At 57.5% G+C, this 57,180-nt stretch carries 53 protein-coding genes, 1 tRNA gene and 1 pseudogene (2 of these 55 running past the window's edge); 27 read left to right on the forward strand and 28 right to left on the reverse strand.

The features are described from left to right. On the forward strand, positions 1-243 hold the 3' end of the coding sequence (gene hutC, locus NO357_RS14540; RefSeq protein WP_306736419.1) for a histidine utilization transcriptional repressor HutC. It extends 462 nt beyond the left edge of the window; 243 of the gene's 705 nt are visible here — the last part of the coding sequence; the start codon falls outside the window, past its left edge; it ends in the stop codon at positions 241-243. An 8-nt stretch (positions 244-251) separates the two neighbouring features. On the opposite strand, the gene NO357_RS14545 is transcribed toward hutC, so the two are convergent. Then, the gene (locus NO357_RS14545; RefSeq protein WP_306736420.1) at positions 252-1,001 is read right to left on the reverse strand and encodes a c-type cytochrome; all 750 of its coding nucleotides are present in this window, start codon (positions 999-1,001) and stop codon (positions 252-254) included. A gap of 74 nt (positions 1,002-1,075) precedes the next feature. On the opposite strand from NO357_RS14545, the gene NO357_RS14550 reads away from it, so the two are divergent. Genes NO357_RS14550 through NO357_RS14565 form a run of 4 tightly spaced genes read left to right on the forward strand, consistent with a single transcriptional unit; the run spans position 1,076 to position 3,526 of the window. Beyond that, positions 1,076-1,276, forward strand: coding sequence for a DUF6494 family protein (locus tag NO357_RS14550; protein WP_306736421.1), 201 nt, complete (start codon positions 1,076-1,078; stop codon positions 1,274-1,276). Continuing rightward, complete coding sequence (locus NO357_RS14555) at positions 1,273-2,346, forward strand: Mrp/NBP35 family ATP-binding protein (RefSeq protein WP_306736422.1); 1,074 nt, start codon at positions 1,273-1,275, stop codon at positions 2,344-2,346. Before NO357_RS14550 ends, NO357_RS14555 begins: the two co-directional genes overlap by 4 nt. Further along, positions 2,343-3,062 carry a biotin/lipoate--protein ligase family protein gene (locus NO357_RS14560; protein WP_306736423.1) on the forward strand — a complete coding sequence of 240 codons (720 nt, stop codon included), beginning with the start codon at positions 2,343-2,345 and terminating at the stop codon, positions 3,060-3,062. The genes NO357_RS14555 and NO357_RS14560 overlap by 4 nt, the downstream gene beginning before the upstream one ends. Beyond that, positions 3,059-3,526, forward strand: a complete 468-nt coding sequence (locus tag NO357_RS14565) for a DUF6505 family protein (RefSeq protein WP_306736424.1) — start codon at positions 3,059-3,061, stop codon at positions 3,524-3,526. Before NO357_RS14560 ends, NO357_RS14565 begins: the two co-directional genes overlap by 4 nt. A 106-nt stretch (positions 3,527-3,632) precedes the next feature. On the opposite strand, the gene NO357_RS14570 is transcribed toward NO357_RS14565, so the two are convergent. Genes NO357_RS14570 through NO357_RS14585 form a run of 4 tightly spaced genes read right to left on the reverse strand, consistent with a single transcriptional unit; the run spans position 3,633 to position 7,325 of the window. Continuing rightward, positions 3,633-4,763 (reverse strand): ABC transporter permease, encoded by a 1,131-nt coding sequence (locus NO357_RS14570; protein WP_306736425.1) that lies wholly within the window; start codon positions 4,761-4,763, stop codon positions 3,633-3,635. Then, positions 4,760-5,683: an ABC transporter ATP-binding protein gene (locus NO357_RS14575; RefSeq protein ID WP_306736426.1), complete on the reverse strand. Its 924-nt coding sequence runs from the start codon at positions 5,681-5,683 to the stop codon at positions 4,760-4,762. Before NO357_RS14575 ends, NO357_RS14570 begins: the two co-directional genes overlap by 4 nt. Then, positions 5,680-6,618: an HlyD family secretion protein gene (locus NO357_RS14580; protein ID WP_306736427.1), complete on the reverse strand. Its 939-nt coding sequence runs from the start codon at positions 6,616-6,618 to the stop codon at positions 5,680-5,682. Before NO357_RS14580 ends, NO357_RS14575 begins: the two co-directional genes overlap by 4 nt. After that, positions 6,615-7,325: a CerR family C-terminal domain-containing protein gene (locus NO357_RS14585; protein ID WP_306736428.1), complete on the reverse strand. Its 711-nt coding sequence runs from the start codon at positions 7,323-7,325 to the stop codon at positions 6,615-6,617. The genes NO357_RS14580 and NO357_RS14585 overlap by 4 nt, the downstream gene beginning before the upstream one ends. Before the next feature lie 201 nt (positions 7,326-7,526). Between NO357_RS14585 and NO357_RS14590 the strand changes: the two genes are divergently transcribed. The 4 genes from NO357_RS14590 (at position 7,527) to NO357_RS14605 (ending at position 16,555) form a co-directional block, all read left to right on the forward strand. Continuing rightward, positions 7,527-9,287 (forward strand): autotransporter assembly complex protein TamA, encoded by a 1,761-nt coding sequence (locus NO357_RS14590; protein ID WP_306736429.1) that lies wholly within the window; start codon positions 7,527-7,529, stop codon positions 9,285-9,287. Further along, entirely contained in the window at positions 9,287-13,015 is a 3,729-nt protein-coding gene (locus tag NO357_RS14595; RefSeq protein ID WP_306736430.1) for a translocation/assembly module TamB domain-containing protein, read from the forward strand. The genes NO357_RS14590 and NO357_RS14595 overlap by 1 nt, the downstream gene beginning before the upstream one ends. A gap of 292 nt (positions 13,016-13,307) precedes the next feature. Further along, positions 13,308-14,465, forward strand: coding sequence for a TAXI family TRAP transporter solute-binding subunit (locus tag NO357_RS14600; protein WP_306736431.1), 1,158 nt, complete (start codon positions 13,308-13,310; stop codon positions 14,463-14,465). 89 nt (positions 14,466-14,554) lie between these two features. Then, positions 14,555-16,555: a TRAP transporter permease gene (locus NO357_RS14605; protein WP_306736432.1), complete on the forward strand. Its 2,001-nt coding sequence runs from the start codon at positions 14,555-14,557 to the stop codon at positions 16,553-16,555. Positions 16,556-16,953: 398 nt separating this feature from the next. Here NO357_RS14605 and NO357_RS14610 read toward each other — a convergent pair whose 3' ends face one another. The 7 genes from NO357_RS14610 to NO357_RS14640 form a co-directional block, all read right to left on the reverse strand. Beyond that, entirely contained in the window at positions 16,954-17,907 is a 954-nt protein-coding gene (locus NO357_RS14610) for a DUF5655 domain-containing protein (RefSeq protein WP_306736433.1), read from the reverse strand. 108 nt (positions 17,908-18,015) lie between these two features. Then, entirely contained in the window at positions 18,016-20,682 is a 2,667-nt protein-coding gene (locus NO357_RS14615) for a DEAD/DEAH box helicase family protein (RefSeq protein ID WP_306736434.1), read from the reverse strand. Then, a complete protein-coding gene (locus tag NO357_RS14620; protein WP_306736435.1) occupies positions 20,675-22,312 on the reverse strand; it encodes a site-specific DNA-methyltransferase in 1,638 nt (545 codons plus the stop codon). Before NO357_RS14620 ends, NO357_RS14615 begins: the two co-directional genes overlap by 8 nt. 77 nt (positions 22,313-22,389) lie before the next feature. Then, positions 22,390-23,766, reverse strand: coding sequence for a hypothetical protein (locus tag NO357_RS14625; protein WP_306736436.1), 1,377 nt, complete (start codon positions 23,764-23,766; stop codon positions 22,390-22,392). Between the two features lie 3 nt (positions 23,767-23,769). After that, positions 23,770-26,622 carry an SNF2-related protein gene (locus NO357_RS14630; RefSeq protein WP_306736437.1) on the reverse strand — a complete coding sequence of 951 codons (2,853 nt, stop codon included), beginning with the start codon at positions 26,620-26,622 and terminating at the stop codon, positions 23,770-23,772. 623 nt (positions 26,623-27,245) lie between these two features. Next, entirely contained in the window at positions 27,246-27,572 is a 327-nt protein-coding gene (locus tag NO357_RS14635; protein ID WP_306736438.1) for a DUF6626 family protein, read from the reverse strand. 422 nt (positions 27,573-27,994) lie between these two features. Next, complete coding sequence (locus NO357_RS14640; RefSeq protein ID WP_306736439.1) at positions 27,995-28,858, reverse strand: hypothetical protein; 864 nt, start codon at positions 28,856-28,858, stop codon at positions 27,995-27,997. Between the two features lie 109 nt (positions 28,859-28,967). Between NO357_RS14640 and NO357_RS14645 the strand changes: the two genes are divergently transcribed. The 8 genes from NO357_RS14645 to NO357_RS14680 all read left to right on the forward strand — a co-directional run bounded on the left by NO357_RS14645 (position 28,968) and on the right by NO357_RS14680 (position 35,264). Continuing rightward, positions 28,968-29,777, forward strand: coding sequence for a hypothetical protein (locus NO357_RS14645; protein WP_306736440.1), 810 nt, complete (start codon positions 28,968-28,970; stop codon positions 29,775-29,777). A gap of 71 nt (positions 29,778-29,848) precedes the next feature. Next, a complete protein-coding gene (locus NO357_RS14650) occupies positions 29,849-30,589 on the forward strand; it encodes a replication factor C small subunit (RefSeq protein WP_306736441.1) in 741 nt (246 codons plus the stop codon). A 202-nt stretch (positions 30,590-30,791) separates the two neighbouring features. Continuing rightward, complete coding sequence (locus NO357_RS14655; RefSeq protein ID WP_306736442.1) at positions 30,792-31,418, forward strand: hypothetical protein; 627 nt, start codon at positions 30,792-30,794, stop codon at positions 31,416-31,418. 324 nt (positions 31,419-31,742) lie between these two features. Next, complete coding sequence (locus NO357_RS14660) at positions 31,743-32,201, forward strand: hypothetical protein (protein WP_306736443.1); 459 nt, start codon at positions 31,743-31,745, stop codon at positions 32,199-32,201. Beyond that, positions 32,194-32,526: a DUF3768 domain-containing protein gene (locus NO357_RS14665; protein ID WP_306736444.1), complete on the forward strand. Its 333-nt coding sequence runs from the start codon at positions 32,194-32,196 to the stop codon at positions 32,524-32,526. Before NO357_RS14660 ends, NO357_RS14665 begins: the two co-directional genes overlap by 8 nt. A gap of 91 nt (positions 32,527-32,617) precedes the next feature. Beyond that, a complete protein-coding gene (locus tag NO357_RS14670; protein ID WP_306736445.1) occupies positions 32,618-32,989 on the forward strand; it encodes a cupin domain-containing protein in 372 nt (123 codons plus the stop codon). Positions 32,990-33,030: 41 nt separating this feature from the next. After that, on the forward strand, positions 33,031-34,452 hold the full coding sequence (locus NO357_RS14675) for a DUF2779 domain-containing protein (protein ID WP_306736446.1): 1,422 nt from the start codon (positions 33,031-33,033) through the stop codon (positions 34,450-34,452). A 245-nt stretch (positions 34,453-34,697) separates the two neighbouring features. Then, on the forward strand, positions 34,698-35,264 hold the full coding sequence (locus NO357_RS14680) for a tyrosine-type recombinase/integrase (protein ID WP_306736447.1): 567 nt from the start codon (positions 34,698-34,700) through the stop codon (positions 35,262-35,264). On the opposite strand, the gene NO357_RS14685 is transcribed toward NO357_RS14680, so the two are convergent. The 5 genes from NO357_RS14685 to NO357_RS14705 form a co-directional block, all read right to left on the reverse strand. After that, on the reverse strand, positions 35,224-35,604 hold the full coding sequence (locus NO357_RS14685; RefSeq protein WP_306736448.1) for a hypothetical protein: 381 nt from the start codon (positions 35,602-35,604) through the stop codon (positions 35,224-35,226). The two genes, NO357_RS14680 and NO357_RS14685, sit on opposite strands and share 41 nt — an antisense overlap. A 15-nt stretch (positions 35,605-35,619) precedes the next feature. Then, positions 35,620-36,867 carry a tyrosine-type recombinase/integrase gene (locus NO357_RS14690; RefSeq protein WP_306736449.1) on the reverse strand — a complete coding sequence of 416 codons (1,248 nt, stop codon included), beginning with the start codon at positions 36,865-36,867 and terminating at the stop codon, positions 35,620-35,622. 78 nt (positions 36,868-36,945) lie between these two features. Continuing rightward, positions 36,946-37,764 carry a class I SAM-dependent methyltransferase gene (locus NO357_RS14695; RefSeq protein WP_306736450.1) on the reverse strand — a complete coding sequence of 273 codons (819 nt, stop codon included), beginning with the start codon at positions 37,762-37,764 and terminating at the stop codon, positions 36,946-36,948. Between the two features lie 133 nt (positions 37,765-37,897). Then, entirely contained in the window at positions 37,898-38,494 is a 597-nt protein-coding gene (locus NO357_RS14700) for a 2-hydroxychromene-2-carboxylate isomerase (RefSeq protein WP_306736451.1), read from the reverse strand. Between the two features lie 39 nt (positions 38,495-38,533). Further along, positions 38,534-38,821: a DUF1330 domain-containing protein gene (locus tag NO357_RS14705; protein WP_306736452.1), complete on the reverse strand. Its 288-nt coding sequence runs from the start codon at positions 38,819-38,821 to the stop codon at positions 38,534-38,536. A gap of 101 nt (positions 38,822-38,922) precedes the next feature. Between NO357_RS14705 and NO357_RS14710 the strand changes: the two genes are divergently transcribed. From NO357_RS14710 to NO357_RS14720, 3 genes are all read left to right on the forward strand, one after another. Further along, the gene (locus NO357_RS14710) at positions 38,923-39,384 is read left to right on the forward strand and encodes a hypothetical protein (protein WP_306736453.1); all 462 of its coding nucleotides are present in this window, start codon (positions 38,923-38,925) and stop codon (positions 39,382-39,384) included. A gap of 36 nt (positions 39,385-39,420) precedes the next feature. Next, positions 39,421-39,639 carry a GDCCVxC domain-containing (seleno)protein gene (locus NO357_RS14715; RefSeq protein WP_306736454.1) on the forward strand — a complete coding sequence of 73 codons (219 nt, stop codon included), beginning with the start codon at positions 39,421-39,423 and terminating at the stop codon, positions 39,637-39,639. 126 nt (positions 39,640-39,765) lie between these two features. After that, a complete protein-coding gene (locus NO357_RS14720) occupies positions 39,766-40,563 on the forward strand; it encodes a methyltransferase domain-containing protein (protein ID WP_306736455.1) in 798 nt (265 codons plus the stop codon). Between the two features lie 188 nt (positions 40,564-40,751). Here the strand turns inward: NO357_RS14720 and NO357_RS14725 are convergent, their stop codons facing one another. Beyond that, positions 40,752-41,726 (reverse strand): adenylate/guanylate cyclase domain-containing protein, encoded by a 975-nt coding sequence (locus NO357_RS14725; RefSeq protein ID WP_306736456.1) that lies wholly within the window; start codon positions 41,724-41,726, stop codon positions 40,752-40,754. Between the two features lie 253 nt (positions 41,727-41,979). Between NO357_RS14725 and NO357_RS14730 the strand changes: the two genes are divergently transcribed. Both NO357_RS14730 and NO357_RS14735 read left to right on the forward strand, forming a co-directional pair. Then, positions 41,980-42,498 carry a GNAT family N-acetyltransferase gene (locus NO357_RS14730; RefSeq protein WP_306736458.1) on the forward strand — a complete coding sequence of 173 codons (519 nt, stop codon included), beginning with the start codon at positions 41,980-41,982 and terminating at the stop codon, positions 42,496-42,498. A 230-nt stretch (positions 42,499-42,728) separates the two neighbouring features. Continuing rightward, positions 42,729-43,763 carry an IS110 family RNA-guided transposase gene (locus tag NO357_RS14735; RefSeq protein ID WP_306736460.1) on the forward strand — a complete coding sequence of 345 codons (1,035 nt, stop codon included), beginning with the start codon at positions 42,729-42,731 and terminating at the stop codon, positions 43,761-43,763. A 314-nt stretch (positions 43,764-44,077) separates the two neighbouring features. Here the strand turns inward: NO357_RS14735 and NO357_RS14740 are convergent, their stop codons facing one another. After that, positions 44,078-44,974: a sulfotransferase domain-containing protein gene (locus tag NO357_RS14740; protein ID WP_306736461.1), complete on the reverse strand. Its 897-nt coding sequence runs from the start codon at positions 44,972-44,974 to the stop codon at positions 44,078-44,080. A 178-nt stretch (positions 44,975-45,152) separates the two neighbouring features. Here NO357_RS14740 and NO357_RS14745 point away from each other — a divergent pair, with 178 nt between their 5' ends. Then, complete coding sequence (locus NO357_RS14745; RefSeq protein ID WP_306736462.1) at positions 45,153-45,566, forward strand: cupin domain-containing protein; 414 nt, start codon at positions 45,153-45,155, stop codon at positions 45,564-45,566. Between the two features lie 75 nt (positions 45,567-45,641). Here the strand turns inward: NO357_RS14745 and NO357_RS14750 are convergent, their stop codons facing one another. Then, a complete protein-coding gene (locus NO357_RS14750; RefSeq protein ID WP_306736463.1) occupies positions 45,642-47,354 on the reverse strand; it encodes an adenylate/guanylate cyclase domain-containing protein in 1,713 nt (570 codons plus the stop codon). A 355-nt stretch (positions 47,355-47,709) separates the two neighbouring features. On the opposite strand from NO357_RS14750, the gene NO357_RS14755 reads away from it, so the two are divergent. Beyond that, positions 47,710-48,168, forward strand: coding sequence for a hypothetical protein (locus tag NO357_RS14755; RefSeq protein ID WP_306736464.1), 459 nt, complete (start codon positions 47,710-47,712; stop codon positions 48,166-48,168). 32 nt (positions 48,169-48,200) lie between these two features. Then, positions 48,201-48,494, forward strand: coding sequence for a DUF1330 domain-containing protein (locus NO357_RS14760; protein ID WP_306736466.1), 294 nt, complete (start codon positions 48,201-48,203; stop codon positions 48,492-48,494). A 30-nt stretch (positions 48,495-48,524) separates the two neighbouring features. Here the strand turns inward: NO357_RS14760 and NO357_RS14765 are convergent, their stop codons facing one another. The 8 genes and pseudogenes from NO357_RS14765 to NO357_RS14795 all read right to left on the reverse strand — a co-directional run bounded on the left by NO357_RS14765 (position 48,525) and on the right by NO357_RS14795 (position 53,530). After that, complete coding sequence (locus tag NO357_RS14765) at positions 48,525-49,367, reverse strand: class I SAM-dependent methyltransferase (protein WP_306736467.1); 843 nt, start codon at positions 49,365-49,367, stop codon at positions 48,525-48,527. A 232-nt stretch (positions 49,368-49,599) separates the two neighbouring features. Further along, on the reverse strand, positions 49,600-50,022 hold the full coding sequence (locus tag NO357_RS21430) for a GFA family protein (protein ID WP_376744393.1): 423 nt from the start codon (positions 50,020-50,022) through the stop codon (positions 49,600-49,602). 312 nt (positions 50,023-50,334) lie between these two features. Continuing rightward, positions 50,335-50,409: transfer RNA gene (locus NO357_RS14770), tRNA-Phe, on the reverse strand. A gap of 85 nt (positions 50,410-50,494) precedes the next feature. Further along, positions 50,495-50,689, reverse strand: a complete 195-nt coding sequence (locus NO357_RS14775; RefSeq protein ID WP_306736468.1) for a DNA gyrase inhibitor YacG — start codon at positions 50,687-50,689, stop codon at positions 50,495-50,497. Next, positions 50,686-51,708 carry a ribonuclease E/G gene (locus tag NO357_RS14780; protein ID WP_306736469.1) on the reverse strand — a complete coding sequence of 341 codons (1,023 nt, stop codon included), beginning with the start codon at positions 51,706-51,708 and terminating at the stop codon, positions 50,686-50,688. The genes NO357_RS14775 and NO357_RS14780 overlap by 4 nt, the downstream gene beginning before the upstream one ends. Beyond that, complete coding sequence (locus tag NO357_RS14785) at positions 51,705-52,289, reverse strand: Maf family protein (RefSeq protein WP_306736470.1); 585 nt, start codon at positions 52,287-52,289, stop codon at positions 51,705-51,707. Before NO357_RS14785 ends, NO357_RS14780 begins: the two co-directional genes overlap by 4 nt. Positions 52,290-52,346: 57 nt before the next feature. Further along, the gene (infA, locus tag NO357_RS14790; protein ID WP_007205486.1) at positions 52,347-52,565 is read right to left on the reverse strand and encodes a translation initiation factor IF-1; all 219 of its coding nucleotides are present in this window, start codon (positions 52,563-52,565) and stop codon (positions 52,347-52,349) included. 82 nt (positions 52,566-52,647) lie between these two features. Beyond that, positions 52,648-53,530, reverse strand: a pseudogene (locus tag NO357_RS14795) (carbon-nitrogen hydrolase family protein). A gap of 275 nt (positions 53,531-53,805) precedes the next feature. Between NO357_RS14795 and NO357_RS14800 the strand changes: the two are divergent. Further along, complete coding sequence (locus NO357_RS14800) at positions 53,806-55,695, forward strand: acyl-CoA synthetase (protein WP_306736471.1); 1,890 nt, start codon at positions 53,806-53,808, stop codon at positions 55,693-55,695. 87 nt (positions 55,696-55,782) lie between these two features. Continuing rightward, a protein-coding gene (locus NO357_RS14805) for an SLC13 family permease (protein ID WP_306736472.1) crosses the window boundary here: on the forward strand, positions 55,783-57,180 show its 5' portion. 369 nt of this gene lie beyond the right edge of the window; 1,398 of the gene's 1,767 nt are visible here — the first part of the coding sequence; the start codon lies at positions 55,783-55,785; its stop codon lies off the right edge, out of view.

A 57,180-nucleotide genomic window follows, 5' to 3' on the forward strand; every position in this document is an offset into this window, starting at 1 on the left:
ATCGAGACGGTTGATCTGGGCGTGGTGAGTGCCAATGAATGGCTTCTCGCGAACAAGCCCTACAGCCGGTGCGACCTGCGGTTTTCGGCCGAGACCGCGGGGGACCGGGTGGCGGCGATCATGGGGCTGGAGGGCGGTGAAGCGCTGTTCGTAATCGAGCGCACGACCTGGAGCGGCGATGATCCGATCACCACGGTCAAGGCGGTCTATGCCCCTGGCTACCACCTGCGGGCAGAAATCTGACGCTATCGTCAGTCATACCTGATCGGCGCGCCGAGGTCCTTGGGTTTCATGGTGGCGATGAAAGCGATGATGGCGTTGACCTCAATGTCGCTGAGCTTGACCGGGTGAATGCGGGCGGGTCGCGAGTCGGTGAACTCTTCGGTCATGCCAGGGATCAGTGTGAAAGACGGGTGCGGCGGCTCGACCCAGAATTTCAGGAACAGGTCGTGCCAGTTGGCGCGGGCGCGCAGTGCCCCGAAGGAGGGGGTCGAGCCGATGCCGCCCATACGATTACGTTTGTCGACGACATGGCAGCGGCCGCAGTGCAGGAGGGCCAATTCCGAGCCAAGCGCCACATCGCCGGTCGGCGCAGCTTCGACCTTCTGTTCGGCCGGGGCCTCGAAGAGCGTGAAAAGCGGCGGGCCGTCTTTCGGGAAGCTTTCAAGGGTTTTCTGGCCGGGCCCCGAGCGTAGCCAGTCGGCGAACTTGCGGCCCGTCGCGCTGTCAGGGGCAAAAACCAGCCTGTAAACGGTGCCGTCTCGGCCGATCAGGATTGCCTCGCCGACGCCGTCCTCACGACGGAAGGCGAGCTCGGCCGCGCTGTCCGGCGCGACCGGGTCGAGCGCGATCCGGTGGCGGAACTTGAAGCGTGGCAGCAGGTGCTGCGCGAAGCCGCTGTCGGTCATTTCGGGCGGCATGGCGATCGCCACGGGGTCAGCCCCGACGGAACCTGCGGCGAGCAGTATCGGAAATAGTAGCAACGCGGCGAATTTACCCATTTCGATCTTGAACCCCTGGGTTAGCTGCTAAACTATATTACAGAATTTGGGCACAGGGCCAAATGGGGAGCAAAATGTCGGAAGAAGACTTCAACATGTCCTTGAGGAAGTTCCTCAAGACAGTGGGTGTAACATCGCAGCGCGAGATCGAAGAGGCGGTGCGCAAGGCCGGCAGTAGCAGCGGTACCGTGCCGGTGCGGATGATGCTGAGCATCGAGGAACTGGGGCTGGAGCACGAGGTGACCGGCGAAATCACCTTGCCGGGTGACGCGTGAGCGGCGATCTGGAGGACAAGGTCCGCACGGCGCTGACCCGGATTGCCGACCCGGTGAGCGGGCAGGATATCCTGTCAGCTGGGATGGTCCGGGCACTGAGCGTGCAGGACGGCGGACGCGTCAGTTTCGTGATCGAGGTGCCGCGCGAGCGGGCCGAGGGTGCCGAGCCATTGCGTCGGGCCGCCGAGGAGGCGGTGCGCGCGATTGACGGCGTCGAAACCGCGAGTGCTGTGTTGACCGCACATGCGCCGGCGCCAGAGATGCCGAATTTGAAAGGCGGGGCGCGGTCAGCCCCCGCGGGGCCGCAGAAGCTGCCGGGGATCGACCATGTCATCGCCGTCGCCTCGGGCAAAGGCGGTGTCGGCAAATCGACCGTGTCGGCAAACCTTGCGGTGGCGCTGGCGGCACAAGGCAAGAAAGTGGGCCTGTTGGATGCCGATGTCTACGGGCCAAGCCAGCCACGGATGCTGGGCATTTCCGGCAAGCCGTCCAGCCCCGACGGCAACACCATCCTGCCTTTGCGAAACTATGGCGTGACTCTGATGTCGCTGGGGCTGATGGCGCCCGAGGGGCAGGCGGTGGTCTGGCGCGGGCCGATGCTGATCGGGGCGTTGCAGCAGATGCTCGACAAGGTGGCCTGGGGCAAGCTCGACGTGCTGATCGTGGATCTGCCGCCGGGCACGGGCGACGTGCAGATGACGCTGTGCCAGAAGACCCATGTCGACGGCGCCGTGGTGGTGTCGACGCCGCAGGACATCGCGCTGATCGATGCCCGTAAGGGGATCGACATGTTCCAGAAGATGGGCACGCCGATCCTCGGCATTGTCGAGAACATGTCGGCCTTCGTTTGCGACGAATGCGGCAAGGTGCATCATCCGTTCGGTCACGGCGGCGCCCGGGCCGAGGCGGACAAGCTGGGGGTGCCGTTCCTGGGCGAGATCCCGCTCGATCTTGCCATCCGCGAAGGCGGTGACAACGGCGCGCCGGTGGTGGCGTCGCGGCCGGGCTCGCCCGAGGCCGCCGGGTTCGTGGCGCTGGCCGCTGCGCTGGCCGAAGGGGTGCTGGCATGAGCGAGGATGTTTCTCCGACCTTTCCGCCGCTGCTGCACGGTGTCGAGGTGCCGGCGCATGTCGATGCGTTCGCCAAAGCGGTCACGCAGGCAATGGTCGATGCCGAGCCGGGCCGGATCACCTTTGCCCGCGACAGCGGCACGATGCGGGCGGCGATCTGTTTCGTGCCGGACCGGGTGCTGCGCCAGGCGCTGCCTGGGGCGCTGTTTGCGGTTTTGCTGGGGCTGAACGACGCATTGGGCGCGCTGGCGCCGCCCGAGGTGGCGGTGCATTTTGCATGGCCGAACCGGGTGAAAGTGAACGGCGCCTATTGCGGTGGTCTGCGTGCGGCTGCACAGTACAACGATCCCGACAGCGAACCCGACTGGCTGGTAATCGGGGTGGAGGTTCCGGTCATGCCACTCGATACCCGCGATCCGGGGCATGCGCCGGACGAAACCACGCTCTGGGAAGAGGGGTGTGTCGACCTGGGCGCGCCGCAGCTCATCGAGAGCTGGTCGCGGCACATGCTGGTCTGGATCAACCGGTTTGTGAGCGACGGAATTGCGCCGCTTCACGAAGGCTGGCGGCACAAATGCGATACGCTGGGCGAAGAGGTTTCCGCGCCGGAGGCGGGCACGTTCATGGGGATCGACGAGGATGGCGGCATGATCCTGCGGCAGGACGGGGAAACCCGGGTGGTGCCGCTGACGACGATGCTGGAGGGGACAGGATGAAACTGGCACAGGTCCTGCGACTGGACGACAGCGACGAAAACGTGTTCGAGCGTGCCGCTCAGCCCGGGGAATGGGCGATCTCCGGCGGTTTTGCCTTTTCCAACTGGGAAGAGGGCGACCTGGTCGGCCAGCAGCGGCAGGCCTTTACCAATGGCTGGATGGGGTTGGAGAGCTTCGGGCGGGCGACCTTCGTAGTGGTCACGCCGATTTCCGAGGAAGACTACGCGGCGCTGATCGACGGCCTGGCGATCCATTTCGTCGAGGCCTGGGGCGCGCCCGGGTTCGAGGCCGCGCGGCCGGTAGCCGAGGAAGAGCTGGGCCACATGCGCGAGATGTGCGAGGATCATGATGACAACACGCTGCTGATTGTCGAGCGCGAACTGGTCCCGGCGGGCCTCAATGAAAAATTCCGCGCCATCGTGCCGGGCGAGGCGAAGATCGAAGATATCGCCGGGCACGGCTGAGTCGGGCCACGGTCAGCTGGGGCGTAGTCCAGTGTGCATTGCCACGCGCGGCAATTCGTCAGAGCGAAGAAACTGGCCGCTCTGACCGGGTCCGGTCAGGCACGCGTCAGTCGAGTGTGCGCCGGAATCGCAGGAGCGCCAGCAGCGCGAGGCCGATGGCGAAAAGCGTGAGCGCCGAGAAGGAACCGGCCACGGTGGTGGCATCAGCGCCTTTCAGCATGACCGAGCGAATGAGGCGCAGGAAATGGGTCAACGGGAAGATCTCGCCCAGCACCTGCGCCCAGGGCGGCATACCACGGTAAGGGAACATGAAGCCCGACAGAAGCAGCGAAGGCAGGAAGAAGAAAAAGGTCAGCTGCATCGCCTGCATCTGGGTGCGCGAGACGGTCGAGATCAGGTAGCCGAGGATCACCAGCGCCAGCACGAAAACGAAGATGCCCGCCAGCACCACATGCACCGCGCCGACGAAGGGGACATCAAAGACCAGCTTGGCCGAGACCAGCACTACCGCCACCTGCACCGCGCCGACGGCGAAATAGGGCACCACCTTGCCGAGCATGATTTCCAGGGGCGTGGCGGGCATCGACAAGAGGTTTTCCATGGTGCCGCGTTCGGTTTCGCGGATCAGTGCCATGGCGGTCATCATCACCATGGTGAGCTGCAGGATCACGCCGAGCAGGCCGGGGACGATGTTGTACTGGGTAATACCTTCGGGATTGTAGCGGCGGTGAACGGTGATATCGATCCCGTTGCCGGGCGGGGCGGTGGCGTCGAGCCCGGCCTCGCGGCGCAGCGCGGACGCGGCCACGGTCGAAAGGGTTGAGATGGCGCCGGAGGCGACCGAAGGGTCGGTGGCATCGGCTTCGATCAGGATCCGCGCCCTGTCACCGCGCTCGATCCGGCGACCGAAATCCGACGGCACGGTGACCACGAAGGCGACATCGCCGCGGGCGATCATCTCCTCGGCCAAAGGCGCCGAGGCATCGGGGGCGACGAAGCGGTAGTAGCCGGTCAGTTCCAGCGCGCTGATCATGGCCCGAGTGAAGCGGTCTTGTGTTGGGGCGACCAGCGCGGCGGGCAGCCCCTTGGGATCGGTGTTGATGGCGAAGCCGAACAGCATGAGCTGCAGGAGCGGAACGCCGATCATCATCGCGAAGGTGACGCGGTCGCGCCGCATCTGGATCGATTCTTTGACCAGGAGGGCAGCGAGACGGGTGAACGAGAAGAACCGGCTCATGTCGGGGTGTCCTCAGATTCACCCATGAGTTGGATGAAGACATCCTCGAGGCTGGTTTCCGAGTCTGCAGCGGCGTTGCCGGTGTCGCGGGCCACCTTTTCAACCGTCTTTTTCAACAGTTCGGCATCAGTGCCGACCACATGCAGCGTGGCTCCGAAAGGCGCCACCTGATCGACCCCCAAAGCGCCCTTGAGGAGCCGAGCGGCCTCGGCGGTCTTTGGGCCGGTGATGATCATGGTCGTGAGCCCGGCATCGCGCACCACCTGGGGCACCTTGCCTTGAGCGATCAGGTGGCCGAACGAGATATAGGCGATGCGATGGCAGCGTTCGGCTTCGTCCATGTAATGCGTCGAGACCAGTACGGTCAGGCCACCGTCGGCCAAGGCATGGATTTCGTCCCAGAACTCGCGCCGGGCCTTCGGGTCGACTCCGGCAGTGGGTTCGTCCAGCATCAATAGGTCAGGCTTGTGCATAATACAGGCGGCGAGCGCGAGGCGCTGTTTCCAGCCCCCCGACAGGGAACCTGCAAGTTGATCGCGGCGGGCGGTCAGGCCGAGATCGGCCAGCGTGTCGCGCACCGCTTTACGGGCGGGTTTCATGCCATAGAGCCCGGCGACGAAATTCAGGTTTTCGGCGATGGTGAGGTCTTCGTAGAAGGAAAAGCGCTGGGTCATGTAGCCCACCTTGCGCTTGATGGCGCGGCGCTCGTGGCGGATGTCGTGGCCCAGAACCCGGCCCTCCCCGCCATCGGGTTCAAGCAGGCCGCACATCATCCGGATCGTGGTGGTCTTGCCTGAGCCGTTGGGACCGAGAAAGCCCATGATTTCGCCCTTGGCGACCGACAAGGTGACGCCGTCGACGACGGTTCTCGCCCCGAAGCGCTTGGTCAGCCCGGTGACGGAGATGGCCGGTGCGGTCATGGCAGCGACACGTTGACGATCTGGCCGGGTTTGAGCGCGTGCTCACCCTCGGGTCGGGCTTCGATCAGGTAAACCAGCTTCTGCCGGTTCTCGAGCGAATAGATCACCGGCGGGGTGAATTCGGGTTCGTCGGAGATATAGCTGATGCGCGCGGAGATCCCCGGGTCGCAGCCGTCGCAGCCGACCGCGAGCAGGTCACCCACAGCGACCTTGGCATAAGAGGGTTCGGGGATGTAGAGGCGCAGCTTGACGGCGCCGTCGGCCAGCGCCGAGAGCACCGGGGCGGCGGGACCGGCGATTTCGCCTTCTTGGCGGATGACGTCAACGATAGTGACGGGCTGCGGCAGGGTCAGCCGGCGCTGGTCAAGCCGCCACTGTGCCCGTTTGCGGGCGGCTTCCGCGCCGGCGATGGCGGCGCGGGCCTGGGCGATGGCCTGAGGCCGGGCAGGCAGCTTGGCGACGGCCAGTTCAGCCGCGACCTGGGCCACCCGCGCTGCGGCGACGTTGGCGGCGGTTTCGGCGTCGTCGCGTTGGGCATCGGTCAGCACGCCGCGGTCGGCGAGCTGTATGGCACGGTCGCGGGCGCGTGCCGCTTCCGCGGCCTGGAGCCGGGCGGAGGCCAGGTTGGCCTCGATCACCTCGATCTCCTCGGGCCGCTTGCCTTCCAGAAGATCCGCCAGTCGGCTATTGGCTCCGGCGAGGTTTGCGTCGGCCTCGGCCAGTGCGATCTCGGCGTCTTCGCGCGCCATATCGACGAGGACGGCACCGGCCTCGAGGCGGTCGCCGCGCACCACCCGAACAGCGGATATCTGGGCCGTCTCGACGGGGGCAATCAAGGTATAGTCGCCCTCGACATAACCGGTGGCGAAGGGTGGCGGCGGGGCGCAGGCGCTGAGCAGCGAGGCGATCAGGGGGAGGCTGCAGAGGACACTCAAGTGCGGCTCCTTTCGATGGCAGCGCGGAGATTGGCAATGACCGTTTCGGTGATCTGTGCGGTTTCGTCAGGCCCGATCCCGGGCCAGTTCATGCGGCGGGTGACCAGGGGCCGGGCGATGCGAAAATAGAGAAGCTGACCAATCGCTGCAAAAACCGCGAGTTTGACCGCATCGGCCTCGGCCGGCCGGCCGGTCGCTAAGGCCCAGAGTCGGCACAGCCGGACGTGGCGGGGCAGGAGAAGGCGGGTGAAGATGAGTTCGGCGATTTCTCCGGGCTCGGTCAGTTCTCGCAGCAGGAACGGAACGAAGTCCTCGGCCTCCGGGGCGCTGTACAACATGGTGGCGAACTGGCGCAACGTGTCTTCGATTTCGCTGAGAGCCGCTTGCGGATCCTGCGGCAAGGCGTCGGCGTCGGCCAGTGACATTCTGGATGAGACCCGGTGGGCGATGCTCTCGGCGCAGGCTTGCCGCAACCCGGCTTTACCGCCGAAATGATAGGCAATGGAGGCCACGTTGGTTTCGGCACGCCGGGCCAGTTCCCGGGTCGAGGTGCCGTCGAAGCCGCCGCGGCCGAACAGGTGCAGACCTGCGGCAATCAGCCTGGTGCGCGTGTCGGGCAGGAGGTTGGATTCGGTCATGTAGGCAGTATTATTCAAACGTTTGATTGAATCAAGCAGCGGTCGGTTTCCGACCCGGTCCGCCGCCACGGGCCTTCACGAACCCACCTGTGTGCGGTGGGGCGGGGCGGCCGGGAGACCGGCCAGCGAAAGGGCGGGCGCAGGATTGCTGATGGGCGTTTTTGCCCATGGTGTAAGAGCATCGGCTAGCATATGTTGTCAGTAAGAGCAGGGTAGAACATGAACATGAAACGAAGCGTTCTAAGCCTTTGCATGACGGCGTGCGTTCTGATGCTTGTCACAGCCGATCCGAGCGAAGCGGTTGACCGTATCGAACTGCGTGTGGCCGGGGACGCGTCGGGAACCCTGCAGGACTTGATCGGCGCAAACTCGGTTCTGAAAGGGCTCGAGGGGCGCAGAGATGCTCTCCCGGAGGAAATCATCGCCGCGGCGAGGAGCGATTATGCCCGCATCCTAGAGGTTCTCTATGCCGAGGGTTACTATTCTGTCGTCGTCAACATTCTGCTTGATGGGCGCGAGGCGGCGCTGATCGATCCGTTGAATCCGCCGGCCCGTATGGGCGGCGCGGTCATCGCGGTCGACCCGGGCCGGTTGTTCCGTTTCGGAAAGCTGCGTCTGGCACCGCTGGCTAGGGGCAATCCAATGCCTGGCGTCTTTGCCCCCGATGCGCCGGCGTCGGCCACGGTCGTGCGCGACGTTGCGCAAGCCGGCGTCAGGGACTGGCGGGAAGCCGGGTATGCCAAGGCCCGGATCTCTCAGCAGGCGGTGACGGCCCGCCATGGTCTGGCCCTGCTCGATGTCGATCTCGCGATTGCGCCGGGGCCGCGCGTGCGCTTCGGCGACACGGTCGTAACCGGCGAAACCAAGGTGCGCGAGCGCAACATCCGACGGATTGCCGGCCTTCCAAGTGGCGCCGTTTATAGCCCGGAGGTGGCCGAAAAGGCCGGGGCGCGGCTGCGCAAAACCGGGGCCTTCAAATCGGTTCAGGTCATCGAGGCCGAGCAGGTCGCCCCGGACGGCCGCATGGACGTGAATATTGCCGTGGTCGACCAGAAACCGCGCCGGATCGGCGGCGGGGTGGAGTTTTCCAGTTTCGATGGGGTCACTGTGTCGGGCTACTGGCTGCACCGTAACCTGTTGGGCGGAGCCGAGCGGTTCCGGGTGGATGCCGAAATTGCACAGATCGACAACACAGCGAATGGGATCGACTATTCCTTGACGTTCCGTCTGGAGAAACCGGCCGTCTATGGCCCGGACACGTTGTTCTTCGCCGAAGCCGGGGCCTATTACCTCGACGAGCCGGATTTCCTGGAAGAAAAGGCCGAACTGACCTTCGGGGTTTCGCGCATGTTCAACGACAGGCTCAGCGGGGAACTTGGCATCGGTTTCAACTTCCTGCGGATTACCGACCGTTACGCGGTCCCGGAAACAACGCGTGAGCTGCGTGTCGTCAGTTTTCCGACGGCCCTGACCTTCGACACGCGTGACGATCCGCTCAATGCCGGGCAGGGGGTCTATCTACGTGCCGATCTGGCACCGTTTTTCGAGACGACCCAGTCGCAAGCCGCTTTGCATTTGAAAGTCGATGGACGAACCTATCGCAGGCTTGGTGGAAGCGGGACGACTGTCGCGGCCGGTCGAGTGCAACTGGGCGCGCTCTTTGGGCTGAGCGCGACAAGCGCCCCGCCGGAAGCCCTGTTCTATTCCGGCGGTGGCGGCACTGTGCGCGGTCAGCCCTACAAGTCGCTCGCCGCCGACTATGGCGGGGTCACGCTGGGTGGGCGCAGCTTCGCGGCGCTGTCGGGCGAGTTGCGATTTCCGGTCAGCAGACGGTTCGGGCTGGTGGCCTTTGCCGACGCCGGGTTCGTGAGCGGCGGCCTGTTCGACAATGGCGACTGGCACGCTGGCGCCGGGCTCGGGGTGCGTTACAGGACGCCGGTCGGCCCGATCCGGTTCGACGTGGCGGGACCGGTGGCTGGGTCCACGGGAAGCGGCGTGCAGTTCTATGTCGGCATCGGGCAGGCATTCTGATGCGGGTCCTGGTTCTTCTTGTGCTGCTTCTGGTGCCGGTTTCGGCACTGGCCCAACAGGAGCAAAGCGATCGCGGTTATGTCCAAGGGTTGCTCGAGGACGCGCTGTCCGCACCCGGGCGCACGGTACGCCTGGAGGGGTTTGAAGGGGCGCTGAGCTCGCGGGCCACCATCAAGCAGGTGACCGTCACCGATCCGAAGGGCCTCTGGTTGACTGCCAGCGATCTGGTGCTGAGCTGGAATCGTGCCGCGCTTCTGCGTGGGCGGATCGAGATTGCCGAGATCACCATTGGCCGTATCAACCTGCCGCGCCGCGCCGCCACCGCCGAGCCGGCCTTGCCGAAACCGGAAGCCCGCGGCGCCTTTGCTCTGCCCGAGCTTCCGGTGTCGGTCGATATCGCCAAGATGCAGATCAAGGAGGCGGTGCTGGGCAAAGCCCTGTTCGGCGAGGCGGCCCGGGTGTCGTTTGCCGGCAAGGCCAACCTCGAAGGCGGTGCGGGCACCGCGACGCTCGAGATCCGGCGCCTCGACAAGACCGGGCAGTTCCGCCTTGCCGGCGGGTTCGATAACGCGACGCGGGTGCTGGCGCTCGATCTCGGCCTTGCGGAACCGGCCGGCGGCATTGCTGCGAACCTGCTCAACCTGCCTGGCAAGCCGTCGATCGCGCTGACGGTCCGGGGCGAGGACCCGATCAGCGCCTTCCGGTCGGTCGTCCGGCTGGCGACCGATGGGCAGGACCGATTGACGGGCGGTGTCACCCTGACCACCGATGGCGATGGAGCGACGCGCTTTGCCGCCGCGTTGGGGGGCGATCTGGCGCCGGTTCTGGCGCCGGAATTCGCCGAATTCCTGGGTGACGATCTGCAGCTCGTGGCAGACGGCCGGCGCGGGCTGGACGGCGGTTTCGTGCTCGACCGTCTGCGCCTAGACACGGCGGCTGTGCGGATCGACGGCGCTGCAGAGATCACTGCCGAGGGCTGGCCCCAGAGCTTCGTGCTGGACGGACGGATCACGCCGCCCGTCAACGAACGGGTGGTCTTGCCGTTGCCCGGCCCGCGCAGCGCCATCCGCGCGGCCAGTTTCAAGGCGACGTTCGACGCCGACGAAGGCGAGGCGTGGCAGATTGACGGGCGTGCGGAGGGGCTGGTTCAGGACGGGTTCGCGATCGGGGCGATACGGTTTTCCGGCGACGGTGCGATCCTGCGGCAGGCACGGAGCATTTCCGGCGTTCTGCAAATGGCTCTCGACGGGATAGCGCCGGCCGATCCGGGCCTGGCGCAGGCGATTGGCGGGAGTTTGCGGGGCGGTCTCGCCTTCGGCTGGGCCGAAGGCACGCCGCTTCGGATGCGCGACATCGCGCTGACCGGGCCGGACTATGGTCTGTCCGGCGTCGTGTCGGTGAGTGGCCTGACCGGCACCGGGGCGCTGACCGTCGTGCCGGACGTGGTGCTTCGGGCGCGCGATCTGGCGCGGTTTGCAAAGCTGGCCCGGGCCGATCTGACCGGCGGCGCCGAGCTGGCGATTACCGGACGGGCCGAGCCCCTGACCGGAAACTTGGCGTTGCGGTTTAACGGGCAGACACAGAACCTTGCGGCCGGCATCGCCCGGCTCGATCCGCTGTTGGCCGGGGTCGGGAAACTGACCCTTGGTTTGGAACGCGACGTCAACGGAACGCGCCTCGTCCCGTTTGTCATCACCACCGAACATGCCCGTATCGACCTAGCGGCCGATCTGCGCAGCCGGGGCAGCTCGGTGAGCATCAAGGCCGCCGTGGCCGAGTTGGGCCGGATTCTGCCGGACATGCCTGGGGAGGCGGAGCTCATCGTGACCGCGCGGCAGGACGGGCAAGGGTGGGCGGTCGAGGCGGAGGCGGACCTGCCTGGCGAGACACGCGCTGCCTTCGACGGGATGATCGACAGCGATCTGCGCACCCGGCTGACGGCGCGGGGCCGGCTCGATGCCGAAATTGAGAACCTGTCCGGGTTTTCCGGCCTGGTCGGACGGCGGCTCTCGGGTTCGGCCAGCATGTCCTCCGAGGGGGAGGCCGACCTGTTGACCGGGGCGTTCGATATCCAGGCCAATGGCCGGACGCAGGCGCTGGACATCGGCATACCGACCATCGCGCCGCTGTTGCGCGGGGCTACGCAATTCTCGCTGTCCGCGGAACGTGAGGCCCAAGGAGCGCTGCGGCTGCACAACTTGGCACTGAACTCGCCGGGGCTGGAGGCGGCGGCGCAGGGACGGCTTGCGGCGGGAGAGCAAACGGTCGACTACCGGGTGGCGCTGAGCAACCTGGCGGTGCTGATCCCGGATTTGCCCGGTCCGGCGGGCCTGAACGGCACGGCCACTCTGCGCGGCGGCGATTGGGTCGTCGATGCCAAGGGATACGGCCCCGGTGGGATTGCCTTCGATGCGGTCGGGCAGGTGGCCGGGACCGGGGCCCGGATAGACGGGCGTGTGAGCGGGCAGGTGCCACTGGCGCTGGCCAACGCGCGACTGCGGGGGCAGGCACTTTCTGGGCTGGCGCAGGTCGATCTGGCGATCAACGGCGCTCCGGCGCTGCGCTCGCTGACGGGGCGGGTAACGGTAAATGACGCGCGTTTTGCCGACCCGGCGCTGAACCTGGCGCTCAACCGGATCCGCGGTCAGGCCGAGCTTGCCAACGGCCAGGCGCAGCTTGCGCTCGACGCCGATGTCTCGAGCGGCGGGCGGGTCCGGGTGAGTGGACCGGTTTCTCTTGCGGCGCCTTACAATGCGGCGTTCGAGGTAGGGCTGGTTGATGTGACCTTGCGCGACACGACGCTTTTTGAAGCCAATCTCTCGGGCCGTGTCAGCGTCGATGGTCCGCTGCGGGGCGGGGCCCGGATCGGCGGTGTGATCGATGTCGCGACCGCGGAACTGCAGATCCCGCAATTCGGCCCGTCTTATTCTGCGCTCGACGGTTTGCGCCATCTCAATCCCTCGCCGGCCGTCCGGCGCACGCTGCATTATTCCGGTCTCGATCAGGCGGCGACCTCGGGCGCGCGTTTGCCTGGATTTCCGCTGGACCTTCTGATCCGGGCGCCGAACCGGGTGTTCGTGCGCGGACGCGGTCTTGACGCCGAGCTGGGCGGTACACTGCGGCTGACCGGCACGACCAGCGATATCGTCCCGGTTGGCCGGTTCGAGTTGATCCGCGGGCGGCTCGACGTGTTGACGCGGCGGCTGGTGTTGACCGAGGGCAGCGTGCGGATGCGCGGCAGTTTTGACCCTGTGATCTCCTTCGCTGCGACATCGCAGGTCGAGGATTTGGCGGTCTCGCTGCGGCTTGACGGCGTGGCCTCGGCACCTGAATTGACCGTGACGTCGGTGCCGGAACTGCCGCAGGAGGAGGCGCTGTCATTCTTCCTGTTCGGACGGGACGCGACGGGGATCTCGCCCTTCCAGGCCATCCAGTTGGCCGCCGCGATCCGGACGCTGTCGGGGCAGGGCGGTATTGGGCTCACCGGGCAGTTGCGGCAGTCGCTGGGCGTCGACGAGCTAGATTTCGGCACCGACGCCGAGGGGACCGCCCAGGCCCGGGTCGGTAAGTATATTTCGGAAAAGATCTATACCGACGTGACCGTGAAAAGCGATGGCACCAGCCAGATCAACCTCAATCTCGAGATCAGTCCGACGGTGAAGATGCGCGGACGCCTGGGCAGCGACGGCGACAGCGGTATCGGTGTGTTCTACGAACGGGACTATTGACCCTAGTTTAGGACTAGGACGACCAGACTTCAGCGGTTGCCGAGGCTCGTCCGGCGGAACGTAGACGTGTCGCGGTCATTTGGCGGTCAGCAGGCACCGCAGGGGCGCTTGTTCTCGGCAGGCCGGACCTGAGAGCGACGCCAAACAGACGCTGTCACGCGTCAAATCACGTGACGTCAGAGCCGGTTCCGGGCTGCTTGAGATTGACTCGCGGCCGGTGCCCGCCTGACACTTGCTCAGAAAAAATGACGTGGGACACCCGCGCGGCATTTTCAATCAGGGAGGACTGAACATGCGTTTGATGACAATCACAGCTTTTTTGGGACTGGCGGCTGCTCCGGTTGCGGCCGATGTCGATCTGCCCAAGCAACTGGCCTGGACGGCCTACGGCACCGGCTCGGCGGGCTATAACCAGTCGGTGGCCATTGGCGCCGCGCTTCAGGAAGCCACCGGTGTGAACCTGCGGGTTCTGCCCGGCAAGAATGACATCGCCCGAACCGAGCCGTTGCGCCAGGGCAAGGTACAGTTCTCGGCCAATGGCGTCGGCGGCTCGTTCATGGCCCAGGAAGGCGTGTTCCAGTTCGGCGCCGAAAACTGGGGGCCGCAGCCGGTACGGGTGTTGGCCGCCAACAACGGCGGCACCGTGGGGCTGGCCATGGCCGTGGCAGCCGAAGCCTGCGAAAAGGCCGGCAAGCCGAAATGCGAAGGCTTCACCTATGCTGATCTCAAGGGCCTGCGGGTGAGCTGGGTGAAAGGCGCGCCGGCGCTGAACGTCAACAACGAAGCCTATCTTGCCTATGGCGGACTGACCTGGGACGATGTTGAGAGGGTTGAGTTTGGCGGATTTGGCGACAGCTGGAAGGGCATGATCGACGGCACCACCGATGCGGCATTCGCCTCGACCAACTCGGGCCGCGCTTATGAAGCGGCGTCGGGGCCGCGCGGGGTCTTCTGGCCGCCGATTGACCCCAACAACACCGAGGGTCTGGACCGGATGACGGCGATTGCGCCGTTTTTCTCGCCGATGACGGCCAAGGTCGGCGCCACGATCGACGGCACCGACGGGACGCCGACCGCCGGCTATGCCTATCCGGTGCTGATGACTTATGCCGAACAGGACGCCGAACTGACCTACAATATGACCAAGGCGATGCACGAGTTCTTCGAAGCCTATAAGGACAAGGCTCCGGGTATCAACGGCTGGGCGCTGGACAAGCAGAACTTCCAGTGGGTGGCACCCTATCATGACGGAGCGATCCGCTATTACAAGGAAATCGGCAAGTGGAGCGATGCCGATCAGGCCCATAACGACAACCTGGTCGCCCGCCAGGCCGCGTTGATGAAGGCCTGGGAAGAACTCAAGGCAGAAAACCCCGAGAACTGGGAAGAGGCTTGGGATGCCAAGCGTCGCGAAGCGCTGAAGGCCGGCGGGTTCGCAGCGGTCTTCTGAACCTGATCTGAACCCAGCGGGCGGACCCGGACGCGGCCCGCCCGGCACCTGGACCGCCCGGCCCGGCCGGGCCTGCAAACGGGCATCCCATGAGTGATCCGAGCACCCCTGAACACCTAGGCGATCGCGGCAGCGCGGCGATTGAGGCCGAACGCGCGGCCGAGCGGCTGGTCTTCTCTGGTGCGGCGCGCTGGGCCATAATCCTGTGCACGCTGGCGGCGCTGGGGCTGGCGGTCAACCAACTCTTCAACCTTCGACTCGGTGGCTACTCGATGCTCGAGGGCATGTATCTCTATCTGCTCGCCGGGTTTTTCCTGAGCCTGACCTTCATCACCTTCCGCGCCAAGGGTCCGGCATCGCCCCGCGTGCCGTGGTATGACTGGCTCTTGGCCGCCCTCAGTCTCGCGGTGGCGGGGTTCTTCGCGGCCACCGCCAGCGAGAGCCTCGATTCCGGCTGGGAATACGCCGCACCCGATCATGCCGTGTGGGCGTCGATCCTGTTCTACGCGCTGATCCTGGAAGGCACTCGCCGGGCCGGCGGGCTGGTGCTGTTCTGTATCGTGTTCGCCTTCTCGCTCTACCCGACCTTTGCCGAGCATGTGCCCGATCCACTGAGCGGCTTCACCCAGCCTTTCCGCGACGTGATCCCGTTTTTCATGATCTCTTCCGAAGCCTCGTTCGGGATCCCGATGCGCGCCTTCGGAAACCTGGTGATCGGCTTCATCCTGTTCGGCGCCGTGCTGCAATTCACCGGCGGCGGCCGGTTCTTCAACAATCTCGCGCTGTCGCTGGTGGGCGGATACCGTGGCGGGGCCGCCAAGGTGTCGATTTTCGCCTCGGGCTTCATGGGATCGATGTCGGGCTCGGTCATCTCGAACGTGCTGACGACCGGTGCGGTGTCGATCCCGGCGATGAAGAAATCCGGCTTCTCGGCCCGCTATGCCGCCGCGACCGAGGCCTGCGCCTCGACCGGCGGGGTGCTGATGCCGCCGATCATGGGTGCGACGGCTTTCGTCATCGCCTCATGGCTGAGCCGGCCATACGTTGAAATCATGCTGGCGGCGGCGATCCCGTCATTGCTCTATTTCTTCGGCCTGTTCGTCCAGATCGACGCCTATTCGGCGCGCCGCGGGCTCAAGGGCCTGGCACGGGAAGACCTGCCGCGCGTCGGTCAGACGCTGCGCCAGGGCTGGCTCTATGTCGCGGTGTTTGCCCTGCTGATCTTCCTGATGGTGGCCTTCCGCTGGGAGACCACGGCGCCGTTCTATGCCGTGCTTCTGCTGCTGGTGGTCAACCAGTTCCGCAAGGACGACCGGGTCTCGCTCGACGGGTTTCTCAACATCGTCGTGTCGATCGGGCGAACGTTGTCAGAGCTGGTGGCGGTGCTGCTCGGCATTGGCATGATCGTCGGCGCCTTTCAGGCCACCGGTTTGACCGGGCCGCTGGCCAACGAACTGGTGCATATGGCGGGCAGCTCGGTGCCGATGTTGCTGATCATGGGTGCAATCACCTCGTTCATCTTCGGCATGGGGATGACGGTGACCGCCTGCTACATCTTCCTCGCCGTGGTGCTGGCGCCGGCGCTGGTACAGGCCGGGCTCAACGAGCTCGCGGTGCACCTCTTCATCCTCTACTGGGGCATGGTCAGCTTCATCACGCCGCCGGTCGCCCTTGGTGCCTTTGCAGCGGCGACGATGGCGGGCGCGAGCCCGATCCGCACCGGCGTCGAGGCAATGAAGCTTGGTGGGGTGATCTATATCACGCCATTCTTTTTCGTGCTGAACCCGGCACTGATCGGCCAGGGGGCGCCGGCGGAAGTGGCCGTCGTTCTGGTCTGCGCGCTGATCGGGGTTTGGTTCATCTCGGCAGCGCTTCAAGCCTATCTCAGTTTCGTCGGTCCGCTGGGGGCGGGAGCGGCAGGGGTGAGCATGCGACTGATCCTGTTCCTGGCCGGGCTTCTGATCGCCGCCCCGGCCGGCGGGGTGGCCGGTCTGAGCCATCTTGTCCTAACGCTCTCGGGGTTTGTTTTGGCTCTCTTGCCGTTCTCCTATGCCTTTTCCCGACGTCGCACCGAGGCCTCGGTGGCCTGAAGCCCGACGTTGGCCGATGTTCTTTTCAAGAAAGGTAGCGTCTTGCCTGGCACTGGCACGAAGGAATCCGCAACAGCGGGTAGCTTTCTCACAGTCCTGCGACGCGTTTTCCGCAACTCTTCAGCCACGGCGTTTCACTGTTTTCGCGGGTTAAATGGTGCCCGGGGGCGGAATCGAACCACCGACACGAGGATTTTCAAGACTTGTGTTTATTTTAAAGCGTTGATTTTAAATGGGTATTTGCGGCGAAATTGAGGTGTGCGATAAACTGTGCGATGCGCTTAGGCTGCGCTGGATTGGCAAACACTGTGTTCAACACACTAACCTGAAACACTGTCAGAACACAGCGTTTATGAAACTAACTTGAACCGCAAATGAGTTCTGGGCACACCCGCATTCTATATAGCCTCATACTTTTGCTTTAGCAGAAAGAGGGTGTAGTCGATGTCCTTCGGCGACTTTAGGTGGATATTATATGAATGACCCGTCGAGCCGTTCTTGTACGTCCAATTCTTTTCGACCGCCGCCCCTTTGGGATCTTCGAGGGTAAAAAAGCCCTTTGAGGGTTCGCCATCCGCGCTCTTCCCGCCTCGCAGGACATCAAGGTTCAAGTGATTTTTGTGGAAATGCACAAAGCAGATCACAGTGTTGTCCCTTCGAGCGGCAACATAACCTTTTCGGGCGTAGAAACTCACATCCGGAAGCTCTTCGAGGCGTTCACGTAAAGAATTCCATGCTTCCGCACATCGCTCCGAGGTCTTGGCTACGTGATCCTCCTCTTTGTACACCCTAACTTCCGAGGACACCTTCGAAATCACCGAATTACTGTCTGTACCCGAAAGTTTTTCGATGCTCTCTTTTGAGGAAGATTGATATCGCTCAAGCGATACCAAGCCACCCTTAAATTTTCTGATCTCCCAGAGCTCAAATGGGACGTCTCGAAAGTTCACGCTGTTCTTTTGATAGGAGTTAAAAGCCGGAGATATGAAAATAACTCGTGAGGCCGACCAGTCTACCTGATCCCTCCTCAAAGTGGTGTCCTGACGCTCGTTGTATTCAAGAATGAAGTCCGCCTTATTATTCAACATGACAGACAAGTACGAGTAGCCTTGATCAATTACCGAATAGCTGCTGCCCTTCTTGTATTCGATGATCACAAATGATTTTGACTCTTCATCAAAGCAAAGCGTGTCGATCCGGAAGGAGTCGATCGCAAACTCACTGCTTACGAAATGCAACCCAAATAGCTCTTCAAGATTTGCTTCAACTAGCTGCTGAATGTCTCTTTCGAGAGGAAAGCCTTCATGCTCCACATGCTCGAGCTTTCCCTTAGAGATGCTGTACAGGTCCATGATGACTTTCGAAGTGTTCTTTCAATTTTTCGACTGTTCCCGACCAATATCGCAAGCATGGCTCTCTGTCAGCGTGCAACCAGATGTTTCGCCGCCTATGTGACACTATCAGTGTGAAAGTGCGCTTAGCCCTGCGAGCGTTGCGCTCGGAGTTATCCGTGAAGCTGGCAACAAATGATATGACCACTGCTTACCGCCCGCTTCCTCGCTCAAAGCATTGGCATGCTCTGTCCACTGGCGAGCGGCAGCTGCCTTTTGTTGGACTTCTGTATCGTCAAGTTCGTTGTCAGCTTTGACCTCTACAATTAAGAAACGGTCGCCGGTTTCGACCACAAAATCAGGCTGGTAGGGTTTGCCCGGAGCATACTCAATCTGAAACTGATTAGGGCCTGGTTTCATCCAACGCACCACTCCGCCTTCATCATCGACCAGGCACGCAAAACGACGCTCCGGGTCAGAGTCGAACTTGTGCATTGGGTAAGGCGTTTTCGCCCCACCTCTGAACACGTACGATTTTGTTGCGGATAGCGGCATGGCAGCTTGGCTCAGCGGCAAAATTTTCTCTTCTGCAACTGCGAACTGCTGCGGACGCAATGGCGTGAACGCTCGCCGTTTCTGCACTTGAAAGGCAGTTTGCGTCTGCTTCAAGTGATCCTTCATTTGCTCAAAAACAAACGTTGCTAGACGTTCGCCGTGGGCAAGTGCAACGTTCTCAACGGCCCGTTCGTCAGGAAGATAGCTGCTTAGTCGCCCTATGACTTGCGACGACAACTTGTACAGAAGTTCGGCTTGAGAGTCGTAGTCAATCTCAGGCAGAGCAATCAGGTGCCGAACGATGTAATTTTCCAGTCTTTCTTCTTGTGCGCCCGCTTCCCCTCGCTCGATTATTCTCCGGGCCTCACTTCCCAAATCCCGCACAAGAATATCGTCATCCACAGGCTGGAACGTGATTTGATCTAAGCGGCTGAGATCAAAGTCTTCGAACCAGAAGTGAACTTGGCGATCTGGGATCACAACGATTTCCGGAATTTCAATCGTATTTTCAACGATCGCCTTAGCCGTTCGCTCTACAATGGCTTTAATGTCCGGAGCATCTGTATCTATGTCCAGCGTTCCTTGCCCATCTGACGTGGCAGATTGAATGTCCTTTACTATCGCTTCGATAACTTCCGTAGATTGAAGTTCTTTGGCGGAGTTCTTGATCCGGGGAGCGTAGTGGTGCTCCACAAGTTCGATGGCACGGCGGGCAATTTCACGCTCCTGTGGTTTTTCGTAGATGAACTCCGCCGGTGCTTCATCAAGATTTTGTCCTGGCTCAGGACCAGCCAGCGCCGTTTGGTAGGTTGGTGCGACTGAGATGACTTTCCGCTTTTCTTCGGGGATGTCTCCACCGCCGCCAATGTGGATTTCCTTCACTTTAACGATGGAGTCTGCTTCTTGAGCCTTTTGGATAACTGCATCGAAGCGGTCGTGTGCGATGACGGTCAGAGTATCAACGACCTCCACCCCTGTGCGTTTGCCGTAAGGCAAGCGTAGCCCGCGTCCGAGTGTTTGTTCGGTAAGGATGTCAGAGGCAGAGGCTCGCAGGGGAACAATTGTGTAGAGGTTTGTGACGTCCCACCCTTCCTTGAGCTTATTCACATGGATAACGATTTCCGTATCCGGTGAAGTCTCAAGCTCGACGAGCTTTTGCATGGCTTCATCGCTTTCTTCACCCGTCAGCTTAGAGTGGACCTCTGCGACCCGCCCCTTGTAGGCACCATTGTAGAAGTCTTCACTTTCGATCCTCTTCCTTAGCTCACTGGCGTGAGTAGTATCTTGCGCGACAACGAGCATGAACGGATACACACGCGGCTTACCACTTTGTTTTGAGTACAACTCAAGCTCAGTCCGAACATACTCGTGATAGAAGACGCCATCCTTGAGCATGATGTCCTCTATCTGCTCAGGGGTATGATCCTTAGGATTGAAATTCGTTCGCGTCGCGACGGCAGGTTGTTTCACGTAGCCATCACGCATCGCATTCCCGAGGCCGTAATCGTAGATCACGTTCTTGAAGGGCTTTGGGCTTGCACCAACGGTCTTGGGGGTTGCAGTCAGCTCGAGCCCAAGCTTTGGCTTAAGGTCGAAGATGGCTTTGGTCGCAGCTTTGGCGCGATATCGATGGGCTTCATCCATCAACATGACGAGGTCAGGCAGTGCAGCCAAATAATCGAAGTAGCTTTCCCCAAGTGTCTCCCTGAAGGACCGGATGCGGCCCTTATCTTTATTGATCTTGTCGACATTGAAGATGTTGATCACGACGTCACCGCCGAAGAGATCGCTGCCTCTGATACCCCGGCCTTCTTCCCAAGTGTCGCCCGTTACAATGATCGGAGGTGTCTGAGCGAACTGTGAAATTCCGCGGAACACGTACTTGGGAGATGTTTGCCGGGAAAAGTCTTCAACGAGCTTTTGATAGATCGTTGTGTTTGGAGCCAAAACAAAGAAGTTCTTCGAACTGCCGGTGAGGTACATGTACGTGATGAAGGCTCCCATGAGCCTTGTTTTCCCGACGCCCGTCGCCAGGGCAAAGCACAGCGTGGGGAACTCGCGCTCAAATGCCTCGACGCTTGGATAGCTATCCTTGATAACGCCGAGCAGTCGGTCGACATCTAAGTCTTGCTCAAAATCCATGTTGTCGAGAACACTTGCGAGGATTTCGAGGGCTTCTTCCTGTGGGCGACGCAAGGAAAGGCGTTGAGTAATCTGGCGGAGGATGCGTTGATCAGCCATCGTTTTGCTCCTCAGCTGAGAACAGCGGAAGATCGGCGTTTGGGTCTTCTTGCTCTGCCATTGGCAGATTCTGGACGTTCAATGAGTAGTCATCGCGTCCCCATTCGCACTTATTCAGGATGATCCCAGGGATTTTGTGGACGGTGAGATTGTCAAACTTTCCATCTCCACTGAAAGCCTTACAGCAAATCATTAATGTCCTGTCTGGCCCGACATCTTCACTAATCTTTCGAAGTGTATCGTGTGTGAGGCTTTGCGTTGTCACGTAGATAAAATCAGTTTCGGTAGAATAACCGTGGCTCCAATAGTCAGCCTCACTCGGAGCATAGGTAAAACCCATGTGCTTGCACATAGCCTCAGCGAGCATTTCGGCATTATACTCTTTCGAGATGACCTGCATCCCAAAGCGGTCGGTCTCGATAAGTGACGGAGCCAGCGTATAGTAGCGGAAGCCACCACCACCTTTCCACTCCATCAAACTCGTAACACCCCCATCGTCTTGACCGTCAATCACCTTGGAAAGGCGCGGAGCGATGTGAGTATCGGCGTGTTCCCCGATCTCTACCATGATCCATCTACGGTTCATCTTGTGAGCAACAGCACCAGTCGTGCCGGACCCCGCGAAGGAGTCCAAGACTATGTCATCAGGTTCGGTAGCAAGTTCCAAAACTGTCTTTATTAACCGTTCTGGCTTGGGCGTCGGGAAAAGCGATGTAACTGGCACATCCGGAAAAAGCTTCTTTAATTCGTATTTTGCCTGCCGTGTGTGTCCAGTCTTCTCTATGTCAATCCACATTGTCGACGGCGGCAGGCCTTTCATGTCGGCTAGATACGTTCGCCGCCGTAAGCCCTTTCCATCTTCTGTGAAACGAATTTCACCTGACCTGATCTTCTCCTGCAGTGTTTCTTTCGACCAGCGCCAACCATTTGGCGGATGAGGAATTTCATAACCTGTTGGTGAAGTTACTGTGTATTGAAGGTTTGGTCGGAGAGCGGGGTTGTTGAGTGGGTTCCCATCAAACCATGGACCGCGAGGATCATTGTCTGGATTCTTGAAATGCTTTCTCTTTTCTGGATCGTTTAAAAATTTCGGACGCCAACTTTGATCCTTTGCGTAGACAATAAGGTAATTATGATCTTGGGAAAACTTCAGCGCATTATTGTTACTATTGTCTGAGTGCTTCCAAATAACCTTCGAAATAAATTGGCGGCGACCGAATATTTCATCGCACATCACCTTAAAATAGTGAGCTTCCTCGTCGTCTAGTACGACCCAGAGACTACCGTCATCCGACAGCAGACTCCAAAGGATTTCGATCCTATCTTTCATCAAAGAAAGCCAAATCGAATGCTCGAGGCCATCATCATAGAAGCCGTCAAATGCATTTCCGGTATTGTATGGTGGGTCGATGAAAATACACTTTATTCGCCCAGCGTACTCCTGCTCTAAGGCCTTGAGCGCAAGCAAATTGTCGCCCTTTATCAGGATATTATCGAAGTTGTCATCTGCGGAATGTCTTATGTCCGCATGATAACTCTTGTCCGGATGTTCGATGAGAATCCGAGGTTCCAACCGTGGTCGGCTCTCTTTGCCTACCCAAGTCAGTTCCAACTTTCTTTTCTTCGCCATAACCGCTCTTCCGTTGTTCTTGGGCTGCTCTGTACCGCACTCTACTACAGCAGCCTACATCACTTAAAATACAATGATTACTTCACGTTAAGGAACCCATCAACGTCAAAGCCCGTCTTTTTCAAGTTGTGCAAGAGGTGCTTCAAGGCATTTCTATCAGGATCATCTAGAGCCGTCGTCCCTTGCTTCAGCTTCGCCAGTGCTTTTCGCGACTTGGGAGACAGAAGTCGGCGTGCGTTGCATAACCTTTCGACCTGCTCAGCTCTTGCCGGCCCAAGGCTTACAAGCTTGTCGACCAAGTTTGCCGCCAGTGATACGTCAATGTAGCTGTGCTGACGGCTCTCAAGAGATCGAGATGGTTCAGCCAAAGCTTTCTGGAGCATGTGTACTGTATCATCTTCGCCTTGCTGCTCAACGGTGGACTCGCGAGCCGGAATAGCAGGTGGGTCATGCCTCAGCTGCGGAGTAGCTTTTCGCTCGGCGACTCTTGGCTTTGTCTGGGCAGGCACTTTGGCCTTATCAATCTGGGAATGAGAGGTGGTTTTGTTTCTGGCCGACTTCTTTCGCTCAACCGCAGCCATTTTTCGCTGACGCTGTAGTTTCTTTGCTTCTTCGGCCTCTTGTTCCCGCTTTTTCTGCCGAGCCTGTTTTCTCTTGGCTGCATCTTCGAAGTACTCCGCAAGTGCGAGCTGTGCGGATTGCTCAGAGACTCCGGCACTAAATACCTCCTCTTGAACGAGCGGAAGTCGGACCTGTTTTTCATGCAGTCGGTTCCGCACGGTGAACTGTACCGTGCCGAGCGTCTCAACTTCAGCTTCCTGACGCAAGCTTCGCCAAAGAGAATTCTCTTTCTGTTCTGCCTCACGCCGAATGTCCCTTAGTCGTCGTCGCAGACTAGCGGTCGCTAGCTCCACCTGTTCATCGATGGCATCGATGCGCTGCTTAATCCAGCTGCGCCGATCTAAGGGACACGAAGGATCGCGTGCTTCACGCTGAAGACGTGCAATATAGAGTTCCGCCTCACGTAGCGCAGATCCAACACGCACCTCGGCCCCACGCAACCTTCCCGCAGTGGAGCCTTCTAGAGCTTCAAGTTCTTGGAGAGCCAGAAGATCGCATTCACCCATGAAATCCCAGCGTTCCATCTCAGCGATGTCGTCGAGCTCATCGGGTGGAAGCCAGAACGTCTCCCTGGGCAAAGAGCACACCAACGGCAAAATGCCTTCGACTTGCCATTTGGGCAAAGAGTTGCCCTCATCGGTGCAACCCACGATAAGAGTGCGCCGCAAAAGCCCCAATGGAGATGAAAGTCGCGCCTCGACGAACCTCAGCCAGCCCGAGAGGTTCAGCAACCTCCAATAAAGCCAACGAGGCCCTTCGAAGCTCTCCAGATTGAACTCAACGAAGAACGGATAATCGAATGCCCGTAGATCAAAGCCGCCATCGGAAAACATGCACTAAGCGATCCTCCAGCGCACAGTGAAGAGTCGATCCAGCGTGGGTTGTTGGTTAAGCAAGTCGGCGAACTCGTCTAACTTATCGGAAACCTCCCTACGTATCTTCTTTCGACGCTCAAATTTGGACAGTTTCAGATCGTCGACATCGCCCTCTAGCCGCTTAATCTTGCGCCCCATGTTTAGCTTATCTTGCATCGACAGTTTCGGATCGCGTCGCTCTCGCTGAAGTTCTTTTATCTCTTCTTCCATCAACGCAATCTCAGCATCGAGTTCGATTTCCACGTCTTTGGCATATTGGTCGAGACGAGCCTCTTCCTCTTCAAGCCAAGCAAGGTTCTCTTCCTGAACACGTGTTGAAAACTCTCCAAAAATTCGTTCCTCTAGTTCTGAAAATAGCTGATCTGGAGGGGGCGCCAAGCATTCTGATGGCTCGCTGGATGGAACTGCCATCATCTTGCTCCCGAGACCGCCGTCGAGAATTGTTCCATCGTCCAAAAAAATTGCCGATAGTAACTCTTCGCGGTTTTCATCAGATGTTGGCATGATTGCTTTGAAAACCCTTAGCCACCCGCTCTTTCCACGGAGCGCTTCGATGGCTCCGGCCCTCCCGGCAAAAGGAAACTCAGACGGATAAAATGTCATTTCACATATTTGGTCTGAAAGTTCGCGTTCCTTAGCGACTTGCACCAACTCAGCACCAAGGCCATCGTTCACCCTGAAGAACTGCCAATCATGTTCATCGGCCTTACTCCAGCTCGTTGTAAAGGTCTTCCCAGCATGCACAAACTCGAACTCGTTTCCGAACTCGAAGTCTGCATCTGGCAGTTCGCCTCTAGCAACAGTCAGTAGTCTCTGCTGATACTCGGGAACAATCACTGCGAGTGCCTCATTCCGACTATGAAGCTTTGAGATCACATCAGCATCGAGAGCCTCTAGAACCTTTGCCCTCGCCTCCTTGATGTCCGCATCGATCCGATCTTGGATACGCGACTTGAGTGCTTCGAATTCGGCCTCCGCCTCCTCCTCGGTCCTACATGATTGTACAATGCTAAGGATTGTCTTCTCAAAATCTAACCCAGACTCAATCGTACCGAGAACCTCGTCACTTGCACCAAAGACACCATCAAAAAGTTGAAATTTCTCGTTTAGCAGCTCGAATATGCGGGCCTCTGTCTGGTTCTTTCGGTTCAACATGTTGACGACCGTAACGTCGATCTTCTGTCCGTACCGATGGCAACGGCCAATGCGCTGCTCAATCCGCTGCGGGTTCCATGGAAGGTCGAAGTTAATCAGGACAGAACAGAACTGAAGGTTAATCCCCTCAGCCCCACTCTCGGTGGAAATCATGATTGATTTCTCCGGCGATTTAAAAGCTTCAACGAGTGCAGCTTTCATGTCTGCAGTTCGCGAGCCTGATATTCTATCTGTTCCCGCGTGTTTTTCCTTCCATGCAGCATAGATCGCACGGCTCTCAATATCTGAGTTGCTTCCGTTGAGTAGGACGATTTCGTTCTTATAACCATTTTCCGAAAGGAGTTGGTTAAGATAACTCTGCGTTCTGACGCTTTCTGTGAAAATTACAGCTTTCTTCAACCCTCCTTTCGCCTGTATCTCCTCAAATAGCGCAGGCAACTTACTTACGAGAACTTCGCCCTTCGCATTTCTCTCAATTGAATTGGCTAAGAAAAGCATTCCTTGGAGCTCTTGGATTTCATCCTTCAGTTGCTCCGGATCGATTGGCTCATCTTCGGAACTGGTTAAGTCGTCCTCATCCTCGTATTCGTCCATTATGTCGATGTCGTCAGACATAGTTGTTGTTACTGATTTTTTTTCCTTCAGGCGGCTGATAAGTGTATCCAGGTAACGAGCGACAGCAAAAGTTGACGAACCTAAAATCTTTCTTACTTGTAAAAGGACGAGTGCATTCGCACGATCACCGTATGAAATTGTATCTTTGCGTTGGAGAAATTCAGATACTTGTTCATATAGGAGAGCTTCATCTTCAAAAGGCTCGAAATCAAAAGTTAGCGCATTACGCTTTCGGAAATTAATATGTCCAGCTTCTTGTACATGACGGCGTAGGGTTCTGTGGCAGAATGGTTCCAGCCGCTTCTTCAACGAGAGAATTCTTACTTCGTCACGCGCCGCACGAACATATTGATCACGGAATGATTCAACGCCTCCAAAGGCATGATCATCAATAATGGATATCAATCCATAAAGCTCGAGCAGAGAATTCTGTAGAGGTGTTGCAGTTAACAATATCTTTGGAATTTGGCGCAGAGCCTTTGCAAGAGCTTGGCTTCGCTTTGAACTCCCGCTCTTTAGTTCGTTCTTATATACGTTTCTTAGCCTATGCGCCTCATCTAGAACCGCCAAGTCCCAGCGACAAATCTCTATTTCGTCTGAAATGCGAGCCGCGAACTCATAGGACATGATCAAAGGAGAGCTAGCCGATTTCAAAAGGCTTAAAGCTGATTCATGATCGCTGCGCCTCACAACTCCTGAATCTAATATTTCCGATTTAATGGAAAACTTTTCGAAAAGCTCTTGTTGCCATTGCTTTCGAAGTGAAGCCGGTACGATCAATAGTTGTCTGCGTTTGCCCTCTGCGAGGCGTTGTGAGATTACAAGGCCAGCTTCAATTGTTTTTCCAAGCCCAACCTCGTCTGCAAGCAGTACGCCTTTTGAAAAAGGAGATTTGAGTGCGAACAATGCTGCGTTCACTTGATGCGGGTTCATTTCGACCCGCGCCGAAGTGAGTGTGCGCACAATAGAGTGATCGTCCGTACCGCTTAGTGTCAGTGCGTTTGCATGAAAGTTAGTGTGAAATTTGGTGAACTGCGCACTCATTATTTCTTTTTGCCTGTTTCCGTCTGCTGTTTTGGTAGACTTCTGCGCTGTCTTGTTGCGCGCGATCAGCCTTCGATGGGATTTTTGCTATGTGCCTCAGCCGTTCTGTCAATCCTTCCAAACAGTTCATCAAGGACCACCAAAGTGTGGAGATATCTTGCTGGTCGCAACAGTAGGCGTCAAGTTGGGTTGGCCGCTACACTGGGTGCGGGGATGGCTTGGCCGGGCACTACAGGCGCAGTACAGACGCTGCTAGACGCCAGACAGCCGAAGGTTTCGAGTGTTCGGTGCGGCCGCATTGCTTTCCGTATTGAACGCCAGACGCAACCTCCTACGTCACGCAGTGGCGCACTTTAGCTCAAGATGTCGGGCTTTCTTGTGTTGAACGGCTTGGGCTTTGACCTCTTCTTTTGTTTAGGGCGCGGCTTTGGCTTGGTTGGTCCGGGTATCGGCAGCTGCCGGGGTTTCGGAATGCGCCACTGGCCGACAACTTCACTCACCAGCACAGTACGCTCCCGCACTATGGGGTGCTGCAAATTCACCAGGCTGAAACTGTAAGTACTTCCCTGCTGAAAACCGCGCGGCTGATTTTTGGGAACGCAGAACCCATTTCGAAGACATCATCACACAGACATCCTCTCTGGCGCTCGCCACACAGCCTGAGCCTGTCGCGCGATAGCTTGGTCACATAGGTTTTTGAGGCGATCAAAGCGCCTCACCCAAGCTTGATGGTCGGCGTCCTCGCTGTCGCGCAGCCGCTCAGCGTAGTATCCAAGCTTGTTGCTGCACACGGCCAGCGTTTCCACGCTCGGTTCGATCTGATGATAGCGCAACGTTCTGATGTAGCCTTCGCTTCGACCCAACCAGCAGCGACAAAACTCCGGTGTGTTCTGTACCGCGCCCGAACTGATCAACTCGTCGCGCAGGTGTTCAAGTAGTGTGATGCTCATAGCGTTTCCCCAAAATATCTCATGCTTACAGATATTTATCCCTGCGGAGACGCCATCTTCGGTTGCTCTAAGCGCGGGACAGACTTTAGCGTTTGCAAAAGGGAGATGCTGATGCCGACCTATTCGCCCAACATGAAACTGTGCGCCACCTGCGCCCATTGGGGTGGTGTTCGCAGAATTGATCCCACCCGCAGCTTTGTTTCAACGACTTCACGCAATGAACGTGGAGAATGCCTGGGCGGTAGTCATAACACACAGCAGACACCGGCCACCGGCACATGCTCGTCCTTCGCCAAATGGCCCACGCTGCGCAGGTAGGCTGGTCCGTTGCTGCGTGAAGACAGCGTCAACATGACCGGGGAAAACAGTGTGGTTGAAGTGTTTGGGGTAAACGGTGTGTTGGAAAGAGTGTGTTTTCGTCCCTAGCGGCCAGTCCGCAGGGGGAAACGTCCTTTGACAACATTGTCTATATACTGACGTGCGATGCGAAGGTGTCGTTGAACCGCAAGTTGTTTGCGCCGACGCAGTACCTTCTCAATGTCGTCGGATGGCAGCTTTAACAAGCTTCGGCTCGCGATCGTTTCGCCATCTACGACTTGGTTCACACGAATTCCCGCAAGGTCAGCAATCTCAGCGTCTTCGGCATCAGGGTTTGCCTTTCGAGCGTCCCATACCAGCAGGTGCTCATGCAGTGCTGAAAGCACCGGCTTGGTTTCGACCGGAAAATGAGCTGTGCTCTTCTGAGGCCCCAGCCTCAAATCTGGCAGGGGTTTTTTTCTTTTTGCAGCTCGCGTAGCTGCCGCTCTTTGGGCCCTCTCTTCGGCAGCCATCCGCTGCACCCAGATTTCTTCCTTTAGGTCTCGAAAGAGTTGTGTTGGCGGAGCAGTCAGATCAATTTCAAGATAGAGCGTATCTCTGTCGACGGGAAACCCGCGACTATCTAGCGTTGGAGCGCGTTTGAGGCGTCGCACAGGCCGCCTCTCTTCAAACAGCCAGAAGCGTTCCCCCCACCATTCGCCAAAGTTCAAGGCATGAACATCGCCGAAGGTGACAAACTCTTTGGCGCACGGCCCGTTGCCATCGTTGAGACACGTCTCTTCGTACCCTTTGTGTCTGCGCAGATACTCGTACCAGTAATAGTAGACGGAGCATTGCCAGCCCGGAGCGTCCGGAAACGGTGGCTTAACTTCTCTCAAAAAGGCCGATTTCAACCCCTCAAACGCCGGAGGGGCGAAAACAAAGTTGGCTCGGTTAACTGCTCCAAATGCTGATCCTGCAAGCTTCATTTGATGCCACATCATTTCAGATATTCATAATCAATACGGCATCATTTTTCATGAGACAACCGTGTCACCGCCACAATTCCGTGGCGTGCATGAACATAGGAGAAACAACATGCAAAATAACACTTTTAACACTTACAACGACGTAACCAACGCGCTCGACGCAGCCCGCAAAGCTCGCAAAGTTTGGGAGCAAGGCGTCTTCGCATCAAGCAACGAAAAGCTCCGTGCACTTCTCGTTTCTGCGTTCGACATCTTCCAAGCCTGCGTTGCCAACCCCGATCTCACGGGCGGCATCACCGAGTTGCTCAAGCACTTCAATCTCAAGCACAGCAAAAACACATCGCTTGAGCTGAAAATCGTGCGTCTTGTGTTCGCAGACGAAACAACGCAGCACAAACACAAGCAACGCCTGCTTTCGTACGCCCGCGTCCTGACCCTCGCACACGAGGACAATCAAACGCCGGCAACGCTCGATCAGTACATCCAAGACAAAGGCGGCATCGACGAAATTCGTCGCACCAAGTCGGGCAAGTCCAACGAACTAAAAGCACAGCAATATGCAACCGTTGCCAAAAAGCAGTTCGCAAACACGCCGGAAACGGGTCTCTTCGACGCCTTCAAACTTCCGCCCGAGCTCAAGCCAGCAAACGGCAACCGTTACAGCCTCGCGCTCGTCCGCGACAACCAAGACGGTACAGGAACCATCGTGCACGGCCTCAACACCAACTCACTTGTTGAAAAGGCACTTGAGGAAGTTGGCAAGGTAATCGCCAAGCAGGTCGGCGAGCAAGCGGCCCAAAGTCTGCTTACAGGTGCATCGCAACACCACGCCGCCGCCATTTCAGAAGCAATGCAAACCGTCAACTCGGCTTACAAACCCGAATTGTCGCTCGGAGAGCCAGTTCCCGCAGCTGAGTAATCATCACCCCAACTTTCGGGCAGCGTTTCGGCGCTGCCCGTCATCATTCCAAATTTACATGAGGCACAGACATGACGTTTCGCCAAAACCACGAACCACAATCGTTCAATGACCTGATCTTCCACGATCCTGCTGTCGAACAAGTCCTACGCGAGTATGCAGACGGGCATCGCACCAAACACCTTATACTTCATGGGCCCAAAGGCTCAGGAAAGTCCTGCGCCGCCCAGATGATCTTAAAGTCGCGTTTGCCCCATAACTTTCCTGATGCAACGACATCGCCCATCAACGGTCGCACAGACCGCAACCGTAAGGACTGGGAGATTATTTGGAGCAATTGGAATGCTCAAATCTCAAACGGGTGCCGGGGTTACACGCATTTGGATGAGATAGATCGCTACAACCTCAAACAATTGGACATGCTCGACGAGTTCTTGGAGCATGATCGCCTCGGTACACTGGTCATGACGACCAACCATCTCGAAAATCTCGATGAGTGGATTACCGACCGTTGCACCTTGGTCGAAGTCCTACGTCCAACAGGATCAGACATGATTGACCGCGCCCATGCCATCCTCCAAGCCGAGGGCTACTCATATGACCGTCAGCAAGTCGGCTCGATGCTCAGTGGGTTCCAAGGGAGCTTGAGAAAGATGGTCGAGGCGCTCGAAAATTATGTCTTAAAGCATCCGCCAAATGCCGCTGCGTCCTCCAGTGTTGCACAGTCGAAAACTCCTTCAGGTGCGCTGACAACGACTACGCTGCAACCAAAAAAGACACAGCATCTGACTGTTGGTGGGAAGACGGTTTGAGATGACGTGATCGTATCAAACACACCGATCACAACACACCAACTCCACCACACCCGAAAACACACCGTTTGCATCCTATGGAAAGGCGCTTTCATAGCGCCTTTCTTATTTGCCACCAAGACGCCGTGCGCTGCTTCGATGGCCAGCCGGAAAACCCGCCTTTTTCGTCTCGTAGATAAATACACGGGAAGGAGATTTGGCGATGATGACGGCGAAGCGCAAACGAGAACGTAAGGAGTTGGTAGCGAACTTGCTCGCACAAGACTGGAACGTGTTTGGCACGCTCAAGTTCATCAACGGTCGCACCATCGGCAGACACGGAGCAAACAAACTGCTCCACCAATACTGGAACAAAGTCGACCGCACATTCTTTGGCAATGCCGCGCATCGCCAAAAGGTACGCGTCCCGCGCTGGTGCTTTGCGCATGACGGTTCGGACAGCGAGAACTTCCATGTCCACTTTGCGCTGCTCGCCCCCATCAAAGACATCGACCATGCATGTTGCATTCTGAACGCTGTGTGGGATCAGCATCACCGGCAAACAGCACCACTGGATAAGAACTGGATCACGCCCGTTTGGGATCGATCCGAAGTCGCTAGCTATCTGACAAGGGAATACTGGCGTTTGGGCAGCGCCACACTCCTCGACGATCTGAGTTGGAACGGCACGGCTGGAGAAACGATGGCTGTGTTCGAACACGCACAACAGCAGGCACGCATACAAAGGGCAGCCAGCCCAATCTGGCTAAGGCAAGCGCAACAGGCACTCAAAGAACAGAAGGCACATTACTTGGAAAAGAACGCATTGTTTGTATGGGAGCGCAGCTAAAGCTCCTTCCGTGCAACGCACTGTAGACAGTTTGAGAGAGGATCATGCCGTAGGTATCAACCTTGGCACATCCTTGCTCAGTGGCAGCTGCTCGAACAGCAAACATCAAAGCAGATGGCTTCAAGCAACAAGCGGAGAAGAGCTTAGCGAGCAAAGATGATTTGAGCTAAAGAGAACAAGTAGAGCGTCGGCAGCTTAGGCTGTGCGGCGCTTTTTTATTAGCGTTTATAGATCCTTAAGGCTCCGTCGATGACGTCTTTTCGATCGTCCTACATGAAGTCTGACCATACGCTTTTGCTGTCAACGAACAGTAAGGAGCGACCAATGACACATCTCGCAAAACTGACATTCAAGTCGGTTACACGCAGCACCAAGAGCGATCCCATTAATGATCGGCGCGAAAAGCTCGTGGCTGCTTTGAAAGAGCAAAAGCTGGTTCATGCAGCAGCACTCAAAGGCGAAGATCATCAAGTCGAGCGATCCAAATGGATGACCAACGAGCAAGGCGAGCGCGTGTTGGTCAAAACGCAACGTCGAGTGCGCCCGTGGTTCTTTGAACAAGATGGCGGCTGGTATGTGCAGTGCCGGTATGGAGCACGTGTGATCGCCGTTGATGGCACCAACAATGCAGTGTTCGTCAAAACCCTCAAAGACGTGGGCCCTGTGCTCGATGCATTCATTGCAGCAGCTCAAGCAGGCGAACTCGACGAGGCCATCATCAAAGCAACAGAACGCAAGCCACGTGCAAAGCCGGGTACTGCGCGGGCGGCGGCGAATGCATGACGACAACGCTGCCAAAACAAGAGGACTTAATGATCAGGCTCGGCAAACCTTCACGGGTTGTCGGGTCGCGATCACACCGGGCATTCAGGCACTGGGCGAGGATGCATTGCGAGCAATCTTGCGGGCTGTTCAGCAGTACGACGACTTCTCACCGGACAACGATCCGTATGAAGAGCACGACTTCGGTGCATTCCACTACGCCGACCACCAAGTCTTCTGGAAATTCGACTACTACGACTTGGACCTCACCATGCACTCGCCTGGTGCAAGTGATCCCACGGTCACAGCGCGTGTGCTGACGGTCATGTTAGCGGAGGAATACTGAAACGCATTAGGGTTGGCAGCATCGTCCCAATCATGCCAGCAATGGGGAAGTTGGAAATTCAGCCCATTGCTACGGCAGGTCAGAAAACGCGATGTTGAAATACAAGCCCGGTGACGATGTTGGGGAGCTCGAGGATTGGCCATTCGACAACCCTCTGAGTGACTATCAAATCAAAGAGGGCAGTCCACGAGCATCGGGACGCATGGATGGAGGTGGACCCGGTCATACAACCCGCACTGGCATTTGGCGCTGCACCAAGGGCGTCTTCGAATGCACCGAACAAGGCGACGAGCTCATGACAATCCTGGCTGGTCGGTGCCGTTTGATCGACATGACCACTGGCAAGGCTACCGAGCTTGAAACGGGCGATAGCCTATTTGTGCGCGATGGCAGCCGCGTGACATGGGACATCATTGAAGATGTCACGAAGGTCTTCTTTGGCCACAAGGCAGATGGGTTCTGAGGTATCAGCAATACGGCATCTTACTGTTTGATTGGGCATTAATGCAGATTTCAAAGACTGACTTTATCCACTTCCTGAACTGCCCCAAATCCCTCTGGCTGCTGAAACACAAGCCAGATGATTACTCGCATGGCGAGTTCTCAGACTACATGAAGAAGCTGACCGCTGAGGGATATGAGGTGGAGGGCTACTTCCGCTCGCTTCTTCAGTCTCAAGCCGACGCTGAGCGTTATTCATTTCAATCGATATTTGCGACCGAGCGCGGCCTCTACGCGAAAGCAGATGCTATACGTGACAACGGTGATGGCACGATAAATCTCTATGAGGTCAAATCTTCAACGAGTGTGAAGAAAAACGGACAGCATAATCAGATCAAGGATGCGACGTTTCAGAAGATCGCAGCCGAAGAAGCAGGTCTAAGCGTATCAAAGGCCTTTATCGTACATCTCAACAAAGACTACGTCCGACAGGGCGAAATTGATCCAGGCCAGCTTCTGATATTTGCGGATGTAACAAGTGAAGTCGCTGAAGCGGAAGCTGGTACACGAGCAGAAATCGATGAAGCAGTTCAACTCTTGGGCCAGCACGAAATCGATGAAAGCTCCTGCTCGTGCCTGTGCCAGACGAAACCAAACCACTGCGACAGCTTCAGCTACTTCAACCCAACGATCCCAACGCCGTCAATCTATAGCCTGCCAAGGATCAGCAAGGCCAAGATTGATGGCTTTGTCGCGGATGGGCGCTTTGACCTTGATGAGATCGGGCTGGACGAAGTTACTGAGAAACAAACTCTCGTTCTAAGGTCTGCGCACCTAGGGCAGCCAATGATAGACCACGCGGCAATCGCGCAGTTCTTCAACAAGGCCGCATATCCGATCTACTTCATCGACTATGAGACCTACAGTTCCGCCATTCCATTGGTCGATGGCGCTCGACCTCAGGCCCCTATCCCCTTTCAGTACTCCCTCCACGTCAAACGGACGCCCGATGACATGGAGCTGCTTCACGTCGAGTATCTTGCTGAAGAAGCAGCGATGCCGCTGGCAATGATTGAGCACATGCAAAGCAATATTGGGCCAACCGGCAGTTTGGTGTCGTGGCATGCGTCATTTGAGAACACACAAAACAAGACGATGGCAAAGCTTTATCCGGAGAAAGCTGACTTCCTGCACGACTTGATCAAGCGCACTCTGGACCTCGAGGACATGTTCAAGGACGGTTACGTTGACATCGCTTTCGGGGGTTCGACCTCGATTAAGAAGGTTCTACCGATCATCGCACCCGATTTGACGTACATGGGGATGGATGTGGCAAGCGGCACTGACGCTATGGAAGCATGGATCAGGCTAATCAATATGCCGGAATGCCCTGAGAAAGCTGAGCTGCGTCAAGCGATGCTCGAATACTGCAAACTCGACACCTACGCGATGGTAAGGATTTTCGAAGAGATGGAGCGGGTCTGACCGTTTGCCTCTTCGTTGAAGCTGGCCGTCACTCGCTAGGCGCGGATCGCGCGACAGATGGCACGGGTCTCTTTGCGAGCAGAAGCACACAGTTCAAAATCTCATAGAATAAGCAATCTGTGAGATTTTCGCTTAACTCATTGAAAAATATATATATCAGGCATGGCCTGAATTCGGTCGACCATCCAAAACCTCAGACTTTACTGTTGTTTGCAGCAAAGGATTAGATTTTCGGAGGTCCTGCCATGCGCCAAGCTCAAACACTGAACGAAGCACAACTGCGTCGCGTTTTACACTACTGCCGCAGTCGTCGTCATCCGATCAGGGACCAGACAATCATCTTGGTCAGCTTCTACGCTGGGTTGCGAGCCAAGGAGATTGCGGCGCTGACAGTGAGTGACGTGTTTGATGATGAGGGCGCTGTGCGTGAGCAGTTCATCTTGCGGGCTGCGCAGAGCAAAGGCGGCAAGACCCGCACAGTGTACCTGAGCCAGCGTCTACGCCGGTCGCTCAACGAATACGGCGACACGATCCGGCTGAATGATCCAGCTCGCGCGCTGTTTGAGAGCCAAAAGGGTGGGCACTTCTCTGCCAACACCATGTGTCAGCTGTTTCTCGACATCTACAAAGCCTGTGGGTTCAAGGATGCCAGCAGCCATAGCGGGCGACGTACTTACATTACGCGGCTCGCAAACAAGGGCGTTGGGGTACGTTTGCTGGCTGAGCTGGCCGGACACAGCCATATTTCGACCACTCAGCGCTATATCGACGTTAACGCTGAGCAGCTAGCTGGCGCTGTCGAGCTGCTATGATGTCGAACCACGGCAAGCAGTGCTTTGGGATGCAGGCAATTTCAATATCACCGGCCCAATAGGCATCTTTGCCTTCTTCGCTCAGTTTTTCGTACTGCGCTTGAAACGCACTAGAGTTCGCTTGAGATGCCACCTTCGACATGGCTTCGTTGTACGACACTTTTAGAAGGTCTCTTAAATCTTCGAGCAACACTTCTTCAAAGTCGATCTGCTGCATGAGCTCTTGATGCTCGAAATATAAGGCCAGTCTCCTCAATGGTGAGTGCACGTCATTTGTAACCTCGTCACGCACCACTATCAGGTCGATTAGCGACAGAAGCTTTTCGTCTTTTTCATCCATTTGGCTTTCCTTCAATCAAGAAGCGTCGTTCGAAGGTTGTTTCGCCGCGTACTCTTCCGCTGACAACTCGTAACGCTTGCCAGTGAACATGTCCTTCTTCATCCGCGGGGTTAGGTGGCTGTAGTGCCGCTCGATCATGCCAATCGACGTGCCCATCTGCTTGGTCAATGCGTGAATATCCATGCCGTCATTAACCAACGCGAACGTCGCGTATGTGTGCCGCAAGCTGTAAAGCGTTCGATCCTGCCCGGTCTTGGGGCATTTGAGCAGTCCGGCATCTTTCAAAAACGCCTTAAAGGTCTGACGCAGGTGCTCAGTGACGGTCCCATCTGGCAAACAGAACACCGGCAAATCCAGCTTCTGCTTTAGCATCTCGTAGAAGTCGATGTCCTTGATCGCTTCAGTACGTGAGTGAATGCGCTTGAGGTAGTCGATGGTGCCAGCACGACCTATGGCCTCGTGGGGCTTGGTTTTTCCGTGAAGGTAGAACTCCACGTACTCCAAGCCGTTTTCTTTGAAGACGGTCACGTGCTTCCAGCGCAAATTCTGCGCTTCTGTGCCGTGCCGCATGCCGGTGTTGGCCAAAATCAATACGTAGTCGCGCAGCAGGTAGCGCATGTCGCGCGACTTGCCGCCTTTGCCCTTGTCGATCCAATGGGGCAGCTTGCGGATCATCTTGCGATAGTCTTCCAAGCTGAAGTCAGGACGCCGTTTTGCGCCTTCACCTTTGTTGGCGAGGATGGGTACCTTGCCCTGTGTGACAAAGCCACGAGCAACTGCTTCGGCGTAGACCTTGTTCATGGCTGAGTTGTGTGTGTTCAGCGTCGATGCCTTTGGCTCACGACCGATCTGCTCCGCCCGCCAAGCGTTGAAAGCGAGAATTCTCTCATGATCGATGTTGGTGATGAATGTCTTGCCAAAGAATGGGATGAAGTACTTGTTGAGGGCCTTGATGTAGTCCTTGAACACTTTGCGCCCTGCGCCCGCGTCCAACTGCTTCTGCATATCAGCAATTGCTAACTTGGCCACGTCTTCGAAGCGTTTGGAGACAACTGGCATATCGTGTATAGCGCGGAATTTGTAGTCGAGGTACTGCTCACGGGCGACGGTCTTGGCTTCTTCCAGATCACGCTTGCCCGTGCTGATGCGCACCCAGTGCTCGTCGATTTTGAACGTGGCCTGCCAGCGCTTGCTGTTGGGGCGCTTGTAGACCTTCACCTCCCCATCCAACAGTACATGCGTATCTGCGCCCAGCTTGGCCATTCCTGCTCCTCGATCACTTCATCACACACTAAGTTCCTGTGTTGGAGATGTCAGCCGGAAATCGAAGACCGCAGGAGCTTAGTTGGCGCGAGCGACAATCAAAGAAGCAGGTATGGGAGCTCGCCATTTGTCACCTTCGGAGAAACGACTACGCACTTTTTCGGCTACGGCTGCTTTGATCGCTGCATTGTTCGCCGCGGGCTGTTGAGACAGAAGATAGCCTCCGCGAGGAGCTCCGTTTTGGAAGATCTCAGCCAAGTCTCCAGGTTCATCCAGCACCCAAGAACAATCTAGCTGTTCTTGTTTTTCCACCTCGAACCCCGCGTCTGACAGGATCGATTTTGCCATTTCCTCGTTCGCAAACTGATGGAAATTCGGGCTATCAGGCATCGTCACAGAAGGGTCACCATGCTCCTGGACACTGCTGTAAAACACTTGGAAGACAGGGGATACGTCCGGGCCACACCACGAAGTCATGATGAATTGTCCCTTTGGCTTAAGAACCCTGCGAATTTCCGAAAGCGCCTTTGGCTGGTCGGGAACGTGCATCAAGCCAAAGCTGCAGACGACACTATCAAAACTGTCCTCCTCGAACGGCAGGTTTTGTGCATCAGCTTCGATGAAATCGCCAGTTGGGAACCTCCTGCGCGCATGCGAAAGCATCTTTGCAGAGAAATCTGCGCCGGTGACCGTGTGGCCTGCCTTTGCAAGCGCCTCGGTGACATTGCCTTGTCCACAACAGAGGTCCAGGACCCTGCTGCTATTTTCAACTTGTGACACTATGGAAGGAATGGCCATGTCACTCGCTTCAGAGAACATGGTCACGTAACCTGACGAGATTGTATTGTCAGACCAACCCTGCGTTTCCAGTTCCGCAAATCCCTCGTACGCTGCCATTTTTTGGCTCCTCCCAATTTCCTGCGTTTGATAACACAAATGCCCATTTCTCACTATGTGACTGCCAGAAACCGAGTCCTACATTGGGCTAGCTGCTAGACACGTAGGTTGCTTGTCAGATGCACACGGACATTCATTTCTCTAACGTTTGAGCCCAAAGAACCGCATCTTCTAGACGGTCATCGCCCCAAAACACTTCGCCGTCGACGACGAAGGTAGGCGATCCAAATACTCCAAGTGCCATGGCCTCTTCGGTTACAGCAGAGAGCGCATTTGCGATGCTTTCTGACTGCGCGGCAGCGATAACCTTGCTGGGATCACAGCCGATTTCTTCAAGGCTGGATGAGAGGTTTGGTTCTTCACCAGCTGGTTCGCCAGCTTCAAACCAGCGCTTGTAAGTGGCCCGAGTGTAGGCTTCGACCCAACCCTCGTTGACGCCGACCATTGCAACCTGATTGGCCAGAACCAGACCCGGCAAAGGATAAGGAGCCGGTACTTTTGGTGCCAGGCCGTATCTCTTCGCTCGTCTTTCGATGTCGCGCCACATGTACGCAGCTTTGACCGGTTTGCCCTTGAACGGGATGTTGTTTTGTTCAACCATCACGTGCCGAACATCAAAAGGCCGCCAACGAAACTTCACATTGTGCGCTCGTTCGACCTCGGGAAGACGCATGACTGTCAGATAGCTGTAGGTGCTACCGATCGAGTACCAGAAATCGATTTCTGCCAAAGTTGCTCCTCCTGACTTTGCTGTTACGGGCGTTGGCTTTTACAGGCCCTCGACGAGGATGAGGTCCGTTTCCGAAATCCTCTCTCTAACGGCACGTGCTTCTGTGTACGCATCGGACTCGTAGAAAGCCCGAGCCGCATCAATGCTCTCGAACTCAATCACGATGGCCAGCCCCTGTGCACCGCCCTCACGATGGTCTGGTGATGGGTTCCTAACCAAGACTTTCCCATTGTGCGCTTTGATGGCCGCGCCCGACAGTTGCTTGAACTCCTCAAAGGCGTCCTTGTCGTGAACACGGATGTGCGCGACCAGATATCCTTTTGCCATTATGGTCCTCCCGTATCTTGTTGCTATGCTTTGAAGGGTAACTGTAGGGCAAAGACTGTGTCTACAGCCGTTGCTAGCGAAGTATTGGAAGGGATTGAGACATGTACACAAAGCTTTTGGCCATCGTGGCGACGCTCGTTTCGAGCGCTGGCTCGGCAATGGCGGTTTCACCCGAAGCACAACAACTCATCGACCGCGCAGCTGCGGACTGCCAAGCCTTCGAGAACGGTGAGTTCGATCAAGGCGACGCCATAACTGAGATTGAACTGCGCTCCCAGTTTGGGGCCGTGTACGCGGAACTTGTGGACGAGAGCCAGTACGCATGTTCATCCGCGGCGTCGCTCTACTGTGGAACAGGTGGTTGCATGCTTAATCTCATTGTGAACGGTGAGACGATGGCGTGGCAGGCAACTGGTTGGCGGCTCATTGATTGGGGTCCCGACCGTATCCTTCTTATTGGACGTGACGGAGGTTGGTGTGGCGGCGCTGGCGCAGAGGTGTGCTATGAAGCGCTGGTTTGGAGCAACGGCAAGATATTGACTGTGGGCCCTGAACCCGAATGAGCGCGCACCGATCTTCAAAAACTCTGGCGTGACACGATGAATGATCTGAACATCATCCTTGAAAGCGAACTCACTTGCCCGAAGTGTGGACATAAGGCAATCGAGACCATGCCGACAGATGCCTGTCAGTGGTTCTACGAGTGCACATCATGCAAGGCCATGATCAAGCCGTTGCCAGGCGATTGCTGCGTCTATTGCTCCTACGGAACCGTGCCTTGTCCGCCGATCCAAGCAGGTGGGTCGTGTTGCGGCTGATCAATGTGCGTGATCCAAAACGCTGTGGGGCAGAACTGTGTTGCAGTTGCTGTAGCGTACACATCGCAGACGTTGGCCTTCCAAGTGTGCTAGTTAAGATGGCATGCGGCATAGAAGGACTGAGAATTGGTACGCGAACCATTCTACAAGGCACACTGGCGCGACATCGATCCAGAACGGATGTCAGCCTACAAGGGTGGGTTCCGCTGGGACGACGCGACCGAAGCACTCTACGAACCGGCCGGGGTCTCGGTAGGACAAAAAGTTGCAGAATTTGGCTGCGGCCCGGGCAAAATCGCCGTGGAGCTTGCTAACCGGGTAGGAAAAGACGGGCATGTTCATGCCATCGACATCAACTTAGAGTTCCTCGCATTTGCCGAACAGAATGCAGCTGAAGCTGGCGTTTCCGAGCGACTAAGTACTCATCAAAGCGATGGTGTTGCACTCCCGCTTGCTGACGGGTTGCTGGATCTTGTCACTGCACGCAACACGATCATGTACGTCGACGATCCAGTACAGACGCTACGCGAGTTTCGCAGAGTACTTCGACCAGGTGGCCTGGCACATGCTATTGACGGCGATTGGTACATGATGGTCGCTGAACCGGTTGAACATGATACTTGGCGTGCATTCGTGAAAGCCGCATCACACGCCTGCCGCAACTCAGATATGGGCAGGAAGCTCTACCGCACATTCTTAGATGCAGGTTTTGAAGACATTCAGGTGTCGATCATTGCGAACGCAGATGTGAACGGTCGTCTTTTGGGAATGGTCCGCAATATGGGAAAGTATGCCCACGAGAGCGGACTGCTTGACGGGACGAAAATCAACAACGTTGTGAAACAGGTTGAGCAGGCCCTAGCTTCTGGCTCGTACATGCTGGTGTCACCCCAGTTCATCGTGACAGGTAGAAATCCGGCTTAGAGCAGGAACTTTGGAACGGGTCCGTTTTCACCGTTCTACTTCAGTTGGCACCAACCCAATGCGTTACCCTAAACCGCGTTGGAAAACACTGTGGTCGAGAACTGTTTCGCAGTTACTGTGGGCAAACAGTGTGTTGCGAACACTATGAGAGGCATGCGAAAACGTAGCTTGGAGGTGACGACAAGAAACTACCATTCAAGTCGATAGAGTCGGTGCTCACCGTCCAGCCCTTTTAAAGCGATATTTACTGGTGAGCCAAACTCGTACTCTTTTGAATTTCCGACCATTGCTCGCGTTGCATCTGATACGCGAATTTCTCCCGGATCAGCGATAGACGCAATTCGAGCAGCCTTGTTCACAACGGTCCCAAGAAAGTCATCCCCTGCTTCTACTATGTCACCAGTATTGAGCCCAACTCTGATTGTAAGCTTCGGTTCACCATCCATGCCATCTACCGCTCTCTGGAGTTGTGCAGCTGCTTTCAAAGCACGGCCCGCTGACGTGAATATGGACATTGTTCCGTCACCCATGGTCTTCACCAAGCGACCACCGAACTGGTTGAGCAAGCTATCGACAAGCTTCAGATGATCGGAAATAAGCCGCGCCCATCGTTGGTCTCCGACAGCTTCCGCCAACGCAGAGCTGCCTACAATGTCAGTAAACATCACCGTAGCACTGCCTGACGCCTCAAGTTTGAGATCGTCCTTGGCTACCGTCGCCAAGAAATCGTCATAGGCTTTGTGCACGTAGCCAAAGACTTCTACGTTCGGCACCGGGTTTGAGTTGTGTACATGGGCGATCTTCCAAATCCCATCCTCTAGCAAGAAGACCATTGATTGGCGCAGCAATACAGGCTGGTCGGCATTCTGGAACAAAACCTCTGCCTTGGACCGAGCCCAACCGAAACTCCCACATTCCCAAGCATCTACATCAAGTGCTTTCATTACCGAAGGATCGGCTTCGCTCATATGAGCGCCGTATCCTCGTCGTAGATTATCTCCCGCCCAGTACTCTTTTTCATCTGTTCCGATGTAGCTAAGAGCATCGCTCTCTGAGAACAGATTGACCGCAGTTTTGGGCTGCTGGTTGAAGATGGCGTGAAGCCAGCGACGTACGATTGACTCCAATTCGTAAGATCGGCGTGGCGCGGCATCCATCGGCATAATTCAAAGCATTTTCTTGCTATTTCGGTGCTAGCGTATCTGCATCATGGCGGCCTGTCGATTGGTTGGGTATTGCAAGTGACAACGACTGCTTCATGGTGGAGCAGACATTGCCTGGAATCCTGCCGACGACTGGGATGCGTACGAACCAGACGTTCGCTTCGGCTGCGCCAAAGTCGGCTTTCGTTTCAGGGACGATTGACTGATACCACCCGTTTCAGCAAGCTATTTAGGCGCGGTTGAGGAACCCAACATGACAAAAATAGCTGTTCGGCTAGCAAGCAGCGAAGACGATACTGAGACGGCGCGTGCGCTGTGCCGGGAATGGTTGGATTGGCACTGGGAAAACTATCCTCCCGACTGGCCGAAGGGTGACGACCATCCCATGGACCCCGTAGAATTTCAGAAAACCCTGAAAGACTTGCCTAATTTGCATAAGCGCCCCCTAGGTGGAATTCTGATTGCTTCGGTTGATGGGAAGCCTTGTGGATGTGTCATGTATAGCCAAGCGAGTTCGGGCGTTGCTGAGTTTAAACGAATGTTTGTAAGTCCCGATGGTCGCGGTCACGGCCTTGGCCGCAAAATGCTTGACCACATGTTTGAGCAGATGGCTACTGACGGGTACACACGTGTCTTCTTCTCTTCTGCAACCTTTCTGAAGCATGCACGCGCAATGTATGAGAACGCTGGCTTCGTCCCAATGCGACACCCTGCAGGGTTTCCGGATGACTGGCGCGACAAAGTTTACTTCATGGAGCGTTCGCTGAACTAGTCGCGCAAGGTTCGCGAGTTGACCTTTGCCAATGCCGAGCATCGCGGACTTTCGCCCGCCGCGCAACATAGGTCAGTCAGGGCTCGGAGCCGCCATTCGCTGCCTTGCAGCGGCATGAAGTGGCCTGAATGACTGCTCAGCGGACAGAGCATGGGTAATCGGGCTGGCCTGATGAATGGGTCGAGTTCTCGATAGACTTGCGGCAATTGCTGCAATCTGAGGAGAACGAGATGGATTACTTTGTGGGTTTGGATGTGTCACTGCGGTCGGTTGCGATCTGCGTGATTGACGCTGAAGGCAATGCCGTTCTCGAGCGATCGGCCGCATGTGAGATCGAAGACATTGTGCACTGTCTGGCGAGGTTTAATGCATCAGAACTGCGGATTGGCTTTGAAGCTGGCGCCATGAGCCAACACCTGTTCTTCGGATTGCAGGCGGCAGGCTTGAACGTCGTGTGCATGGAGGCGCGGCAAGTGAATGCCGCGCTTTCGGCCATGCGCAACAAGACCGACAAGACAGATGCACGGGGGATCGCCTACGTACTTCGTTCTGGCTGGTTCAACCCTGTCCACATGAAGAGCCGGGAGGCACATGCCGTCCGTGCGTTACTGAGCAGTCGAAAGGCAGTTCAGCGAAAATGCATTGATCTGGCGAACGAGATACGCGGACTGTTCCGGATCTTTGGGTTGCGCCTGCCATCTCGTGTCGATCAGGCGTCCTTTGATGAGAGGGTGCGCCCCATCATCGAAGCAGACCCGGACCTGTCACATGCCTTGCTGCCGCTGTTGGACGCCCGCGCGGTGCTCTTTGCCACGTACCGGGAACTGGATAGACGCGTCAAGCAAGCTGCCAGCCATGATGAGACCTGTCTGCGCTTCATGGCGATCCCCGGCGTGGGGCCGATTGCTGCCCTGACCTTCAAGGCGGCAGTGGATGATCCCAAACGCTTCACCAGTTCAAGGACCGTCGCCGCGCACTTTGGCCTGACACCGAGGCGCTACCAGTCAGGGGAGATGGACAACCCTGGCCGTATCTCGAAAGCAGGTGACGCGGATGTTCGATCCGCGCTCTACGCGGCAGCGAACGCGATGATGATGCGATCCGTCGCCAGCTCTGAAATCAAGAGCTGGGGTCTTCGGCTCATGCGCCGGAAAGGCCGCCGCAGAGCCGTCGTCGCCGTTGCCCGCAAGCTTGCTGTCGTCATGCACCGCATGTGGGCAGACAACACCGAGTTCCGTCAGAGACCGTTGGAGGGCGCCGTATGAACTGAACCTTCGACAATCAATGACGGGATCGTCCCTCACCGGACGAGGTCTGCGGATGACGCCGAAAATGGCTGCTGCGCCACTCGAAGCGCGAGACTAAGCTGGGCGCTCCGCGACCGATCCGACACATGGATGCAGCGGTCCAATCGAACCGGACCAACAATGACTGCGAAGAGAAGCTTGACCCGGATGAGAGACCAGATCCCCAGAGACGGAAATGAAACGATGAAATGAACTTGACCCAAACGCCCGATTAGAGAAGCTGCCGTTTTGCATTTTCAGTCGCCTACGTGGCCCCTTAAAGAACAACAGCCTTACGGTTCTCGGTGCTCACCCCAGTTTAGCCAAGCGGCATCTTCGGGCGACAGAAGAGAAGCGCAACGGTCGTAATAACTCGCGATGTCATCATCGCTTAGACGACCTTTCCACTTGTTGGATGTCCCCGATGCAAAGAACTTGGCCTGATCCACGAAGGGTGAAGCCTCGGCGAAGCGGTTTTCGCTGGCTTCGGCTACCTTGCGCATGCTCGCAAAGGTATTCGCCTCCGTTATTTCAGCCAAAACCTTCGATGAAAGATCAATCTTCAAAATGTCGGCAATGCGCTCAATCTGGCCGTGAAGGTCCCTGCTCAGATCGGCGTAATGGAAGAAATGAACATTTCCTTTGTCTTCGCGGGCCCGGGCCTGACGGTAATGATGGACTATGGAAGATACAGTCATGATGTCCGTACCCGCATCGGTCAGAGGTCCATCGAGGAACTGGCAGAAGCCATCTTGGATATCTTCGGGAAACATCTCTGCCAGAGGACCTGAATCTTTCATGTTCTCAACATGGCTGCGAAACGAGAAGTGCGCATCCACAGGATGACGATATACAACGATATAAGTCGGCTCTGCGCCGTATGAGATGCCGTCCATGGGCGTATGGCTCTTCAAGCAGCGTCGACGTGTCAGGCTGGCTTGCTTGGCCGCGATCGCTTTTCGGTCCCGAAACCCGCAGTCAAGCCAGGGCGCCTCGTCTCGGCCACCTGCTTCGGGCACGACCTTGCCGTGTATCAGCATCATGACGATGTTCAGCGTCCAGGTGGTTCCGCATTTGGGAGGCGTGCACACAATCACGTCGTTGGACCGGAGTTCGAATGCCTCCCAGATGTCGGTGTTCGTTACTGGGCCAACATAGTCGCGGAGACGTTCTGTTCGAACTTTCTGCATTTCAATTTACCCCTGCCGGTACCTCACATTAGCCGCGCAACATCAATCCGAAAAGCGATTTGAAAGTACGGGCGGGGCAACTAGCGGTCATTGCGCACCATTTCGAAATCAATCTACTCCAGCGTTGATTGAGAGAAAGTACAAATGCCATAATCCTCTAAACGAGGGAGGATAGCTGATGTGGAAACCACTTGTATTGGCTTGTGTACTTGTCGCAGGCAGCGCCGAAACGGCGTTGTCGCACGATGTGCAGGACCCGTCGACGCTTCAAAAACCGAACATACGGGATTTGCTATCGACTTCGTTGGAAAGCGCCGAAGGCCTTGAGGTGATCGTAAGCCATGTTGCCCTACCTGCCAATGTAACCTTGCCCATGCATTGGCATCCCGGAGAAGAATTTGCCTACATATTGCAAGGAAGTGTGACCCTCATCTTAGAGGACGAAGGTGAGCACGAAGCCTTTGCGGGCGACGTGGGCGTCGTACCGCTGAAAAAAGTTCATACAGCCCGATCAGGAAAAGAAGGAGCAACCATCTTGGTGTTCCGGGTTCATGAGGCGGGGGAACCCGGCAGGATTTTGGTTGGCGACTGATCCTTCGAACCAAGCCTGTGCACAGACCGACAGTTGGATGGGCACAAGCTTCAAGCGGCAAGGCACTTTCTGCGCTTACACTGGCAACCCAACTTTTGACCACCCGTCGCGCCAGCGGTCAGCACAGGTTGGAATTGAGAAAATGGGCAACCGAGTGGTCTCGGCAATAGAAGTCTCGTCCGGAGCGGTTGCTTTCAAATCAGCGAGTGCTGCTTTTGCCGCATCTATGTCGCCAAGTTCGGCGAGCGAAGCAATAAGCATCAGATGGCTAATCAGGAAGGCTGAACGCACTGACAATGCTTGGCGAAAGGCCTGCACGGCCTCTTGATAGCGTCCCAGGTGAAACAAAGCGCTGCCCTGCGCCAGGAAAGCGGCGTGGCGCAAAGGATCACGCGGACTGAGTTCTACCGACCGGGTCGCATGCTCCAACGCTTTCTCTGGGCGATCCAGAAGAAAGAGATTGATAGATGCCAGCATGTGAACCGTCGCTGCGTTGGGGTTTTCCGACAAAGCTTCCTTGAAGACTGCCCTTGCGCGGGACAAGTCTCGTGCCAACATGGAGATAGAGTGCGCGGCATATGCCTTTGCGATGCCGTCCGCGCGATCATTCCGAAGAACCCGCTCTGCCGCCGCTACGGCTGATCCGGGGCCTTCATCGACAGGTTCCAGGCCTTGCACGAGACGTTGGATGTGAAGCCATGCGAGCAAACCTGCCGCGGCGGCATATTCCGGATCTCGATCCAAAGCCAGTTTTGCAAACCGTATCGCCTCTTTGTTGTCTTCGTCGGTCAGCAGGTGGAAATGCGAGACCGCCCTTAGGTAAAGTTCGTAAGCCTGCAAATCCTCCGTGGGTTTGGCGCGCGCGCGGATCGTTTCGGCGTGCCGCAAAGACGGTTCAATGGCCGTCACTACGTCCTGTGTGACCTGGTCTTGAAGATCGAAAATGTCGTCTAACACACCGTCGAAACGGTCCGCCCACAAATGGCTGCCATTTTCAGCATCAATGAGCTGTCCAGTGATGCGAACGCGCTGGCCAGCGCGCCGTACAGAGCCTTCGAGAACATACCGGACCCCAAGGGCACGCCCAACTTCGCGGATGTCCGTACTTTTTCCCTTGAAGGTAAAGGACGAATTTCGCGCGACCACCATCAGCCACCGGAACCGCGACAACTCGGTGATAATATCTTCGGTGATGCCATCTGCAAAGAATTCCTGATCCGGATCACCGGACATGTTGTCGAATGGAAGTACCGCAATTCCCGGTCCGACATCAGTTTTTATGGGGAAACTGGCTGTCGTCCCTTTTGGCCAGCGCCAAACTCCAATGCGGCGCGTTATGTTTTTCAGTTCGGTTTGTTCTCCGCCGTCGAATGATGCCGCATTGCCTCGATCAAGACTATTATGGGAGGTATCTGAGATGAGCACCTGATCTGGGTGGGCGAGGGCTTCGAGACGCGAGGCAACATTGATGCCATCGCCAAATATGTCATCGCCATCGGTAACGACTTCCCCTGTGTGAATCCCAATGCGTAGCCTGATTTGACCGGGTTTCTGTGCGGATTGCACTGCGATCGCGCATTCCGCCGCTTCTGATGTTGACGGAAATTCGACAATCCAGCCGTCGCCCATGCTTTTGATCAATGAACCATTGTGATCTACCAGTATCGGAAGAAGCGTTTCTTCGCGGAATGCCTTAAGCGCGCCGATTGTGCCAGTTCGATCATAATCCACCAGCGCTGAGTAGCCGACAATATCAGCTGCCATTACCGTGGTAAGCCTTCGTTCCATGCACCTCTCCTAATATCCGCAACGTTAGCTTTGTGTGTTAGGTCTGTCAGCCCGTTCGACGGATTTTGAAACGCGTGGATAAGTGGAAAGCACAGCTTCTTCAGCTGAGCAGCGAGTAGAACGTCTGCATCGGGCTCAACCGAGACATCTGACTAAAACCATCAGATGACCGCCCATCGCGGCATTGCTGCCGTTCCCAAGCGCTATCGTTCAACATGTTGTCTTCGACTGTGTCCGCAAACACTGTGGGGAAGAAGTGTGTTGCAGTTACTTTGGGCAAACACTGTGTTTCATTTATTCTCATGGTCCCGAGCAAGGATCGGGTGTTACGACTGAATCCTCTGAGAATACTTGAATGAAGGCAGCACCCGGTATCGTGATGAGAAAATGTGAAATTCACGCAGCGCCTGACCTCGTAGACGTTTCGTTCAACCCTGAGCTAGCGGCCGTCTATCTGCGCTGGATCAGTGAGTACGACGAAGGGACAAGGGTAAGAGACGCTGTCCGAGCTGCCCTAGACTATGTCCGCGACAATGATGTCAAACACTGGATCGTCGATGTATCGATGTCTTCTCGCGCATTGTCTGACGAGGACTACAAATGGGTAAGCAGCCAGGAATTTAGAGCCGCAATCCGCAGTTCGCCTTTGCAGAAATTTGTGCTGTTGCCGCCCTTGCCAGAGTCAGGTCAAGACGATCATTGGGTCAAAGACTGGGAAGAAAATACTCTCGCCAACTTTGGTGACCGCATAGAAGCGAAAGTCTGTAACGGTCTCGAGGAAGCTCGTGCATTCTTGGTACGGAAACAGGAGTAAGTAAGCCTTTTCCTTTTTCACTGGAGAAAATCATGAGCGTTTATGTCGTCGGTCAATTGAACATACACACCCCCGAGGACTACGAGGAGTATCTGGCTGGGTTCACGCCGATTTTCGAACGCTACGACGGGGAACTGCTCGCAACTTCAAAGCAAGAGACTGAAGTCCTGGAAGGGACTTGGGGGATGCCACGAACTGTTCTGATGCGCTTCCCAGACGCTGAGACAGCACGTGCTTGGTTTAGCGACCCTGACTATCAGAAACTTGCTGAAATCCGTCGCCGCAACGCGGACACGAACTTGGTGATCGTGCACGGTATCGAGTGATCGGTTGTCGTCTAGGTTTCCATGACCAATTCATCGTGCGCAAGCAAATAGGTTTACCACCGCCGGAACCCGTACGTCATCTCCGTCGGAGAACTCCTCGAAGGCTGCCTTTACTGAGCTTTCAATCGCCGCTTCATCAGTTTCCGTCCCGGAATATGCTTTCATTATGCGAGCCGCCGGACCGACCTTGCTAGCTGCGCGCGCAGCACCTGCTACTCCGCCTGGAGGCGTGAGTACAATCTCGACCGGACGCGCTTCGATACTAGAAACACCCGCCTGATCCATCAGATTGACCACCCGTTCGCAGTTCTGAAATGCAGTTGGACCAGGTGCATTTGGGTCTCCTTTCGGCTGTGCGCCCAGCCTTTCCTCCGCTGCTTTCTTCGGGATATCAAACCATGGGTTTTGCGCCACTGAAGCCCAGCAAACAAAGACCATTCTACCATGACCGCTCAGTGCATTGGACAGGTTCTTCAGCGCCGCAACGGTGTCTGAAAAGAAACTCATTCCTAATCGCGAGACCAGAACATCGAAGTGCTGCGACGGAAAATCATGCGTTTGGGCATCAGCCAACAGGAATGACGCGTTCTGCACGCCCACCGCTTTCGCCCTTTTGGCAGCGCGTGCAAGGAGCGGATCAGAAATATCCACCCCAAGAACTCTGCCCGCCGGAGCGCGTCGGGCGGCTTCAATGGTACTTGCTCCGGTTCCACATCCTATGTCGATGACACGGTCCGTCGAGACAATGCCAGCCATATCCAGCATCATATCCAACATACCCGCCATCGCGGTATCCAGAGCGCGTTCGTGTTCAATCCACTTCAGGCCCGCGGGTGAAGCCCAATAATCGGCCTGCGCTTTGTTTGCTTCCATGAAATGCCACCCCCATTTCGGGCAAACTAGCAGGCATTCATGCTAAACGCAGCATTCGTTCAAAAGGGCTCAACCGAGACATCTGACTAAAACTATCACATGACGACCCATCTTAGCATTGTTGCCTTTCCCAAGCGCTATCGTGCAACACGCTGTCTTCGACTTCGTTCCAAAACACTGTGGGAAAGAACCTTTTTCAAAACAGTGTGGGCAAAGAGTGTGTTGTTGTCAGTTAGGCACTTTGATCGTCACCGCTGCAGGCAGAAGCCTCAAAATCGGGCCTCGGCAAGTCATCTAGGGAAGCCAGCCACTCAGGATGTTGATTGTAGTAAAACACTACGTCGGGGCTGATCGATACATCTGCAGTTCCCGCAGCTAAACCCCAAGTGTCGCTATCGTTACCTGCATAGTAAAGAGGTGTTCCGCATTTGGCGCAAAACCCTCGCGTCGCAATATCAGAAGATGAATACACCGCAGGAGTGCCGTACCAAGTGACCCGTTCGCGCGGAACACTAATGAACGAGGGCACCTCCGATCCCGTCGCTCGCTTGCACATGTTACAGAAACAGACGTTGGCTTTACCAAAACCAGCGGACACAGAGTACTTCACAGCGCCACACTGACATCTGCCTGAAAACTCAGGTAACTCCCTCATCGCGTTTACTCCTTTACAGTTGGATAATGGTGTAATCGGCGCTTGCCGTCAAAATGGGCTCAATCCAATCTCAAGAAACTCTGTAATTGTCCGTGTCTGTAAACACTGTGGGGAAGAACTGTGTTGCAGTTACTGTGGGCAAACAGTGTGTTGCGAACAGTGTGTCTAACACATTGATTCCAAACACTGTGTTCAACACAGTCTTTTAGCTCCCAAATCCACCCAGCAACGCACGAAAAACTGTGCGATGAGTGTGCAACGCAGGAAGTGAAAACTGTGCGATGGCTAGTATGTTGATTTTTATTTGAAAAGTGGTGCCCGGGGGCGGAATCGAACCACCGACACGAGGATTTTCAATCCACTGCTCTACCCCTGAGCTACCCGGGCACGGGTTCGGGCGGGTGGGCCGCCGCTGGGTGGAGGCGTTCTAGAAGGAAGGCGCAAGGCTGTCCAGAGGGATTTCGCAAAAATCTCAATGGGGTTTGGTTTCGGTCTCGGTCAGGGCGTTCTTCAATTCCTCGAGGGCGTCCTCGACGTCTTCCGGAGCGGTCGAGGGGATCGCATAGCCACCGCGCATCCAGCGGCCGAGATCGATATCGGCACAGCGTCTGGAGCAGAACGGGCGATATTTCGGGTCGGTTTCGGAGGAGCAGATCGGGCAGGTCATGGCAGCAACTCGAACAAGGCAGGACGGGCGCGTTTGCGCTGCAGTTCATAGTGACCGAGCGGAGTGAAACCTGCAAGCGCGGTGTCGATCCCGTCCGAGCGAAAGGCCTTGCGCAGCGCGGACTCGAAGCCGCGGCGGTCTTTCTTGGGCATGGGCGCGAGGTCGATCACGATCTGGCCGCCAAGACCGCGCAGGCGTAGATGGCGCGGCAGTTCGCGGGCACAGGCGAAATTCGCCTTGAGGCCGGCAGCGAGGGAGCCGTCGGCGCCGGTATTGACATCGACCGCCACCAGCGCGCGGGTCGGTTCGATGAAGAGCGAGGCGCCGCCAGGCAGGGGGGCTTCGGGGCTGCGCAGGGTTTCGAGTGCATCGAGCACGCCATGGCTTTCGAAACTGCCGGGCGCGGTTTCGACTTCGGCCGGTTCGGTCCAGTCGCGCCAGGCCAGCAGGTGCGGGCCGTCGCCCTCGGTCAGCTTTTCCGGGGCGCCAGCCGCGTCGGAAAGCACGGTTTCGGCGAGATCGGTCATGGCGCGAATGTCCTCGGCGATGGCATCGTCGTCGGCATCGACGCAAGCCGAGCGCAGGATCAGGCCCATGTTCCCGTCGCCCATTTCGGATTTGGCGATCAGGTGCAGCGCGTCGCGGCGTACATCGTCGCGGATCGCACGGCTGACGTTGAGCCCGGGCGCATCCGGTGTGACGATGGCATAGCGGCTCTTGAACAACAGCCGCTCGGTCACCGGCAGCGCCTTGCCGGGCTCGGCATAGCCGGTGACCTGAACCAGCAGGGTCTGACCCTGGGCGATGCCTTTCACTTGTCGCAGAAATGCGCTGCCGTCGGGCGTGGAGAGGAACATACCGCCCTGACCCTTAACGGGTCTTAACGCCTGCGCGCGGTAGATCGTGCCGGGGGCGGGCGCATCGGAGCCGATCAGGACATCTTCCAGACGGCCATCGACCATCAGCGCGGCAGCTTCTCGTCCACCGATATGATCGAGGATGATCTGGCGACCTTTCATGATGGGCCCCAGACGGGATAGCCCGCGGCTTGCAGCAGGCCGGCGGTCTCGGCGAGCGGCAGGCCGACGACGGCGGTAAACGAACCCTGGATCCAGGGAATCAGCGCGCCGGCCATGCCTTGAATGCCATAACCGCCGGCCTTGCCGCGCCAGTCACCTGAGGCAAGATAGGCCTCAAGCTCCTGATCGGAGAGGGTTTTCATCTTGACGGTGGTGACCACGTCGCGTTCCCATATCCGGTCGCCGCGCTTCACGGCGACCGCGGTGATGACACGATGGCGCCGGCCGGACATCGCCTTGAGAAAGGCCCGCGCCTCGGCATCGTCCCCGGGCTTGCCGAGGATGCGGCGGCCAAGCGCGACGGTGGTGTCGGCGCAAAGCACGATGTCGTCGGGGTCGGCCGGGACGGCTCCGACCTTCTCGGTCGCGATGCGGGCGCAGTAGGGGCGCGGCAGTTCGCCCTTGCGCGGGGTCTCGTCAATCTCGGGGGGGCGGATATCATCCGCCACGACCCCGATGGTTGCCAGCAGCTCACGCCGACGGGGGCTGCCCGATCCCAGAATGAGCCGCGGTTTTTTCATTTTTTTCCGTATCTTGCCGGAATACCGGCATCCGTTCTCCGGGATGCGGCACCGCGTTTACTTGAAGCGGTAGTTGATCCGACCCTTGGTCAGATCATAGGGCGTCATTTCCACCTGGACCTTGTCTCCAGCCAGAACACGGATGCGGTTCTTGCGCATCTTGCCTGCCGTATGTGCGATGATTTCATGGCCGTTTTCCAGCTCGACCCGAAATGTCGCATTGGGCAGGAGTTCCTTCACGACACCGGGAAATTCGAGCAGTTCTTCCTTGGCCATGTTGTCTCCTTCGCTTGGTTATCCGCCGCGTCGCGGACGCCGCTTAAATGAGCCTTTTCGCGCTGATTTTCAAGGGGTTTTCTCAGCTCAGGCGGGATTGTGCGACCTGCCCGACACGGGGGCTCTGTTCTTCCCAGTGGGCGAGGTTGAGGACATGGCCGTCGGCGCGCACGGTGCGGATGGCGTCGAAATCGATCTCGGCATAGGTCCAGCCGGGCGTGTCGAGACGGCCTTCGGCCAACACGCCAGTGGCGGGAAACCCTTGATCTGGCGGGCAAAAAAACGCCGCCCGTGCCGGTGTTTTCCTCGACGGCATAGAGCCTTGGTTCGCGGCCCACGAGGGACGACATCGCGGTGACGCATTGCAGCTCAAGTGCCCGGGCCATGGCGCCGATACGGACCCGCCAATAGCCTTCCAGCGCCTCGGTGCAGGAGGGGACCAGGATGAGTTCTGCGCCGGCATCGGCCAAGGCCTTGGCCAACAGGGGAAATTCGCTGTCATAGCAGATCAGTACGCCGATTTTCCCAAGCGCGGTGTCGAACAGCTGCAACGGGCCACCGCCCAAGATGCCCCAGTCGTCGCGCTCGAACCGGGTCATGATCTGCTTGTCCTGCCAGCCAACGGTGCCCGACGGAGTGAAGAGGCCGGCCCGATTGACGGTGATGCCGCCGTCGCGCACCGGAGCGGAAGGCGACAGGATGTGCACGCCATGATCTGAAGAAAGGCTTGAAAACAAGGTGTTGGCGCGAGGTAACCACTCGTCTACGGCCGCGATCGAGCCGTTGACCGAGCCAGCGGCCTGCTCTCCCGACAGTGACGCCAGTTCCATCGCGCCGTATTCGGGGAAGACCAAAAGATCGGCACCCGCGGCGGCGGCCTCGGCCACCCAGGCGGTGATCTTCTGTTCGTAGGCGGCCCAGCTGTCGAGCCAGCCGAGCGGATAGGCGGCAGTGGCGAGTTTCATACGCTGTTAACCTTTCTGAACGATTCCGGGCGGTGCAAAATCGGGGTATGGCATGCTGGCTGGCAACCCGGCTGGCATCCTGTCTGGCGTGCGGAGGTCCAAGGGTTTGTTCACGGGTGGGGTTAACGCGGCGTGCGGTGCCGCGCAAGCCAGACCGGTTTTCCCGGATGACGCTGCGCCCCCGCTCTTGCGCGGCAGCGCAAAGGCGATAACTATATTCGCTAAGGGAGAAAAGCCTCGCCCGCGAAGGCAGGGGCACACGGGGAGAAACCAGTATGACATTTGCCACCCTTCAGGACAGCATCGATCTGACCAATGAAATGCCGTGGGATCAGCGCGAGCTGCCCACGACCGTTTACGAGATGCTGGCGAACACGGCGCAGAAATTCGGCAACCGCCCGGCGCTTTCCTATCAGCTGTTGTCGGGTCCCGAGGACAAGGCCGAGACGCTGACCTGGCAGGAGTTCCACGACAAGGTCTGCCAGGCGGCCAACCTGTTCCGCTCGCTCAAGGTCGAGAAGGATGACGTGGTGGCGCTGGTGATGCCGAACACCACCGAAACCGCGATTGCGCTGATCGGCGCGATGGTGGCGGGGATCGCCAACCCGATCAACCCGCTCTTGGAGCCCGAGCAGATCGGCGCCATCTTGCGCGAGACCAAGGCCAAGGTGGTGGTGACGCTGCATGCCTTCCCGAAAACCGACATCGCGCAGAAGACAGCCGAGGCGGTGCAGCACGCCCCGGGCGTCAACACCATCGTGACGGTGGATCTGAACCGCTATCTGACCCCGCCGAAAAGCTGGATCGTGCCGTTCATCCGCCCGAAGGTGGAGAAGGATCACCATGCCGACGTGCTGCGTTTCAATGCCGAGATCGCCAAGCAGCCAAAAACGCTGTCCTTCGAGGACGTCAAGGAAGACCGGGTGGCGGCCTATTTCCACACCGGCGGCACCACCGGCATGCCGAAAGTGGCGCAACACAAGAATTCAGGCATCATTTATCAGGGCTGGATCGGGCACGAGTTGCTTTACACCGAAAACGACAGCGTGATGTGCCCGCTGCCGCTGTTCCACGTGTTCGCCTGCCACGTGATCCTTGTGGCGATGATCAAGTCGGGCGCGCATGTGGTGTTCCCGACGCCGGCGGGCTATCGCGGCGAGGGGGTGTTCGACAATTTCTGGAAGCTGTGCGAGCGCTGGAAGACGACCTTCATAATCACCGTGCCCACGGCGGTGAGCGCGCTGATGCAGAAGCCGGTGGACGCCGATCTCAGCACGGTGAAGAACGCCTTTTCCGGTTCGGCGCCGATGCCGCTGGAGCTGTTCAACCGGTTTACCGGGTCTACGGGCATCAACATCATCGAGGGCTATGGGCTGACTGAGGCGACGGTGCTGGTGAGCTGCAACCCGATTGACGGCGAGAAGAAGGTGGGCTCGGTCGGCATCCCGTTCCCCTATACCGACGTGCGGATCATGCACGCGGGCGAAAACGGCGAGCCGGCGGAATGCGCCACCGACGTGGTCGGCGAGATCTGCGTCTTCAACCCCGGCGTGCTGCAGGGCAACACCTATACCGAAGAGGCCAAGAACCGTGATCTGTATCACACGCTCGGCAACAACATGTATCTGCGCACCGGTGATCTGGGGCGGATCGATGCCGACGGCTATATCTGGATTACCGGCCGTGCCAAGGACCTGATTATCCGTGGCGGCCACAACATCGATCCGGCCGAAATCGAGGATGCGCTCCTGGCGCACAAGGACGTGGCCTTTGCCGGGGCGATCGGCCAGCCCGACGCCCATGCCGGCGAGGTGCCCTGCGCCTATGTCGAGCTGGTCGAAGGCGGCAGCGCCACGCCCGAGGACCTCATGGAGCATGCCAAGGTGCACATCCACGAGCGTGCGGCCTACCCGAAACATGTCGAGGTTCTGGGCGAATTGCCGAAAACCGCGGTGGGCAAGGTGTTCAAGCCCGACCTGCGCAAGATGGCGATCACCCGGGTCTACAACGCGACGCTGCAAGAGGCAGGCTGCCCGGCGCGGGTGACCAGTGTGATCGACGACAAGAAGCGTGGGCTGGTGGCGCATGTGCGGCCCGAAGGCGCCAGCGAGGCCGAAATCGGCAAGGTGCTGGGGGCGTTCACGCGGCCGTGGGAGCTGATCTGAGCCACCTGGACAGCAGCCAGTGGCAAGGCAGACCTGCCCGGCGGGTCTGGCGGGAATTCGGGCCGGGTGCGATTGGCCGGGAACAACATGACCGTCGAAATCATCATAGTTCTGGCCCTTCTCGCGCTGGCGATCGTGTTCTTCGCGATGGAGTGGTTGCCGGTCGACATCATTACCCTGTCCCTGCTCGTCGCGCTTGTGGTTTCGGGCATTCTGACCCCGGCCGAGGCGTTTTCAGGCTTTGCCAACGAAATGGTGATCATCCTCGCCTCGGTCTTCGTTCTGTCCAGCGCAATGTTGAAATCCGGCGTGATGGACTGGCTCAGCGACAGCATCCGAAGATACGGAGGACGGACGGAAACGCGGGCCAAGGGCATCTTGCTGACCATCACGGCCGCGACCTCGGCCTTTCTGAGCAACACCGTCGCAACCGCGATGCTGATGCCGGCGGTGCTTCGGATCGCACGCGACGCCGAGGCCAGCCCAAGCAGGTTTCTCATGCCGGTGGCATACGCGTCGATTCTGGGTGGCGCATGTACGCTGATCGGGACCTCGACCAACATCGCCGGCAGCGCCATGGCGGCGCAGCTGGGGTTGCAGCCGTTCTCGATGTTCGAATTCCTGGGCATTGGCCTGCTGATGGCGACGTCCGGCATCGTCTGGCTGGTGTTCTTCAGCAACCGCCTGACACCGGCCCACGCGCCGGTCGAGCCTGGTGAGGAAATCGGGGCGCAGGCGTATCTTTCGGCGCTGGTGGTGCCGGAAGGATCGCGCGCCGAGGGCCGTGCCATCGGCGCGCTCAAGCTTGGCACGATCGGCGTCACCGCGCTGTCCGTTGTCCGGGCCGGCAAACGCCTGAATCCGCATCACCGGCGCAAGTTGGCCGGGGGCGATCTTCTGATCGTCAGGGCGCCGCGCGAAAGCCTGCTCCGCGCCGAGGCCGATCTCGGGCTGGCGATAGATGCCAGCCAGCATTTTTCAGACCGGGATGTCGAGCACGACGAAATCGCCATGGCCGAGGCGGTCTTGTTGGCGCAATCCAACTTGGTTGGCCGGACCCTCAAGCAGCTTGATTTCCACCGCAGATACGGCGTCAGGGTCGTGGCGATTCATCGCCCCGGTCACGCCCGGCCGGCGAAAATCGAGAACATGCGTCTTCAGGTCGGCGATGTCCTTTTGGTCCAAGGCGCGCAGCAGGACCTGGAGAGCCTGAGGGGAAACCGGAACCTGTGGGGCCTGCTGGAAGTCGAGAGCAGGGTTCTCACGCACCGGCAGGGCGCGATCACCGTCGGAACCGTGCTCACCGCCGTCATGCTAGGGGCATGGGGCGTTCTCCCGCTGTCGATCACGTTGCTTTCGGCGGCGATCGCGCTTGTCATGGCGCGGTTTGTCACCATGGAGGAAGCCTATCGTTTCATCGAGTGGCGACTTCTTGTTCTGATCGCCGGACTGACCAGTTTCGGGGGCGCCATGATCGAAACCGGC

The sequence above is a fragment of the Marimonas arenosa genome, assembly GCF_030848945.1.
Taxonomy (GTDB): Bacteria; Pseudomonadota; Alphaproteobacteria; order Rhodobacterales; family Rhodobacteraceae; genus Marimonas; species Marimonas arenosa.

Coding starts and splice junctions, on each gene's coding strand:
- NO357_RS14545 (WP_306736420.1), bottom strand. CDS start 1,001: ATGGGTAAATTCGCCGCGTTGCTACTATTTCCGATACTGCTCGCCGCA.
- NO357_RS14550 (WP_306736421.1), top strand. CDS start 1,076: ATGTCGGAAGAAGACTTCAACATGTCCTTGAGGAAGTTCCTCAAGACA.
- NO357_RS14560 (WP_306736423.1), top strand. CDS start 2,343: ATGAGCGAGGATGTTTCTCCGACCTTTCCGCCGCTGCTGCACGGTGTC.
- NO357_RS14565 (WP_306736424.1), top strand. CDS start 3,059: ATGAAACTGGCACAGGTCCTGCGACTGGACGACAGCGACGAAAACGTG.
- NO357_RS14570 (WP_306736425.1), bottom strand. CDS start 4,763: ATGAGCCGGTTCTTCTCGTTCACCCGTCTCGCTGCCCTCCTGGTCAAA.
- NO357_RS14575 (WP_306736426.1), bottom strand. CDS start 5,683: ATGACCGCACCGGCCATCTCCGTCACCGGGCTGACCAAGCGCTTCGGG.
- NO357_RS14590 (WP_306736429.1), top strand. CDS start 7,527: ATGCTTGTCACAGCCGATCCGAGCGAAGCGGTTGACCGTATCGAACTG.
- NO357_RS14595 (WP_306736430.1), top strand. CDS start 9,287: ATGCGGGTCCTGGTTCTTCTTGTGCTGCTTCTGGTGCCGGTTTCGGCA.
- NO357_RS14600 (WP_306736431.1), top strand. CDS start 13,308: ATGCGTTTGATGACAATCACAGCTTTTTTGGGACTGGCGGCTGCTCCG.
- NO357_RS14605 (WP_306736432.1), top strand. CDS start 14,555: ATGAGTGATCCGAGCACCCCTGAACACCTAGGCGATCGCGGCAGCGCG.
- NO357_RS14610 (WP_306736433.1), bottom strand. CDS start 17,907: ATGGACCTGTACAGCATCTCTAAGGGAAAGCTCGAGCATGTGGAGCAT.
- NO357_RS14615 (WP_306736434.1), bottom strand. CDS start 20,682: ATGGCTGATCAACGCATCCTCCGCCAGATTACTCAACGCCTTTCCTTG.
- NO357_RS14620 (WP_306736435.1), bottom strand. CDS start 22,312: ATGGCGAAGAAAAGAAAGTTGGAACTGACTTGGGTAGGCAAAGAGAGC.
- NO357_RS14625 (WP_306736436.1), bottom strand. CDS start 23,766: ATGTTTTCCGATGGCGGCTTTGATCTACGGGCATTCGATTATCCGTTC.
- NO357_RS14630 (WP_306736437.1), bottom strand. CDS start 26,622: ATGAGTGCGCAGTTCACCAAATTTCACACTAACTTTCATGCAAACGCA.
- NO357_RS14635 (WP_306736438.1), bottom strand. CDS start 27,572: ATGAGCATCACACTACTTGAACACCTGCGCGACGAGTTGATCAGTTCG.
- NO357_RS14640 (WP_306736439.1), bottom strand. CDS start 28,858: ATGAAGCTTGCAGGATCAGCATTTGGAGCAGTTAACCGAGCCAACTTT.
- NO357_RS14645 (WP_306736440.1), top strand. CDS start 28,968: ATGCAAAATAACACTTTTAACACTTACAACGACGTAACCAACGCGCTC.
- NO357_RS14650 (WP_306736441.1), top strand. CDS start 29,849: ATGACGTTTCGCCAAAACCACGAACCACAATCGTTCAATGACCTGATC.
- NO357_RS14655 (WP_306736442.1), top strand. CDS start 30,792: ATGATGACGGCGAAGCGCAAACGAGAACGTAAGGAGTTGGTAGCGAAC.
- NO357_RS14660 (WP_306736443.1), top strand. CDS start 31,743: ATGACACATCTCGCAAAACTGACATTCAAGTCGGTTACACGCAGCACC.
- NO357_RS14665 (WP_306736444.1), top strand. CDS start 32,194: ATGCATGACGACAACGCTGCCAAAACAAGAGGACTTAATGATCAGGCT.
- NO357_RS14670 (WP_306736445.1), top strand. CDS start 32,618: ATGTTGAAATACAAGCCCGGTGACGATGTTGGGGAGCTCGAGGATTGG.
- NO357_RS14675 (WP_306736446.1), top strand. CDS start 33,031: ATGCAGATTTCAAAGACTGACTTTATCCACTTCCTGAACTGCCCCAAA.
- NO357_RS14680 (WP_306736447.1), top strand. CDS start 34,698: ATGCGCCAAGCTCAAACACTGAACGAAGCACAACTGCGTCGCGTTTTA.
- NO357_RS14685 (WP_306736448.1), bottom strand. CDS start 35,604: ATGGATGAAAAAGACGAAAAGCTTCTGTCGCTAATCGACCTGATAGTG.
- NO357_RS14690 (WP_306736449.1), bottom strand. CDS start 36,867: ATGGCCAAGCTGGGCGCAGATACGCATGTACTGTTGGATGGGGAGGTG.
- NO357_RS14695 (WP_306736450.1), bottom strand. CDS start 37,764: ATGGCAGCGTACGAGGGATTTGCGGAACTGGAAACGCAGGGTTGGTCT.
- NO357_RS14705 (WP_306736452.1), bottom strand. CDS start 38,821: ATGGCAAAAGGATATCTGGTCGCGCACATCCGTGTTCACGACAAGGAC.
- NO357_RS14710 (WP_306736453.1), top strand. CDS start 38,923: ATGTACACAAAGCTTTTGGCCATCGTGGCGACGCTCGTTTCGAGCGCT.
- NO357_RS14715 (WP_306736454.1), top strand. CDS start 39,421: ATGAATGATCTGAACATCATCCTTGAAAGCGAACTCACTTGCCCGAAG.
- NO357_RS14725 (WP_306736456.1), bottom strand. CDS start 41,726: ATGCCGATGGATGCCGCGCCACGCCGATCTTACGAATTGGAGTCAATC.
- NO357_RS14730 (WP_306736458.1), top strand. CDS start 41,980: ATGACAAAAATAGCTGTTCGGCTAGCAAGCAGCGAAGACGATACTGAG.
- NO357_RS14735 (WP_306736460.1), top strand. CDS start 42,729: ATGGATTACTTTGTGGGTTTGGATGTGTCACTGCGGTCGGTTGCGATC.
- NO357_RS14740 (WP_306736461.1), bottom strand. CDS start 44,974: ATGCAGAAAGTTCGAACAGAACGTCTCCGCGACTATGTTGGCCCAGTA.
- NO357_RS14745 (WP_306736462.1), top strand. CDS start 45,153: ATGTGGAAACCACTTGTATTGGCTTGTGTACTTGTCGCAGGCAGCGCC.
- NO357_RS14750 (WP_306736463.1), bottom strand. CDS start 47,354: ATGGAACGAAGGCTTACCACGGTAATGGCAGCTGATATTGTCGGCTAC.
- NO357_RS14755 (WP_306736464.1), top strand. CDS start 47,710: ATGAAGGCAGCACCCGGTATCGTGATGAGAAAATGTGAAATTCACGCA.
- NO357_RS14760 (WP_306736466.1), top strand. CDS start 48,201: ATGAGCGTTTATGTCGTCGGTCAATTGAACATACACACCCCCGAGGAC.
- NO357_RS14765 (WP_306736467.1), bottom strand. CDS start 49,367: ATGGAAGCAAACAAAGCGCAGGCCGATTATTGGGCTTCACCCGCGGGC.
- NO357_RS21430 (WP_376744393.1), bottom strand. CDS start 50,022: ATGAGGGAGTTACCTGAGTTTTCAGGCAGATGTCAGTGTGGCGCTGTG.
- NO357_RS14775 (WP_306736468.1), bottom strand. CDS start 50,689: ATGACCTGCCCGATCTGCTCCTCCGAAACCGACCCGAAATATCGCCCG.
- NO357_RS14780 (WP_306736469.1), bottom strand. CDS start 51,708: ATGAAAGGTCGCCAGATCATCCTCGATCATATCGGTGGACGAGAAGCT.
- NO357_RS14785 (WP_306736470.1), bottom strand. CDS start 52,289: ATGAAAAAACCGCGGCTCATTCTGGGATCGGGCAGCCCCCGTCGGCGT.
- infA (WP_007205486.1), bottom strand. CDS start 52,565: ATGGCCAAGGAAGAACTGCTCGAATTTCCCGGTGTCGTGAAGGAACTC.
- NO357_RS14800 (WP_306736471.1), top strand. CDS start 53,806: ATGACATTTGCCACCCTTCAGGACAGCATCGATCTGACCAATGAAATG.